This is a genomic window from Kluyvera sp. NPDC087067, assembly GCF_044745165.1.
In the GTDB taxonomy this organism is placed as follows: Bacteria; Pseudomonadota; Gammaproteobacteria; order Enterobacterales; family Enterobacteriaceae; genus Kluyvera.
In genome coordinates this window covers 519,044-576,714 of sequence record NZ_JBIUZS010000002.1, presented here as the reverse complement: position 1 = coordinate 576,714, position 57,671 = coordinate 519,044, and the positions used below count along the sequence as shown (strand labels likewise).

At 52.8% G+C, this 57,671-nt stretch carries 51 protein-coding genes, 1 tRNA gene and 1 pseudogene (2 of these 53 running past the window's edge); 30 read left to right on the top strand and 23 right to left on the bottom strand.

Annotation, left to right across the window (positions count from 1 at the left end):
* On the bottom strand, nt 1–561 hold the 5' portion of the coding sequence (ygjG, locus tag ACIPDS_RS08040) for a putrescine aminotransferase (protein WP_400734476.1). The gene continues 831 nt to the left of window position 1, outside the view; only the first 561 of its 1,392 coding nucleotides appear in the window; the start codon lies at nt 559–561; the stop codon falls past the left edge of the window.
* Between the two features lie 355 nt (nt 562–916).
* Here ygjG and ACIPDS_RS08035 point away from each other — a divergent pair, with 355 nt between their 5' ends.
* Nucleotides 917–2,437 (top strand): methyl-accepting chemotaxis protein, encoded by a 1,521-nt coding sequence (locus tag ACIPDS_RS08035; protein ID WP_400734474.1) that lies wholly within the window; start codon nt 917–919, stop codon nt 2,435–2,437.
* On the opposite strand, the gene ACIPDS_RS08030 is transcribed toward ACIPDS_RS08035, so the two are convergent.
* Nucleotides 2,434–2,985, bottom strand: coding sequence for a helix-turn-helix transcriptional regulator (locus tag ACIPDS_RS08030; protein ID WP_400734472.1), 552 nt, complete (start codon nt 2,983–2,985; stop codon nt 2,434–2,436). The two genes, ACIPDS_RS08035 and ACIPDS_RS08030, sit on opposite strands and share 4 nt — an antisense overlap.
* Nucleotides 2,986–3,216: 231 nt before the next feature.
* On the opposite strand from ACIPDS_RS08030, the gene ACIPDS_RS08025 reads away from it, so the two are divergent.
* From ACIPDS_RS08025 to ACIPDS_RS08015, 3 genes are all read left to right on the top strand, one after another.
* Nucleotides 3,217–3,981 (top strand): siderophore-interacting protein, encoded by a 765-nt coding sequence (locus ACIPDS_RS08025; RefSeq protein ID WP_400734470.1) that lies wholly within the window; start codon nt 3,217–3,219, stop codon nt 3,979–3,981.
* A 428-nt stretch (nt 3,982–4,409) separates the two neighbouring features.
* Entirely contained in the window at nt 4,410–5,963 is a 1,554-nt protein-coding gene (locus ACIPDS_RS08020) for a peptide MFS transporter (protein WP_400734468.1), read from the top strand.
* Between the two features lie 202 nt (nt 5,964–6,165).
* The gene (locus ACIPDS_RS08015) at nt 6,166–6,465 is read left to right on the top strand and encodes a DUF1889 family protein (protein ID WP_166516871.1); all 300 of its coding nucleotides are present in this window, start codon (nt 6,166–6,168) and stop codon (nt 6,463–6,465) included.
* Between the two features lie 94 nt (nt 6,466–6,559).
* On the opposite strand, the gene ACIPDS_RS08010 is transcribed toward ACIPDS_RS08015, so the two are convergent.
* Nucleotides 6,560–6,635, bottom strand: a tRNA-Ile gene (locus tag ACIPDS_RS08010).
* Nucleotides 6,636–6,762: 127 nt separating this feature from the next.
* On the opposite strand from ACIPDS_RS08010, the gene mug reads away from it, so the two are divergent.
* Nucleotides 6,763–7,269 (top strand): G/U mismatch-specific DNA glycosylase, encoded by a 507-nt coding sequence (gene mug, locus ACIPDS_RS08005; protein WP_400734465.1) that lies wholly within the window; start codon nt 6,763–6,765, stop codon nt 7,267–7,269.
* A gap of 126 nt (nt 7,270–7,395) precedes the next feature.
* Here the strand turns inward: mug and rpoD are convergent, their stop codons facing one another.
* The 3 genes from rpoD to rpsU form a co-directional block, all read right to left on the bottom strand.
* On the bottom strand, nt 7,396–9,237 hold the full coding sequence (gene rpoD, locus ACIPDS_RS08000; RefSeq protein WP_166516875.1) for an RNA polymerase sigma factor RpoD: 1,842 nt from the start codon (nt 9,235–9,237) through the stop codon (nt 7,396–7,398).
* Nucleotides 9,238–9,391: 154 nt separating this feature from the next.
* Complete coding sequence (dnaG, locus tag ACIPDS_RS07995; RefSeq protein ID WP_166516876.1) at nt 9,392–11,137, bottom strand: DNA primase; 1,746 nt, start codon at nt 11,135–11,137, stop codon at nt 9,392–9,394.
* Nucleotides 11,138–11,375: 238 nt separating this feature from the next.
* Nucleotides 11,376–11,591 (bottom strand): 30S ribosomal protein S21, encoded by a 216-nt coding sequence (gene rpsU / locus ACIPDS_RS07990; RefSeq protein ID WP_001144069.1) that lies wholly within the window; start codon nt 11,589–11,591, stop codon nt 11,376–11,378.
* Between the two features lie 235 nt (nt 11,592–11,826).
* Here rpsU and tsaD point away from each other — a divergent pair, with 235 nt between their 5' ends.
* On the top strand, nt 11,827–12,840 hold the full coding sequence (gene tsaD / locus ACIPDS_RS07985; protein ID WP_400734444.1) for a tRNA (adenosine(37)-N6)-threonylcarbamoyltransferase complex transferase subunit TsaD: 1,014 nt from the start codon (nt 11,827–11,829) through the stop codon (nt 12,838–12,840).
* Between the two features lie 97 nt (nt 12,841–12,937).
* On the opposite strand, the gene plsY is transcribed toward tsaD, so the two are convergent.
* A complete protein-coding gene (gene plsY / locus ACIPDS_RS07980; protein WP_166516878.1) occupies nt 12,938–13,555 on the bottom strand; it encodes a glycerol-3-phosphate 1-O-acyltransferase PlsY in 618 nt (205 codons plus the stop codon).
* Nucleotides 13,556–13,662: 107 nt separating this feature from the next.
* Between plsY and folB the strand changes: the two genes are divergently transcribed.
* Complete coding sequence (gene folB, locus ACIPDS_RS07975) at nt 13,663–14,022, top strand: bifunctional dihydroneopterin aldolase/7,8-dihydroneopterin epimerase (protein WP_166516879.1); 360 nt, start codon at nt 13,663–13,665, stop codon at nt 14,020–14,022.
* 217 nt (nt 14,023–14,239) lie between these two features.
* Entirely contained in the window at nt 14,240–15,061 is an 822-nt protein-coding gene (gene bacA, locus ACIPDS_RS07970; RefSeq protein ID WP_166516880.1) for an undecaprenyl-diphosphate phosphatase, read from the top strand.
* 10 nt (nt 15,062–15,071) lie between these two features.
* Here bacA and ACIPDS_RS07965 read toward each other — a convergent pair whose 3' ends face one another.
* Together ACIPDS_RS07965 and ACIPDS_RS07960 are read right to left on the bottom strand one after the other, a co-directional pair.
* Nucleotides 15,072–16,313, bottom strand: a complete 1,242-nt coding sequence (locus tag ACIPDS_RS07965) for a multifunctional CCA addition/repair protein (protein WP_400734441.1) — start codon at nt 16,311–16,313, stop codon at nt 15,072–15,074.
* Nucleotides 16,314–16,378: 65 nt separating this feature from the next.
* On the bottom strand, nt 16,379–16,999 hold the full coding sequence (locus tag ACIPDS_RS07960; protein WP_400734439.1) for a TIGR04211 family SH3 domain-containing protein: 621 nt from the start codon (nt 16,997–16,999) through the stop codon (nt 16,379–16,381).
* A gap of 235 nt (nt 17,000–17,234) precedes the next feature.
* On the opposite strand from ACIPDS_RS07960, the gene ACIPDS_RS07955 reads away from it, so the two are divergent.
* The 3 genes from ACIPDS_RS07955 to hldE are packed head-to-tail and all read left to right on the top strand — an operon-like array spanning nt 17,235 to nt 22,881.
* A complete protein-coding gene (locus ACIPDS_RS07955; protein WP_400734437.1) occupies nt 17,235–18,536 on the top strand; it encodes an inorganic triphosphatase in 1,302 nt (433 codons plus the stop codon).
* 21 nt (nt 18,537–18,557) lie between these two features.
* On the top strand, nt 18,558–21,398 hold the full coding sequence (glnE, locus tag ACIPDS_RS07950) for a bifunctional [glutamate--ammonia ligase]-adenylyl-L-tyrosine phosphorylase/[glutamate--ammonia-ligase] adenylyltransferase (RefSeq protein ID WP_400734435.1): 2,841 nt from the start codon (nt 18,558–18,560) through the stop codon (nt 21,396–21,398).
* Nucleotides 21,399–21,444: 46 nt separating this feature from the next.
* Nucleotides 21,445–22,881 carry a bifunctional D-glycero-beta-D-manno-heptose-7-phosphate kinase/D-glycero-beta-D-manno-heptose 1-phosphate adenylyltransferase HldE gene (gene hldE / locus ACIPDS_RS07945; RefSeq protein ID WP_166516885.1) on the top strand — a complete coding sequence of 479 codons (1,437 nt, stop codon included), beginning with the start codon at nt 21,445–21,447 and terminating at the stop codon, nt 22,879–22,881.
* Nucleotides 22,882–23,002: 121 nt separating this feature from the next.
* On the opposite strand, the gene ACIPDS_RS07940 is transcribed toward hldE, so the two are convergent.
* The 4 genes from ACIPDS_RS07940 to ubiK all read right to left on the bottom strand — a co-directional run bounded on the left by ACIPDS_RS07940 (nt 23,003) and on the right by ubiK (nt 26,119).
* Nucleotides 23,003–23,062, bottom strand: coding sequence for a type I toxin-antitoxin system Ibs family toxin (locus tag ACIPDS_RS07940; RefSeq protein ID WP_400734723.1), 60 nt, complete (start codon nt 23,060–23,062; stop codon nt 23,003–23,005).
* 240 nt (nt 23,063–23,302) lie between these two features.
* Entirely contained in the window at nt 23,303–24,985 is a 1,683-nt protein-coding gene (locus ACIPDS_RS07935; RefSeq protein WP_400734433.1) for a flotillin family protein, read from the bottom strand.
* Between the two features lie 29 nt (nt 24,986–25,014).
* On the bottom strand, nt 25,015–25,644 hold the full coding sequence (locus ACIPDS_RS07930; protein WP_400734431.1) for an OB-fold-containig protein: 630 nt from the start codon (nt 25,642–25,644) through the stop codon (nt 25,015–25,017).
* A 190-nt stretch (nt 25,645–25,834) separates the two neighbouring features.
* Complete coding sequence (gene ubiK / locus ACIPDS_RS07925) at nt 25,835–26,119, bottom strand: ubiquinone biosynthesis accessory factor UbiK (protein WP_400734429.1); 285 nt, start codon at nt 26,117–26,119, stop codon at nt 25,835–25,837.
* A 498-nt stretch (nt 26,120–26,617) separates the two neighbouring features.
* Between ubiK and ribB the strand changes: the two genes are divergently transcribed.
* A complete protein-coding gene (ribB, locus tag ACIPDS_RS07920; RefSeq protein WP_166516890.1) occupies nt 26,618–27,271 on the top strand; it encodes a 3,4-dihydroxy-2-butanone-4-phosphate synthase in 654 nt (217 codons plus the stop codon).
* Nucleotides 27,272–27,327: 56 nt separating this feature from the next.
* Here ribB and zupT read toward each other — a convergent pair whose 3' ends face one another.
* Nucleotides 27,328–28,101, bottom strand: coding sequence for a zinc transporter ZupT (zupT, locus tag ACIPDS_RS07915; RefSeq protein WP_166516891.1), 774 nt, complete (start codon nt 28,099–28,101; stop codon nt 27,328–27,330).
* A gap of 194 nt (nt 28,102–28,295) precedes the next feature.
* Between zupT and ygiD the strand changes: the two genes are divergently transcribed.
* On the top strand, nt 28,296–29,084 hold the full coding sequence (gene ygiD / locus ACIPDS_RS07910) for a 4,5-DOPA dioxygenase extradiol (RefSeq protein ID WP_400734426.1): 789 nt from the start codon (nt 28,296–28,298) through the stop codon (nt 29,082–29,084).
* Between the two features lie 3 nt (nt 29,085–29,087).
* Here the strand turns inward: ygiD and ACIPDS_RS07905 are convergent, their stop codons facing one another.
* The 3 genes from ACIPDS_RS07905 to tolC form a co-directional block, all read right to left on the bottom strand.
* The gene (locus tag ACIPDS_RS07905) at nt 29,088–30,248 is read right to left on the bottom strand and encodes a glutathionylspermidine synthase family protein (RefSeq protein WP_166516893.1); all 1,161 of its coding nucleotides are present in this window, start codon (nt 30,246–30,248) and stop codon (nt 29,088–29,090) included.
* Nucleotides 30,249–30,253: 5 nt separating this feature from the next.
* Nucleotides 30,254–30,937, bottom strand: a complete 684-nt coding sequence (locus ACIPDS_RS07900; RefSeq protein ID WP_166516894.1) for a DUF1190 family protein — start codon at nt 30,935–30,937, stop codon at nt 30,254–30,256.
* Between the two features lie 179 nt (nt 30,938–31,116).
* Entirely contained in the window at nt 31,117–32,541 is a 1,425-nt protein-coding gene (gene tolC / locus ACIPDS_RS07895; RefSeq protein WP_166516951.1) for an outer membrane channel protein TolC, read from the bottom strand.
* 210 nt (nt 32,542–32,751) lie between these two features.
* Between tolC and nudF the strand changes: the two genes are divergently transcribed.
* The 8 genes from nudF (at nt 32,752) to ACIPDS_RS07855 (ending at nt 40,453) form a co-directional block, all read left to right on the top strand.
* Nucleotides 32,752–33,384 carry an ADP-ribose diphosphatase gene (nudF, locus tag ACIPDS_RS07890; protein WP_400734423.1) on the top strand — a complete coding sequence of 211 codons (633 nt, stop codon included), beginning with the start codon at nt 32,752–32,754 and terminating at the stop codon, nt 33,382–33,384.
* On the top strand, nt 33,381–33,806 hold the full coding sequence (locus ACIPDS_RS07885; RefSeq protein ID WP_166516896.1) for a DUF1249 family protein: 426 nt from the start codon (nt 33,381–33,383) through the stop codon (nt 33,804–33,806). The genes nudF and ACIPDS_RS07885 overlap by 4 nt, the downstream gene beginning before the upstream one ends.
* 91 nt (nt 33,807–33,897) lie before the next feature.
* Complete coding sequence (gene cpdA, locus ACIPDS_RS07880; protein WP_166516897.1) at nt 33,898–34,725, top strand: 3',5'-cyclic-AMP phosphodiesterase; 828 nt, start codon at nt 33,898–33,900, stop codon at nt 34,723–34,725.
* Complete coding sequence (yqiA, locus tag ACIPDS_RS07875; protein ID WP_166516898.1) at nt 34,725–35,300, top strand: esterase YqiA; 576 nt, start codon at nt 34,725–34,727, stop codon at nt 35,298–35,300. The genes cpdA and yqiA overlap by 1 nt, the downstream gene beginning before the upstream one ends.
* Before the next feature lie 27 nt (nt 35,301–35,327).
* Complete coding sequence (gene parE, locus ACIPDS_RS07870) at nt 35,328–37,223, top strand: DNA topoisomerase 4 subunit B (protein ID WP_400734419.1); 1,896 nt, start codon at nt 35,328–35,330, stop codon at nt 37,221–37,223.
* 345 nt (nt 37,224–37,568) lie between these two features.
* Nucleotides 37,569–38,546, top strand: a complete 978-nt coding sequence (locus ACIPDS_RS07865) for a TRAP transporter substrate-binding protein (protein ID WP_400734417.1) — start codon at nt 37,569–37,571, stop codon at nt 38,544–38,546.
* 57 nt (nt 38,547–38,603) lie between these two features.
* Complete coding sequence (locus ACIPDS_RS07860; protein ID WP_400734415.1) at nt 38,604–39,152, top strand: TRAP transporter small permease; 549 nt, start codon at nt 38,604–38,606, stop codon at nt 39,150–39,152.
* Nucleotides 39,153–39,163: 11 nt separating this feature from the next.
* Nucleotides 39,164–40,453: a TRAP transporter large permease gene (locus tag ACIPDS_RS07855; RefSeq protein WP_400734413.1), complete on the top strand. Its 1,290-nt coding sequence runs from the start codon at nt 39,164–39,166 to the stop codon at nt 40,451–40,453.
* A 1-nt stretch (nt 40,454) separates the two neighbouring features.
* Here the strand turns inward: ACIPDS_RS07855 and ACIPDS_RS07850 are convergent, their stop codons facing one another.
* Complete coding sequence (locus tag ACIPDS_RS07850; protein WP_400734411.1) at nt 40,455–41,312, bottom strand: helix-turn-helix domain-containing protein; 858 nt, start codon at nt 41,310–41,312, stop codon at nt 40,455–40,457.
* A 230-nt stretch (nt 41,313–41,542) separates the two neighbouring features.
* On the opposite strand from ACIPDS_RS07850, the gene ACIPDS_RS07845 reads away from it, so the two are divergent.
* The 7 genes and pseudogenes from ACIPDS_RS07845 (at nt 41,543) to ACIPDS_RS07815 (ending at nt 52,330) form a co-directional block, all read left to right on the top strand.
* Nucleotides 41,543–43,303 carry a DUF2264 domain-containing protein gene (locus ACIPDS_RS07845; RefSeq protein ID WP_400734719.1) on the top strand — a complete coding sequence of 587 codons (1,761 nt, stop codon included), beginning with the start codon at nt 41,543–41,545 and terminating at the stop codon, nt 43,301–43,303.
* A 95-nt stretch (nt 43,304–43,398) separates the two neighbouring features.
* Entirely contained in the window at nt 43,399–44,667 is a 1,269-nt protein-coding gene (locus tag ACIPDS_RS07840; protein ID WP_400734409.1) for an oligosaccharide MFS transporter, read from the top strand.
* Nucleotides 44,668–44,692: 25 nt separating this feature from the next.
* Nucleotides 44,693–45,883 (top strand): glycoside hydrolase family 88 protein, encoded by a 1,191-nt coding sequence (locus ACIPDS_RS07835; RefSeq protein WP_400734407.1) that lies wholly within the window; start codon nt 44,693–44,695, stop codon nt 45,881–45,883.
* Nucleotides 45,884–46,205: 322 nt separating this feature from the next.
* Nucleotides 46,206–50,381: an RHS element core protein gene (locus ACIPDS_RS07830; RefSeq protein ID WP_400734405.1), complete on the top strand. Its 4,176-nt coding sequence runs from the start codon at nt 46,206–46,208 to the stop codon at nt 50,379–50,381.
* Nucleotides 50,382–50,384: 3 nt separating this feature from the next.
* Nucleotides 50,385–50,693 carry an Imm58 family immunity protein gene (locus tag ACIPDS_RS07825; protein ID WP_400734403.1) on the top strand — a complete coding sequence of 103 codons (309 nt, stop codon included), beginning with the start codon at nt 50,385–50,387 and terminating at the stop codon, nt 50,691–50,693.
* Between the two features lie 6 nt (nt 50,694–50,699).
* Nucleotides 50,700–51,000 (top strand): annotated as a pseudogene (locus ACIPDS_RS07820) (RHS repeat-associated core domain-containing protein); the annotation flags it as partial.
* Between the two features lie 988 nt (nt 51,001–51,988).
* A complete protein-coding gene (locus ACIPDS_RS07815) occupies nt 51,989–52,330 on the top strand; it encodes a hypothetical protein (RefSeq protein ID WP_400734401.1) in 342 nt (113 codons plus the stop codon).
* 890 nt (nt 52,331–53,220) lie between these two features.
* Here the strand turns inward: ACIPDS_RS07815 and lysM are convergent.
* From lysM to qseB, 5 genes are all read right to left on the bottom strand, one after another.
* Nucleotides 53,221–53,661, bottom strand: coding sequence for a peptidoglycan-binding protein LysM (lysM, locus tag ACIPDS_RS07810; protein ID WP_166516907.1), 441 nt, complete (start codon nt 53,659–53,661; stop codon nt 53,221–53,223).
* Between the two features lie 139 nt (nt 53,662–53,800).
* Nucleotides 53,801–54,115, bottom strand: coding sequence for a putative quinol monooxygenase (locus tag ACIPDS_RS07805; RefSeq protein ID WP_400734399.1), 315 nt, complete (start codon nt 54,113–54,115; stop codon nt 53,801–53,803).
* A gap of 30 nt (nt 54,116–54,145) precedes the next feature.
* Nucleotides 54,146–54,727, bottom strand: a complete 582-nt coding sequence (locus ACIPDS_RS07800; RefSeq protein WP_166516909.1) for an NAD(P)H-dependent oxidoreductase — start codon at nt 54,725–54,727, stop codon at nt 54,146–54,148.
* A gap of 144 nt (nt 54,728–54,871) precedes the next feature.
* The gene (gene qseC, locus ACIPDS_RS07795) at nt 54,872–56,221 is read right to left on the bottom strand and encodes a quorum sensing histidine kinase QseC (protein WP_400734396.1); all 1,350 of its coding nucleotides are present in this window, start codon (nt 56,219–56,221) and stop codon (nt 54,872–54,874) included.
* Nucleotides 56,218–56,877: a quorum sensing response regulator transcription factor QseB gene (qseB, locus tag ACIPDS_RS07790; RefSeq protein WP_166516911.1), complete on the bottom strand. Its 660-nt coding sequence runs from the start codon at nt 56,875–56,877 to the stop codon at nt 56,218–56,220. Before qseB ends, qseC begins: the two co-directional genes overlap by 4 nt.
* Nucleotides 56,878–57,026: 149 nt before the next feature.
* On the opposite strand from qseB, the gene ACIPDS_RS07785 reads away from it, so the two are divergent.
* Nucleotides 57,027–57,425, top strand: coding sequence for a YgiW/YdeI family stress tolerance OB fold protein (locus tag ACIPDS_RS07785; RefSeq protein ID WP_166516912.1), 399 nt, complete (start codon nt 57,027–57,029; stop codon nt 57,423–57,425).
* A gap of 231 nt (nt 57,426–57,656) precedes the next feature.
* A protein-coding gene (parC, locus tag ACIPDS_RS07780; protein ID WP_166516913.1) for a DNA topoisomerase IV subunit A crosses the window boundary here: on the top strand, nt 57,657–57,671 show its 5' end (the start). It continues 2,244 nt past the right edge of the window; the window shows 15 of its 2,259 coding nt (coding positions 1–15); it begins with the start codon at nt 57,657–57,659; the stop codon falls past the right edge of the window.

Sequence of the window (57,671 nt, the reverse complement as noted above, 5' to 3'; positions counted from 1 at the left end):
CGCCCCAAGCGATTTGCCATGGAACGCACCGCTGGTGGCGATAAAAGTAAACTTACCGCGCGGAGTTTGATACGCCTTCGCCAGCTTCAACGCCGCTTCTACCGACTCGGTACCGCTGTTGCTAAAGAAGCTGTACTTCAGCTTACCCGGAGCGAGCGCAGCCAGCGTTTTAGCGAGCATCGCACGTAGCGGGTCGAGCAGTTCCTGGCTGTGAAGCGGTTGTTTGGCGAGCTGATTCTGTACGGCGGAAACCACCACTGGATTACGGTGCCCCACGTTGAAAATTCCAAAACCGCCCAGGCAATCCAGAAACTCCTGGCCCTGGGTGTCGACAAGCGTATTTAACCCTCCCGCTTGCCACTCTACGGCTCCGTAATCCCCGCCGGCTGTGACAGATTTTCGATACTCCAAAAAACCCGGATTCACATGCTCTTTAAAGTATTCCCTGACCTCCTGGTTGAGTGCTTTCATCTCCTCATGATCGAGCGTTCGCTTTTCAATGAGATTCAGTGCGTGTGCGCTGCAGGCCAGAGCCGATGCGCTGGAAGGTAACCTGTTCAAAATGAGCTCCTGGACGGGGCGTATCACATGATACTGATTTAAGTATTGCAGGGATTACGCCACTTCAGCGGCTGCGGTGAAAATCGGGATAAATGCCAGGGAAAACCGTATCTGTACAATATTTAATCGTCCAGCGTAGCGGGGGAGGTGGGAAAGATAATCGGAGGATTGCTGCCTGCAAGGGCGACTGCGCCATGATGGTGCGCTTGATGTCCCAACGGGGAGCGCCGGGCAAAAAGTAGGGTTTTTATCGATTTTGCGATCTAACGCAAAATTAACAAGTAAGGTTAACGAAATATCCTCCGATATAACAAATGTAATACATTTTATCTTCGCCCCTGAAAAGGATGTTCGTATGTCTACCCTGTCCGACCCAAACCAGCATGAAACTGTGCTGGATGATCACATCACCCTCATGTCGACCACCGACCTTAATAGTTACATCACCCACGTTAATGATGCCTTTGTAAAAGTCAGCGGCTACAGCCGCAATGAGATGCTGGGCCAACCGCATAATCTGGTCCGTCATCCTGATATGCCGAAAGCCGCCTTCGCGGATATGTGGCACACGTTAAAGCAGGGCGAACCCTGGACGGGCATAGTGAAAAATTGCCCGAAAAATGGCGGGCATTACTGGGTACGTGCTAACGCTATCCCTCAGGTGCGCCAGGGGAAAACGATTGGTTATATGTCTATTCGAACCCGAGCCAGCGCGCAAGAAATCGCGGCGGTTGAACCGTTGTATCAGGCCTTACGAGAAGGGCGCGGCAACAAACGTCTGCATAAAGGCCGGGTTATCAGCACGCGCTGGTGGGGCAAGCTCTCCTTGATGCCACTGCGCTGGCGAGTCAGAAGCGTGATGATGGGGTTCTATCTCCTGCTGGCAGGATCGCTCCTGGCGCTGCATGCACCCGTAGCCTCGGTGCTGGCATCGGCGATTTTGCTATTACTGACCACGTGGATATTTGAAAGGCAGATTGTCCGGCCAATCGAAAATCTGGCGAAACAGGCGCTTAGCGTGGCAACCGGCGAGCGCAACAGCGTCGAGCATCTGGATCGCAGCGATGAGGTAGGGTTGATATTACGTTCGGTAGGTCAGCTTGGTCTGATGTGCCGCTGGTTGATTAACGATGTTTCAAGCCAGGTCAACAGCGTGAGCGACGGCAGCGATGCGTTGGCGCGTGGCAACAATGATCTCAACCAGCGAACGCAGGAAACGGTGGAAAACGTGCAGCAAACGGTCACCACTATGAACCAGATGGCGGCATCGGTGCAGAACAATTCACACACGGCGGCAAAGGCCGATAAGCTCTCGCTTGCCGCCAGCGGTGCGGCGACGCAAGGTGGTCAGGCGATGCATCGGGTGGTGAAAACCATGGAAGATATTGCCGACAGCACGCAGCGCATTGGGTCGATTACCACACTGATTAACGATATCGCATTCCAGACCAATATTCTGGCGCTGAATGCCGCGGTTGAGGCCGCGCGTGCGGGTGAGCAGGGGAGAGGATTTGCGGTAGTGGCAGGCGAGGTGCGTCATCTTGCAAGCCGAAGCGCGACGGCGGCGAATGAAATTCGCCAGCTTATTGAAGCCAGCGCCAGCAAAGTGCAGTCCGGCTCTGAACAGGTTCACGCCGCGGGGCGCACCATGGATGATATCGTCTCGCAGGTGCAAAACGTCACCGAGCTGATTGCGCGGATAAGCCAGTCGACCTCGGAGCAGGCGACGGGCCTCTCTGATTTGACGCGTGCGGTGGCAAAACTCAATGAGATCACCTCGCAAAATGCGCAGCTGGTGGCGGAGAGCGCCGATGTTTCGGCGATGGTCAAACGCCGCGCCAGCCTGCTTCAGGATGCGGTTACCGTCCTGCATTAATCCAGCTGTGAGATATCCAGCGCCGCGCGGTCGATAACGCCGATAATCTGCTTGAGCTGCGCGTCGCTGATATCACCCTGATTTACTTTAAGATCCAGCACGGCCTTGAAGTTATCCAGCGCGCGCTTCATCTGCGGGTTTCTGCGCAGTTCATGCCCAACCATTTTCGCTTTCAGCCGCGCGTGGATATGATGAAGCGGCTCCTGATTGTCATCCAGCATCTGCCGGCCGTCCGCCGTAATCTTGATTTTCTTGCGTCCGCCATCTTCTTCCTGAACGGTAATCAGCCCCTGATCCTGCAACAGATCCAGCGTCGGGTAGATAACGCCCGGGCTCGGGCTGTAGTGGCCCTGAGTGAGGGATTCAATCGCTTTAATCAGTTCGTAGCCGTGGCTGGCACTCTCTTTGAGAATGCTGAGGATCACCAGGCGCAGCTCACCGTGACCGAAGAAGCGCTGGCGACGTCCACCGCCGTGGCCTTCACGATGTGCGCATTTACCGTACTCCCCGGGATGGCCGCGATGTTCACTGTCAGAAGAAGGTTTCATTGCTAAATCCTTATTGATTTCGATATATCTAATTTATATCTAAATGTAATTCATGGGCAATGAAAAAATAAAATAAATTCCAATATGTTGATATTTAATGACTTATTTTTAATTTCTGTAATGGCGTCAACGAAGCGTCTATATCAAAAAATTGCTTGCTTTTTGCTTTATTAGCAATCATTATCATTTGCAAATAAGTTTAGATATATCTATTTATGAGAGAGACGCCCGATGAAAGAGACAAAGTACCCACAGCGCGTGCGCAATGAACTCCGATTCCGTGAACTGACCGTCAAGCGCGTTGAGCGTATCGGCGCGGCTTTCCAGCGTGTTGTGCTGGGTGGTGAAGCGCTGGAAGGTTTTAGCTCTCGCGGCTTTGATGACCATACCAAACTGTTTTTCCCCCAGGCGGGAACGACGCTCACGCCGCCTACCGTGAGTGACGAAGGTATCGTCTGGGCGGATGGCGTTCGCCCGCAGGCGCGCGACTATACCCCGCTGTACAATGCCGAGCGCCACGAGCTGGCCTACGATTTCTTTATTCACGAGGGCGGTGTCGCAAGTCGTTGGGCGATGGAGGCCAAAGTCGGCGACACCCTGCTCATCGGTGGCCCGCGCGGATCACTGGTGGTGCCGGAAGACTACGCCTGGCAGCTGTATGTTTGTGATGAAACCGGTATGCCCGCACTGCGTCGCCGCCTCGAGGCGCTGAGTCAACTGCCACAATTCCCGCAGGTGACGGCACTGGTCATGGTGCGGGATATCGCCGATAAAGCCTATCTGAACGGGTTTGCAGGCGGCAATATTGAGTGGTTTAGCCAAAACGACCACGCCGCCGTTGCCGCGCGTCTGGCGCAACTGACGGTGCCAGAATCCGATTACTTCATCTGGCTCACCGGTGAAGGGAAGGTAGTAAAAAATCTGGCCGATGGTTTTGTGACCGAGGCCCTCGATCCGCAATTAGTCCGCTCAAGCGCATACTGGCACGCTAAATAAGCCACCGGCAGGTATCAACTGTGATATCTGCCGTGCCCTTTGGTCGTTATTTATCGTTGCTTGCCTCAATTCGTGCAACGAGAGCCACATTTCCACACTTTTTATATCCCTTTCTCTGCGATGATTTTGCTCGCTTTTTTGCGATTGATTTTCTATTAATTCATTGTTTTAAATGAATAATAATCCCCTTCGTACGCTGCATCGCGATGTCAATCATATTTCCTTCCCAACCAATACAAAATCTGTAAAAGTAGATGTTTATCGAATTTTCGTCTAAAAAGGTGGAGGCAAGGACTAGACACGACCATAAGATGGTTATCAAATGGTTAAAAAACACCGTGTCAGATGTGAATCATCGACAAAATTAAAAATGGCTAGTCCGCTTACACAACTTACACGCGTTGCGGCGCACCTCTTCGGGAGAAACTATGCATTCCTCTGTTAATAAAAACGAAAGCCGAACCTTTTTCGGTCATCCTTATCCACTGGGGTCACTGTTCTTTACCGAAATGTGGGAGCGATTCTCGTTTTACGGTATCCGCCCATTACTGATCCTGTTTATGGCGGCGACCGTTTATGATGGCGGCATGGGGCTGGCGCGTGAGAACGCCTCGGCGATTGTCGGTATCTTCGCAGGAACGATGTACCTGGCAGCCCTACCGGGCGGCTGGCTGGCAGATAACTGGCTGGGTCAACAAAAGGCCGTCTGGTACGGCTCTATCCTGATTGCGTTAGGCCATCTGGCCATCGCGCTGTCGGCCTTTATGGGCGACAATCTGTTCTTTATCGGCCTGATGTTTATTGTTCTGGGTTCGGGTTTGTTTAAAACCTGTATCTCGGTAATGGTCGGTACGCTGTATAAAAAAGGAGATGCGCGCCGTGACGGTGGTTTCTCACTGTTTTATATGGGCATCAATATGGGCTCGTTTATCGCGCCGCTGATTTCCGGTTGGTTGATTAAATCACACGGCTGGCACTGGGGCTTTGGTATCGGTGGCATCGGGATGCTGGTGGCACTGGTTATCTTCCGTGTCTTTGCCGTACCGGCGATGAAGCGCTATGACAGCGAAGTTGGGCTGGATTCCACCTGGAACAGCCCGGTGGCGAAGAAGAACGGTGTTGGCGCGTGGCTGGTCGCACTGGCGGTCGGTGCAGCAGTGATTATTACCTTGATTGCCCAGGGCATCATTGTGATTAACCCGGTCGCCGTGGCGAGCGTACTCGTTTACGTTATCGCGGCTTCTGTTGCGCTGTACTTTGTCTACCTGTTCGCCTTTGCCGGTATGAACCGCAAAGAGCGCGCCCGCCTGCTGGTGTGCTTTATCCTGCTGGTTTCCGCCGCCTTCTTCTGGTCGGCCTTTGAACAAAAACCGACCTCCTTCAACCTGTTTGCTAACGACTACACCAACCGTATGATCGGCGATTTTGAGATCCCAGCGGTATGGTTCCAGTCGATTAACGCACTGTTCATCATCCTGTTGGCTCCGGTATTCAGCTGGGCCTGGCCGGCGCTGGCGCGTAAAAACGTGCGTCCCGGCAGTATCACTAAGTTTGTTATCGGTATTCTGTGTGCCGCCGCAGGCTTTGGTTTGATGATGCTGGCTGCGCAAAACGTGCTGAGCAACGGTGGTGCGGGCGTTTCGCCATTGTGGCTGGTGGGCAGTATCCTGATGCTGACGCTGGGTGAACTGTGCCTGAGCCCGATTGGTCTGGCGACCATGACGCTGCTGGCACCGGAAAGAATGCGCGGCCAGATGATGGGGCTGTGGTTCTGCGCCAGCGCGCTGGGTAACCTTGCTGCTGGCCTTATCGGCGGTCATGTGAAAGCCGATCAGCTCGACATGCTGCCTGACCTGTTTGCGCGCTGTTCCGTAGCGCTGCTCATCTGTGCGGCGGTACTGTGCGTCTTAATCGTGCCGGTCCGCCGGATGCTGGAGAACACCAAATCCAGCGCCGAACAAAAGCCAGTCACTAACGCCTGATGTGATGAGCGTTAGCCAAGCCAGCGTTTGATACGCTGGCTTTTTTTTGCGCATAAAAAGCGCGATATCGTAAAAAGAGGCGTAAAAAGTCGGCTTTTGCTCACGAAAAAGTGCAATAACGTGAGCGGTTCTTTGAAATCAGATCCAATTTCGGTCCATAGTATAAACTTGTTTACTACGTGGTTAATTTAAGGACAAGCATATGCCAGCAGTCATTGATAAAGCATTGGATTTCATTGGTGGTATGAACACGTCTGAGCCAGTACCACAATCCATGGATGAGAGTACAGCGAAGGGAATTCTGAATTATTTGAAAGAGTTGGGCATGCCGCTTAGTCCTTCCGATGTAACCGAACGCGGGCATCAGGATGGCTGGAATGCTGGATTCACCGACAAAGTCGCCGGATGGGCAGACAGGATTGAGTCCGGCGAGCGTATTGTGATTAAAAACCCTGAGTTTTTCACTTCTTACATGCGTGAGGAATTGAGCGCACTGGTGTGATGCCTGTTCGCCCTCGCCGCTGGGTGGGGGTATTTATTCTCATCTTTTAAAAAAGCAAAAGGGCTGACGAGAAATCGTCAGCCCTTGCTGTATCTGGTGGCCCCTGCTGGGTTTGAACCAGCGACCAAGCGATTATGAGTCGCCTGCTCTAACCACTGAGCTAAGGGGCCGTGGTAGGCGAGGATTATAAAGTAACAACGCACACCAATCCAGCACTATGCGCACGTCCGCTGTTTTTATAAACAATGCATTTTCAATTCGTTATACTCAACTTACGATGTATAGGTTGAGGATATTATGGTTAAGGACATTATTGGTTCAGAGCTTCGGGTACTCTTTTGCGGTATAAACCCCGGTTTATCGTCTTCCTCTTTGGGTTATCCCTTCGCCCATCCCGCGAATCGTTTCTGGAAAGTGCTGCATCTGGCTGGGTTTACTGAGCGACAGTTGAAGCCGGAGGAGGCGGAGCAGATGCTCGATTTCCGCTGTGGAGTGACCAAGCTAGTTGAACGGCCGACAGTGCAGGCTAGTGAGGTGAGCGTGCAGGAGCTGCGTAGCGGCGGTCAGGAGCTCATTGAGAAGGTTGAACGCTATAAACCAGCAGTGCTGGCTGTGTTAGGTAAGCAAGCCTATGAGCGTGGGCTGGGGCAGCCTAAGGCGACCTGGGGGAAGCAGGCGTTTATGATTGGCGATACTGAGGTGTGGGTTCTGCCAAACCCGAGTGGGTTGAGCCGGATTACGCTGGATAAGCTGGTTGAGGCGTATCAAGAATTGGACGTGGCGTTAAAGGCGCGTGGTCTATAGAGTCAGATGTTCCCGGCGGCGCTGCGCCTGGACGAGCGACTCCGACATGTCGCCGGGGAATGCTTCGTGATTTACAGGCAAAAAAAAGCTCCCGGAAGGGAGCTTTTAGATTTCTAACCAGAGCGATTAATCGTCCAGGAAGCTACGCAGTACTTCAGAGCGGCTTGGGTGACGCAGTTTACGCAGCGCCTTCGCTTCGATCTGACGGATACGTTCGCGGGTAACGTCGAACTGTTTACCCACTTCTTCCAGCGTGTGATCGGTGTTCATATCGATACCGAAACGCATACGCAGGACTTTCGCTTCACGCGCGGTGAGGCCCGCCAGGACGTCGTGCGTTGCGGCACGAAGGCTCTCGGTGGTCGCAGAGTCCAGCGGCAGCTCGAGGGTGGTATCCTCGATGAAATCACCCAGATGCGAATCTTCATCGTCGCCGATTGGCGTTTCCATGGAGATAGGCTCTTTAGCGATCTTCAGCACTTTACGAATCTTATCTTCCGGCATCAGCATACGTTCAGCCAGCTCTTCCGGCGTTGGCTCACGACCCATTTCTTGCAGCATCTGGCGAGAGATACGGTTGAGTTTGTTGATAGTCTCAATCATATGCACCGGAATACGGATGGTGCGCGCCTGGTCTGCGATAGAACGAGTAATCGCCTGACGGATCCACCAGGTTGCATAGGTGGAGAACTTATAACCACGACGGTATTCAAACTTATCTACCGCTTTCATCAGGCCGATGTTGCCTTCCTGAATCAGGTCAAGGAACTGCAGACCGCGGTTGGTGTATTTCTTCGCGATAGAAATAACCAGACGTAAGTTCGCTTCAACCATCTCTTTTTTCGCACGGCGGGCTTTGGCTTCACCGATGGACATACGACGGTTGATGTCTTTGACCTGCTCGATGGTCAAGCCGGTTTCTTCTTCAATCTGACGCAGTTTCTGCAGACCACGCTGAACATCATCAGCCACATCGTGCAGTTTTTCGGACCACGGTTTGTTCATCGCGATAGCCGCGTTGAACCAGGTATCGCTGGTTTCGTTGCCAGTGAACAACGTGATGAAGTTTTTCTTCGGCATTTTGCACTGTTCAACGCACATCTTCATGATGATACGTTCCTGGGTACGCACGCGATCCATCATGACGCGCATGCTGTTAACCAGGTAGTCGAACTGTTTTGGCACCAGGCGGAACTGCTTGAAGACTTCAGACAGCTTCTGAATCTCTTCCTGGGCTGCGGCGTGGCTACGGCCTTTGGCTTTGATCGTGTCGCGCGCTAATTCGTACTGAGTACGCAGCTCGGCGAATTTTTCACGGGCGAGCTCTGGGTCGATGCTGTTGTCATCATCGCTATCGTCGTCGTCTTCTTCGTCTTCTTCTTCGTCATCATCCATCTCTTCCTGAGACAGTTCAGAACCGACGTGCGTGGCGGTCGGTGCCATGTCTTCTTCGGCGTTTGGATCAACGAAGCCGGTGATAAGGTCAGAAAGACGCGCTTCTTCAGCTTCAACGCGATCGTACTGTTCCAGCAGGTAGGTGATGGCTTCAGGGTATTCGGCAACCGAACACTGAACCTGGTTGATACCATCTTCAATACGCTTGGCGATGTCGATTTCGCCTTCGCGGGTCAACAGTTCAACGGTACCCATTTCACGCATGTACATGCGCACCGGGTCAGTGGTACGGCCAATTTCAGATTCAACGCTGGACAGAACCTGTGCCGCCGCTTCTTCTGCGTCTTCATCAGTGTTGTTGGAGTTTTCAGCCAGCAACAGATCATCGGCATCCGGTGCTTCTTCCATCACCTGAATGCCCATGTCGTTGATCATTTGGATGATATCTTCGATCTGATCTGAGTCGACGATATCTTCCGGCAGATGGTCATTGACCTCGGCATAGGTCAGATAGCCTTGCTCCTTACCACGTTGGACAAGAAGCTTGAGCTGTGACTGCGGGTTTTGCTCCATAAGACGGTATCCACACTTAATTCATTTGATTGGTGTCGGCCGGCGAACGAACCGCCGACATTTAATGCGAGGGCGTACTTATATTTGTGCCGCTGCGCCTCGGTGCGGCTGTCGGGGGCTACCCGATAGGTATTCGGCAGTTAAGCCGTTAAATTCATTTTTTGGCCAGTTCCTGGTTTAATGTCCAGAGTTCCCGGCGTTCTTCGCTGCTTAAACCGTGTGTGCGATCGCGAGCTATCAACTCTTCTTGTCGCAGTACAAGCAACGAATCAAACATATGGTTGAGCGAGTCGGTGAAGGTTTTTTCAGCGATATCCTTATCTGCTATATCGTCCCACATCGACAGTTTTTCAAGGGTCGCGGCTTCATTTGTTCCACGATACTGCTCCAGCAGCTGTCCGGTTGTCAGACCCGGCTGGGCTAAACAGGTATTGACCAGTTCGGTAAACAATCCCAGACCTGGCATTTTTTTCGGATCCAGCCCGACCAGCGGAGGAACGCGTGGTGCGAGATCGGGGTTTTGTACCAGTAACCCTATCAGTATACGCATGGTCGTGCGTTTTAGCTGTTGAGTCGGGCGTACCACGCCACTTTCTGCCTGTTTTGGCATTAAACGATCAAGTGCAGCATCGTCGAAAATGCCCAGCTTCAAACCCAGCGTCTGGCGTAACTGGATACGATGCGCATCGCCCGGCACCTGGCTAATGAGCGGTAGCGCCAGCGCCGCAAGCTGCGTGCTGCCGTCCGGTGTGCTCAGGTCAACCTGCGGCAGCAGGCTATTGAATAAGAACACGGAGAGCGGTTGCGCATGCTCCATCCGTGCTTCAAAAGCCTCTTTCCCTTCTTTACGTACCAGCGTATCCGGGTCTTCGCCGTCGGGTAGAAACATAAAGCGTAGTTGACGACCGTCGGTCATATACGGCATTGCGGTTTCTAAGGCGCGCCATGCGGCATCCCGTCCCGCGCGATCGCCGTCGTAACAGCAAATGACGTTGTTTGTTGCACGGAATAACATATGCATATGGTCAGCCGTGGTCGACGTCCCCAGCGAGGCAACGGCGTAATTGATACCGTATTGCGCCAGAGCCACAACATCCATATACCCTTCGACAACCAGCAGGCGCGGTGGTTCAGCGTTGTGCTGCTGGGCTTCATAAAGACCATATAACTGACGGCCTTTATGGAAAATATCGGTTTCCGGGGAGTTCAGGTATTTCGGCGTATCGTTACCCAGTACGCGACCACCAAAACCAATCACCCGGCCGCGTTTATCGCGAATCGGGAACATCACACGATTGCGAAAACGGTCGTAGGTTCTTCCCTGGTCGTTGGTGACCAGCATTCCGGCATCGAGCAGCAGCTTTCTGTTGTCGACATTACCGCCGAAACGTTTTAATGCGTTATCCCAGCCTGGTGGTGCAAAACCAATAGCAAAACTCTGGACAATTTCGGCGCTCAGGCCGCGTTGTTCCAGGTACTGGCGTGCAGGTTCGGCGATGGGTTGAGCGAAAGATTGCTGATAAAACGCATTCAATCCGTCCATCAGCTGATAGAGATTTTGCCGCTGATGGCGCTCTATCTGGCTCAGGCCCGTTCCGGCTTCATACGGCACTTCAAGATTGTGCATAGCCGCCAGTTCTTCAACGGTTTCAACGAACTCGAGCTTGTCGTAGTTCATCAAAAAGTCGATGGCATTGCCGTGCGCGCCGCAGCCGAAGCAGTGATAAAACTGCTTATCACCATTTACGGTGAAAGAGGGGGTTTTCTCGTTATGGAAGGGACAGCACGCATGATAATTTTTGCCCTGCTTTTTTAGCTTCACCCGTGCATCGATAAGATCGATGATGTCGGTGCGCGCCAGCAGGTCACTAATAAATACGCGTGGGATTCGTCCAGCCATAGGCCCCGTTTATTTTCACTTTAACCTTCAAACTGTCTCTGCGTTGGCCGCGTTCGTTCACCCCTGTCACTTACTGATGTAAGCTCCGGGGATTCACTCACTTGCCGCCTGGATACAGCATGAATGATTTTGTGTAAATACTGATTTATAAACGAAAACAAGCCGCGCATTCCTTTCGGAAGCACGGCCTTGCAACTACAACTCGGTCTGACAATTGAGAGCGTGTGCCCTCAAGAGATTAGTACAGACGAGTACGGCGTGCGTTTTCGCGAGCCAGTTTCTTCGCGTGACGTTTCACTGCAGAAGCTTTAGCGCGCTTACGTTCGGTAGTCGGTTTTTCATAGAACTCACGACGACGAACTTCCGCCAGAACACCTGCTTTCTCGCATGAACGTTTGAAGCGACGCAGTGCTACGTCGAACGGCTCGTTTTCACGTACTTTAATTACCGGCATGTAACTCTCACCTTTAATAAATTCGGTTTGCCGCTGGCATCAACGCCAGCTTATTTCAAAATGGTGCGGAATTTTACTACAACTGCTGCTGCTTTGTAAAGCACCGACGCTCTTTTGAAAGGGACTTTTTAAGGTTGAGAAGTATACACGAACTCGACGCCTGAAGTGAGCAAAGTTTTACATCTAAGGTCAGAGATCCTACACTGCGCGGTACTGAAACGAGGTAAATGTAGCCATGCGTGTACTGGGAATTGAAACATCCTGCGATGAAACCGGCATCGCAATTTATGATGATGAAAAAGGGCTGTTAGCCAACCAACTGTATAGTCAGGTGAAATTACACGCTGACTACGGCGGCGTGGTGCCTGAATTAGCCTCGCGCGATCACGTGCGCAAAACGGTTCCGCTGATTCAGGCTGCGTTAAAAGAAGCCAGCTTGACGGCAAAAGATATTGATGCGGTTGCTTATACCGCAGGCCCGGGCCTGGTAGGCGCGCTGCTGGTAGGCGCAACCGTGGGGCGGTCTTTGGCATTCGCGTGGAACGTACCGGCGATACCGGTGCACCATATGGAAGGCCACCTGCTGGCGCCGATGCTGGAAGAAAATCCACCGGAGTATCCGTTTGTGGCGCTGCTGGTCTCAGGCGGTCACACGCAGCTTATCAGCGTGACCGGCATTGGTCAGTACACCTTGCTGGGTGAATCTATTGATGATGCCGCCGGTGAAGCTTTCGATAAAACGGCGAAACTGCTGGGGCTGGATTACCCGGGCGGGCCGCTGCTGTCGAAAATGGCCGCTCAGGGTACGGAAGGGCGTTTTGTTTTCCCACGCCCAATGACCGATCGTCCGGGGCTGGATTTCAGCTTCTCTGGCCTCAAAACATTCGCGGCTAACACTATCCGCAATAACGATAACGACGATCAGACGCGCGCCGATATTGCTCGTGCATTTGAGGATGCGGTGGTGGATACGCTAATGATCAAGTGCAAACGCGCGCTGGATCAAACCGGCTTTAAGCGTCTGGTGATGGCGGGGGGCGTGAGTGCTAACCGTACGCTGCGCGCCAAGCTCGCCGACATGATGCAAAAGCGTCGTGGCGAAGTGTTTTATGCGCGCCCGGAATTTTGTACCGACAATGGGGCGATGATTGCCTATGCGGGCATGGTGCGGTTGAAAACGGGCGCTAGCGACTCACTGGGCGTCACCGTTCGTCCGCGCTGGCCGTTGGCAGAATTGCCGGCAGCTTAATTGTTAGAACTTCCCGGCGGTGCGGCGCATAACCGGGCTATTCTGAACTGTAGCCCGGCCGAGCGCAGCGACGCCGGGAGCAATGCCAACCCTTCCTCTATTCTTCTTTCTTCTGCTTACGCTTCTTAAACCGCACCCAGATCTTTGTCTCCTGACGTCGCCACAGACGCTGAATATTGTCATGATGACGCAGCAAAATCAGGCATGAGAGCATCGAAACCGGGAAGGTGTACTGGGGTTTGAACCACCAGACGTAAAACGGCGCCACCAGCGCGCTGACGATCGCACCCAGCGAGGAATAGCCGCTGAGAAGAATGGTGAGGATCCAGGTGCCCGCCATTACGCCGGTCAAATCAAGGCCGATAGGGGCAATAGCGCCAAATGCAGTCGCCACGCCTTTTCCGCCCCGGAAATGGAAAAACACCGGCCAGATATGGCCCAGACAGGCGGCAATCGCCACAAGACCTAGCCAGAATGGCGACAAGCCGAGAGCGTATGCTCCCCACACAGGCAGCATCCCTTTCAGAACATCGAAAATCAGTACGGCTAAGGCAGCACCTTTTCCGCCAATACGTAATACATTGGTGGCTCCAGGATTACCGGAGCCACAGTTACGAGGGTCAGGTAACCCTGCGAGGCGGCAGACCAGAATGGCGCTGGAAATTGAGCCGCAAAGGTAGGCAAGGAGAATCATTCCAGGCTCGATTGCACTCATAACGCTGTTCCATTTTGAAAATGTCGAAGTATTCTCTGCATCTGTGGATAATACGCATAATTCGCCGGAAGTGGTATCCGGTTTAGCCTAAAACCAAGCAGGTCGTGATGGATATTGTATTTATAGAGCAACTTTCGGTAATCACCACTATTGGTGTTTATGATTGGGAACAAACCATTGAGCAGAAACTGGTGTTCGATATCGAATTAGGCTGGGACAACCGCAAAGCCGCTGCCAGCGACAATGTGGAAGACTGCCTGAGCTACGCTGACATCAGCGAAGCTGTCGTGCAGCATGTGGAAGGCAGCCGTTTTGCGCTGGTTGAGCGCGTAGCGGAAGAGCTGGCTGAGCTGTTAATGTCCCGCTTTAACTCGCCGTGGGTGCGTATCAAGGTCAGTAAACCCGGTGCGGTTGCGCGGGCGGCAAACGTCGGCGTAATCATCGAGCGTGGCCATAATCCGAAATAAAATATTTAGTGGTCATATAAGTTAAACCAAAATGATCTATACCCGTCATACTTCAAGCTGCAGATGCGTTGGCTGCGCTCACTCACCCCAGTCACGTACTGTATGTACGCTCCTGGGGATTCGTTCTCTTGCCGCCTTCCTGCAACTTGAATTATTTAGGGTTACACCGGTCATAGTGCTGGGTTTATTTTATTGTTTACTTTTAAAGGGTTTATAAATGAGCGATATACACTCGCTGCTGGTGGCGGCAATTTTGGGTGTGGTCGAGGGATTGACGGAGTTTCTGCCTGTTTCCAGCACTGGTCATATGATTATTGTGGGTCATCTTCTGGGGTTTGAAGGTGAAACGGCGAATACCTTTGAAGTGGTGATCCAGCTTGGGTCGATTCTTGCCGTCGTGGTGATGTTCTGGCGTCGACTGTTTAGCCTGATAGGCATTCACTTCGGTCGCCCGCCGATTCACGAAGGTGAAGGTTCAGGCCGACTGTCTTTGATTCATATTCTATTGGGGATGATCCCGGCGGTGGTGTTGGGTCTGGTGTTCCACGACACGATCAAATCGCTCTTTAACCCGGTAAACGTGATGTATGCCCTGGTGGTCGGTGGCCTATTGCTGATTGCCGCAGAGTGCCTGAAACCCAAAACGCCGCGCGCGGTCGGGGTTGACGATATGACCTATCGCCAGGCGTTTATCATTGGTTGCTTCCAGTGTCTGGCGCTATGGCCGGGCTTTTCTCGTTCAGGAGCGACCATCTCAGGCGGCATGCTCATGGGTGTGAGCCGTTACGCCGCCTCAGAGTTTTCTTTTCTGCTGGCGGTGCCGATGATGATGGGCGCCACCGTTCTTGATCTCTACAAGAGCTGGCACTTCCTGACCGTCGGCGATATTCCGATGTTTGCCGTCGGTTTTGTGATGGCTTTCCTGGTGGCGCTGGTGGCCATCAAAACCTTCCTGAAGCTGATTAAACGTATCTCGTTTATTCCGTTCGCCATCTATCGCTTTATCGTCGCGGCAGCGGTTTACGTGGTCTTCTTCTGATCAATTGCCCTCAGTCTTTTGACTGAGGGCAACGTTTTTCCTTCCAGTCAGCGACCGCTTTAATTCGGCGTCGCGTCAATTCTTCGCGGATAGCAGGGCCTTTAAATCCGGCTTCGATAACCTCTTTATTGCCAACCGCACGAGCCACTTCCCATGCTTCACGCAGCAGCCGTCCTTGCGGGTAGTCGCTGGCTTCAAAATGGGTGCGTCCGCGCACATCCGCTTCGCTGGTTAGCGCAATTTGCTCTACGCGCTGCGGTTTACGCCAGGCGTCAATGGCGTCAAAAAGCTTGATAATCGTTTTCGGTTGCAGAATGGGCAGCGTGTGGATGAGGTCGTGGAATTCGGCAACCAGTTTCGCGAGGTCACGCATATCATTTGGGACTTTCAGGCGCTGGCTCAACCGTTCAACCAGCTTCACGCCGGCCGGGCCGTGGCCGTGGTGGCGAGGCCACAATGCTTTTGGCGTAAGCCCTTTGCCCAAATCATGACACAACGTCGCAAAGCGTACGTCGAGTTCAGGGCTGAGCATTGCCGCCATGGTGAGGGTCATCAGCGTATGGACGCCGGTATCGATTTCGGGATGCCATTTTTCCGGGGCCGGAACGCCAAACAGCACGTCGATTTCCGGGAACAGAACTTTTAGCGCACCGCAGTCGCGCAGCGTCTGGAAGAACACCTGCGGGTTGCGAGTACCGAGAGCGCTTTCGGTTTCTTTCCATACGCGTTCTGGCGTCAGATGCGCCAGCTCGCCGGCCTCCGTCATCGCTTTCATCAAGGCCAGCGTTTCATCGGCAATACGGAAACTGAGATGGGCGTAGCGGGCGGCAAATCGCGCCACGCGCAGCACGCGCAGCGGGTCTTCGCCAAAGGCCGGGGAAACATGGCGCAAAATACGCTGCTTAAGATCGCGGTAGCCATCGTACGGATCGATAAGAGAACCGTCGGCATCCTGCGCCATTGCGTTAACGGTTAAGTCCCGACGCAGCAGGTCTTGCTCCAGCGTAACGTCAGGGGCCGCATAGCAGGTGAAGCCGGTATACCCGGAACCGGACTTACGTTCGGTACGGGCAAGGGCATATTCTTCGTGGCTGGCAGGATGCAAAAAGACAGGAAAATCACGGCCGACCTGCTGGTAGCCTGCATCAAGCATTTGCTGCGGTGTCGCACCGACCACCACCCAATCTCTGTCTTTGATCGGGAGGCCCAATAAACCGTCCCGAACTGCACCGCCAACCAGATAACTCTTCACGCCACGCCTCTCCTCATCATTTTCTCTGTGATAATACGAAAGAAGTTGATTCAAGGCGAGTTAGCTTAGTTCATCCAGCGATCTTTACGCTTACGGCTTGGAATGATGTGCGGTAAGACCAGACCGAGGATCAGACCCATCCCCAGCACGCCGCCGCCATACATGAACCACTGCATAATGATGGTGCGCTGTTTGTCGTCTAACTGGAGGTTAGCGGCGCTCACTTTTTTCTGCGCAACGATAAGCTCGTTCTTCAGCTTCTGGTTTTCGTTTTTCAAACCGTTGATCACGCTATCGCTCTGAGCGACCTTTTTCTGCATTTCCGCAGTGCGCTGGTTCCAGGTGCCGTCGATATTATTGAGCTTGTCGGTCAGCGTTTTGACCTGGTTTTCCAGGTCGGGCACGCGGGTACGCAGGCTTGGCGTGGCGGTCAGCTCTTTAAGCGGGATCCACGCGGTACGGCCATTGCTGTCGCGCACCTGGCCGTATTGTGTACTGTCGTTGGTTTGTAGCAGGGTCACTTCTTCACCGGCGTTCAGTGAACCGGCGAGACGGTAGTTATCGCCCGGGCCGCTGCGTACCCAGGTGTTCAATTCGTCGGAAACGTAACGCTTTTCATCAGCATGAGCCAGAGTGGAAGCGGTAAGTGTCAGTAAAGTAATGGCAATTAAGCGTAATTTTGGCATCAGATCATCGTTTTTGTCATAAAAGTGGAACGATAGTAGTGGCAACAGTCTGACGACGCAAAGCATTCTGCGGCAATCGGAATCCTCCAGGAGGAAAAAAACGCCGCCAGCGTGTTACCTGACAAATTGCGCATTGCATGGCAATTTGTCGCAAAATACTATCTACTGACAAAAAGAATACCTATAAGTTCGCCAGATGGGTATTTCCAGGTAACGAAACCACAAGAATTCAATCATGGCTCAAGAAATCGAATTAAAATTTATTATCGACGACGCAGGCGTTGAAGCGCTGCGTGAAAATCTGCAATCCCTCAACGCTGAGCACACTGCGCCGACGACGTTGCTAAACATCTATTATGAAACGGCGGATAACTGGCTGCGTCGGCACGATATGGGCCTGCGCATTCGCGGCGATAATGGCCGCTACGAAATGACCCTCAAAATCGCCGGTCGCACCGTAGGTGGGCTGCATCAGCGCCCGGAATACAATATTGATATCAGCACCCCAGAGCTTGCGCTGGATAAACTGCCGCTGGAAGTCTGGCCAAACGGCGAAATGCCTGAAGGGCTCGCCGAGCAGGTTCAGCCGCTATTTAGTACCGACTTTAACCGCGAGAAATGGGTCGTCAATCACGGCAACAGCCAGATTGAAATCGCGCTCGATCGGGGCGAGGTGAAAGCGGGCGAGCACCAGGAAGCCATCTGCGAACTGGAGCTTGAGCTTTTAAGCGGTGAAACCGCTGACGTATTGGCGCTGGCACAGGAGCTGGCGAAAACCGGCCTGCTGCGCCAAGGCAGCCTGAGCAAAGCGGCGCGCGGCTACCATCTGGCGCAGGGTAATCTGGAACGTGAAATCAAACCGTTGACCATTTTAACGCTGCCGCCAAAAGCCACGGTAGGTCAGGCGTTTGAGGCCGCGCTGGAAAGTGCATTGTCTCATTGGCAGTATCATGAAGAACTGTGGCTGCGCGGTAAAAAGAAGGCGAAAACGGAAGTCGTTAATGCGCTGGGGCTGGTTCGCCATGTCCTGACGCTGTTTGGCGGTATTGTTCCGCGCAAAGCCAGCGCTCAGCTGCGTGAAGGGTTGACCCAGGTGGACGCGCTGATGCTCAGCGAAAAGTCCGCTCATGATATCGTTTTCTGCCCTGAGATGGCGTTAACCAAGCTGGCCTTTACAAAATGGCTGGTCACGCGCGGCTGGCAGCCGTTCCTCGACGCCAAAGCCGAAGCCAAAATGGCGGACTCCTTTAAACGCTTTGCCGATACCCACCTTTCTCGTCAGGCCGCTGAGCTGCGCACAACCTTTGCCTATCCTCTGGGCGACAGCTATGCCGACCAGCTCCCACGTCTGACGCGCGACATCAATACGGTGCAGATATTATCGGGTTACTACGACGCCGGGAAAGCCGAACGCTGGCTGGCGAACTGGCAAGGCTTACGCCACGCCATCGAAACGCGTCAGCATATTGAAATTGAGCATTACCGCAATGAAGCGCTGGCGGTTGAACCGTTCTGGTTACACAGCGGAAAACGTTAATTAACTTCAGGGAACCCGCGTATGACGCCGCTTTCTTCGCAGTTACAGCAGCACTGGCAGACGCTTAGTGAGCGCGCGCCAGAAGCGTTTGCCATGGATTCGCTTAGCGCCGAGGCGCAGGCTGTTGTCACCTTCAGTGATTTTGTTTCGCAAAGTTTGCTGACCTATCCCGAGTGGCTGACGTCGCTGGAAAGCAGCCCGCCACAGGCGGATGAGTGGCAACAATACGCGGGGTGGCTTCAGGCTGAGCTGTCTGAGGTGCATGATGAAGCGGCGCTTATGCGGACGCTGCGGGTATTCCGTCGTCGGGTAATGGTGCGTATTGCCTGGGCACAAGCGCTATCACTCGTCAGTGAAGAAAATACCCTTCAGCAACTGAGCCATCTGGCAGAGACGCTAATTGTTCAGGCGCGTGATTGGCTTTATGACGCCTGCTGCCGGGAATGGGGCACACCGTGCAGCGCCGACGGCGTACCGCAGCCGTTGCTCATCCTTGGGATGGGAAAACTGGGCGGCGGCGAACTCAACTTTTCTTCCGATATCGATCTGATTTTTGCCTGGCCGGAACACGGCACGACCCAAGGGGGGCGCCGCGAGCTGGATAATGCCCAGTTCTTTACCCGTCTGGGGCAACGCCTGATTAAGGCGCTGGACCAGCCCACGCAGGATGGTTTCGTCTACCGCGTCGATATGCGCCTGCGTCCGTTTGGCGACAGTGGCCCGCTGGTGCTGAGCTTTGCCGCCCTGGAAGATTATTACCAGGAGCAAGGGCGCGACTGGGAGCGCTATGCGATGGTCAAAGCGCGGATCATGGGCGATGACGAAGGTGTTTACACTCGCGAACTGCGCGCGATGCTGCGACCGTTTGTATTCCGCCGCTATATCGACTTCAGCGTGATCCAGTCCTTACGCAATATGAAAGGGATGATCACCCGCGAAGTGCGCCGCCGTGGCTTGAAAGACAATATCAAGCTGGGGGCGGGCGGCATCCGCGAGATTGAATTTATTGTGCAGGTTTTCCAGCTGATTCGTGGGGGGCGCGAGCCTTCACTGCAAAGCCGCGCGCTGTTGCCCACGCTGTCGGCGATTGAAGCGCTGAATTTGTTATCCGCAACGGATGCGCAGGCGCTGCGCGAGGCCTATTTGTTCCTGCGTCGCCTGGAAAACCTGCTGCAAAGCATTAACGATGAGCAAACCCAAACCCTGCCCACCGATGAGCTCAATCGGGCGCGCCTGGCGTGGGGCATGCATCTCAACGATTGGGATTCGCTCACCGCGCGCCTTGACGCGCTGATGGCGGATGTCCGCCGGGTCTTCAACGATCTGATCGGCGATGACGAAGAGCCATCACAGGAAGAACAGCTGTCTGAAGACTGGCGCGAGCTGTGGCAGGACACCTTGCAAGAAGATGATACTCCAGTGGTGCTGACGCATCTGAGCGATGACGATCGCCACCACGTTTTGTCGCAGGTGGCGGATTTTCGCAAAGAACTGGATAAGCGCACCATCGGCCCACGTGGACGCCAGGTGCTGGATTCCCTGATGCCGCATCTGCTCAGTGAAGTGTGCTCGCGGGAAGACGCGCGGGTGCTATTAACGCGTATCACGCCGTTACTGAGCGGTATCGTCACACGGACAACCTACCTTGAGCTGCTTAGCGAATATCCCGGCGCCTTAAAGCATCTTATTCGCCTGTGCGCGGCCTCACCGATGGTGGCAAGCCAGCTGGCGCGTTATCCGCTGCTGCTGGATGAGCTGCTTGACCCGAGCACCTTGTATCAACCGACGGCAACCGACGCCTATCGCGACGAGCTGCGTCAATATTTGCTGCGCGTGCCGGAAGAGGATGAGGAGCAACAGCTGGAAGCATTGCGCCAGTTTAAGCAAGCGCAGTTGCTGCATATTGCGGCGGCGGATATCGCTGGTACGCTGCCGGTGATGAAGGTCAGCGACCACCTGACCTGGCTTGCGGAGGCGATGATTGATGCGGTTGTCCAGCAGGCATGGGTGCAAATGGTGGCGCGTTATGGCCAACCAACACATCTCCACGAGCGACACGGCCGTGGTTTCGCGGTCATTGGTTACGGCAAGCTGGGCGGCTGGGAGTTAGGCTACAGCTCCGATCTGGATCTGGTGTTCCTCCACGATTGCCCGATGGACGCTATGACCGACGGTGAACGGGAAATCGACGGTCGTCAGTTCTATCTCCGCCTGGCGCAGCGCATTATGCATCTGTTCAGCACCCGTACCTCATCGGGCATTCTCTACGAAGTGGATGCCCGACTGCGTCCATCCGGCGCGGCCGGTATGCTGGTCACCACCGCCGAAGCGTTCGCCGATTATCAGCAAAACGAAGCGTGGACGTGGGAGCATCAGGCGCTGGTGCGCGCGCGAGTGGTGTACGGTGACCCACAGCTTGAGCAGCAGTTTGACGCTATTCGTCGGCAAATCCTGACCACCGCGCGCGACGGGGCGGTATTGCAAACCGAAGTTCGTGAAATGCGTGAGAAAATGCGTGCACACCTGGGCGGCAAGCAGCGCGACCGTTTTGATATCAAAGTCGACGCCGGCGGAATTACCGATATTGAATTTATCACTCAGTATCTGGTGCTGCGTTACGCCTACGACAAACCGAAGCTGACGCGCTGGTCGGATAATGTGCGCATTCTCGAACTGTTGGCGCAAAACGACATTATGGACGAGGACGAAGCGCGGGCGTTGACCCATGCTTACACCACATTGCGTGACGCCCTGCATCATCTTGCATTACAAGAACTGCCGGGCAACGTTTCGCAGGAGAGCTTCGCTCAGGAACGCCAGCAGGTAAGCGCCAGCTGGCAGAAGTGGCTGGTTCAACCGTGAAATGTGCTATTATCGCGCGAAATTTTGATTCTCTTTGGAGACAAGAATGAAAGTAACGCTGCCGGAATTTGAACGCGCAGGAGTGATGGTGGTTGGCGATGTGATGCTGGATCGCTACTGGTATGGCCCAACCAGCCGTATTTCCCCGGAAGCCCCGGTACCCGTGGTGAAAGTGGAAACTATCGAAGAACGTCCTGGCGGCGCGGCGAACGTGGCGATGAACATTGCCTCTTTGGGCGCGGTATCTCGTCTTGTCGGCCTGACCGGTATTGACGATGCGGCACGTGCGCTGAATAAAGCGCTGGCCGACGTTAACGTCAAATGCGATTTCGTTTCTGTGCCAACGCATCCGACGATCACCAAGCTGCGTGTGCTGTCTCGTAACCAGCAGCTGATTCGCCTGGATTTTGAAGAAGGTTTCGCGGGCGTTGATCCTCAGCCGTTGCACGATCGGATTCAAAGCGGCCTGCCGAACGTCGGTGCGCTGGTGCTTTCCGATTATGCCAAAGGCGCGCTGGAAAGCGTGCAGCAGATGATTCAACTGGCGCGCCAGGCGAATGTTCCGGTACTGATCGACCCGAAAGGCACTGATTTTGAACGCTATCGCGGTGCTACGCTGCTCACGCCAAATCTCTCTGAATTCGAAGCGGTTGTGGGCAAGTGCAAAACCGAAGAAGAGTTAGTGGAACGCGGCATGCAGCTGATTGCCGATTTCGACCTGTCTGCATTGCTGGTCACTCGCTCCGAACAGGGCATGACGCTGCTACAACCCGGCAAGCCGCCGCTGCATCAGCCGACTCAGGCGCAGGAAGTGTATGACGTGACCGGTGCCGGTGATACGGTTATTGGCGTACTGGCGGCGACGCTGGCGTCTGGAAAAAGTCTGGAAGAAGCCTGCTTCTTTGCCAACGCCGCGGCAGGCGTGGTGGTGGGGAAATTGGGGACATCTACCGTTTCGCCTATCGAGCTGGAAAATGCCGTGCGCGGTCGCGCGGATACCGGTTTTGGCGTGATGAGCGAAGAAGAGCTCAAGCATGCGGTTGCCGCTGCGCGTCGTCGCGGTGAGAAAGTGGTGATGACCAACGGCGTGTTCGATATTCTGCACGCGGGCCACGTCTCCTATCTGGCGAATGCGCGCAAGCTGGGCGATCGTCTGATCGTTGCGGTAAACAGCGACGCCTCGACGAAGCGTCTGAAAGGCGAATCCCGCCCGGTAAATCCACTGGATCAGCGCATGATCGTGCTGGGCGCGCTGGAGTCCGTCGACTGGGTCGTGTCCTTTGAAGAAGATACGCCGCAGCGTCTGATTGCCGGGATCCTGCCGGATCGTCTGGTGAAAGGCGGCGACTATAAGCCAGAGCAAATTGCCGGTAGCGAAGAAGTTTGGGCCAACGGCGGTGAAGTGCTGGTGCTGAATTTTGAAGATGGCTGTTCAACCACCAATATCATCAAGAAAATCCAGCAGGACAACGATAAGTCGTGAATGCGCGAGGCGCATCGAACATTTCGTTTTGGTGCGCAGCGGGCTGTTGACGCTGTTGTTTTTTCGACCTAAAGTAAAGGAATAAGGGTGAGAGGGGATTTCTCCCCCCTCTGATTGACTGTTAGAAAGCTGCGAAACTTATCAATAACAGCACAACCAGTATGATGATGAGCTTCATCATAACCCTTTCCTTATTAAAGCCCCTTCCTCGGGAGGGGCTTTCCCGTTTCAGCGCCTTGCTGACAGTGCGATTGTTAGCGTGCCCACTGACAGGCACAAGCCTTTTCCCTTTCGGTTTTATGACTTCTCGAGCGTCCACGCAAAAACAGCGTTTCTGGCGCTGAAAGGGCAATTTGCGGATAAAAAATCCCCGGCTTTTTGGGCCAGGGATACAAGGTTTAGCGACTTTGCGGAAAAATGATTAAGCCTCTTTTTGCTGTGCTTCCACCTCTACCCCGGAAGCTTTCGGCGTACTTAACGGCGAAGTCAGGGCATGAAGTGAACCGCCGGCAAGACCAATCTCGTTTAGCAGTGAATCGATAAGCGGCGCCTGCGTGCGATAAGAGAGGGCGGCAGAGAGTGCTTGTTCCGCCAGATTTCCACCGCTGACACCATTTGCTGTACTGGCTTCTCCGGTGGCACCACCGCGATTTAAGCCATCCACCTGGATTATCTTAATTCCGTCGATGGACTTCATTGGTTCAACGGACTTCTCGATGACGGCAGGCAGAGATTGCAACAGCGCCAGTTTGAATTTAAGGCTGGTCTGTTCATTGGAAAGCACGTTGATAGCATCGTTCAGCGCGCGCTGCGCTTCGGCTTCCGCCAGACCTTTTTTGCGCGTCGCTTCCGCCAGTTCGACAATGGCCGCCGCCTGCAATTCCGCCGCTTCCTTCTCGGCTTTCGCCCGTACCGTCAGCTCAACCGCTTTGGTTTCCGCATCCTGCGCGGCGGCGATAAGCGCAACCTGCTTGGCACGATCCGCTTCCGCCGTCTGACGGGTGGTTTCTACGTTCTGCTGGGCGCGAACCGCCTCGGCCAACGCATCGTTAGCGCGTGCTTCCGCCTGAGATTGCTGCTCGGATTTTGCGGCAATGGCGATGGATTTCGTCTGATTAGCGATTTCCGTGACCTGCTGCTGTTCGATCTCTTTAATCCGAACTTCACGCTCGGCCTCAACTTTCCTTGAGCGAACGGCCTGCTCGCGCTCAATTTCAGTTTCCTGAATCTGGCGCTCGGCAAGAATACGCGTCTGTTCCGCTTCACGGTGACGCTCGGCTTCAAAGGCGGCGATTTTGGCGTTCTGCTCGGCAGTGCGGGTTTTCACCTGCTGCTCCTGCTCAAGCGTCATAAAGGATTCCTGCTGCTCAATTTCCAGCTTGCGGGACAGCGCATCGCGGTTTTTCTCTCTTACCGCCACTTCCACGTCCTGCTCGACTTCATTACGCTCGCGGCGACGGCGCTCCGTTTCCTGAGTCAGCTTGGTCAGGCCTTCGGCGTCAAAGGCGTTGTTCGGATTAAAATGCACTTTCTCCGTCTGGTTAAAGTTGGTTAACGAGACGCTCTCCAGCTCCAGGCCGTTTTTTGACAGATCTTCCGCTACCGTGTTTTGCACGCCCTGCACAAAGTTTTCACGGGTGTCCTGTAGCTCATGCATGGTCATTTGCGAGGCCGTGGCGCGCAAGGCATCAACAAACTTATCTTCGATCAGTACGCGTAAATCTTCAGGCGAAAGGGTGCGCTGGCCCAGAGTTTGTGCGGCGGTGGCAATCCCTTCAACCGACGGTTTTACGCGGACAAAAAAGGCGACAACGACATCTACACGCATACGATCTTTGGTGATCAGACTGTCGACGGTAGACCGGCTAACCTCAAGTTTGAGGGTGTTCATATTGATGGGAATAATTTCGTGGAAGATGGGCATCACGATGGCACCGCCGCTCATCACCACTTTCTGGCCGCCAAGCCCGGTTCGCACAAATGCTTGTTCTGCGGAGGCTCGGCGATAAAGACGGGCAAATATAATCCCGATGATTAATAAGACGACAACCGCGACAATTGCGGTAAACATCCATGAAGGTAACGTGTTAATAATATCATCCATTATGTCGTTCTCTTAAGGTCAAAATACAATTACAAAATATTCGGCCAAGGGTTGAGTTCGGCCAAATAACGCGTTGCGGAGAGTCGGTAAATAATTAATACCCGGTCCCCTTTTTTAAACGCGTGTCCTTCTTCGGGTTCTAGCAACAAGTAATGAATTTGCCCGAACTTATCGGTAAATTTTCCTTCGCAAGGCGTGCCTGCCATTGCGGAATGTCCGGTAACCATTGCCATACAGCCGATATAATCATCCTCAGCGATAGCGGTACTTTCATCACGAGGGATCCACGGAGCAATGATTTTCCCGCTGTAATGTACCGCGAGGACAGACGCAATAAAGCATACGGGGGCCAGCAGCAGGTTACCCAGTGGCGCTTGCAGCAGCGTGGTCCAGCCATGCTGGACAAGAATACCAAACAGCCCAAAATAACCCGCCAGTAAGCAGAACACAACCAATGACGGAATACGCCCAATATTCAGGAAGTGAAGCACCTGGCCAATATTCCCGGACGATAAGGAATCATAATTATCGAGATGGGCGTCGAGGATGCCAGAGAGAAAATGACCAAAGGTCAGCGATATTATTTCAAGTGCACCAATAAGCAGGACAAATGATAGAGCGAATAAATAGGGGCTATTATATTCCGTAAATAAATACATACTTCATTCCCCCCTGTAATAATTTTCCTTGGGTGAAGATTTTGTTTCTTAAAATAATAGAGGGATACAATAGCATGTACCGAAGGAATCTTTTAATCCGAAAAGAGAGTTTTCAGGCTAAATATTTATCGACAAGGTGCAGGGCAAATCAGGATTGGCATAAAGCGGGCCATACGGCCCGCTTCAATTTTTACTCTGAAGGTTCTGTCGGGGCTGGTTTTACCTCTACAGCGGCCTGACGATTTTCCAGCTCGCTGATCCGCTGCTCCAGCAGCGCCAGCTTCTCGCGAGTACGCAGCAGAACCTGGGTCTGTACGTCGAACTCTTCGCGGCTGACCACGTCAAGACGCGTCAACTGTGACTGAATCACCTGACGAACTTTCTTTTCTACGTCATCACCGAATTCACGCAGGCCTTTTGGCATGGATTCGTGAACCTGACGGGCGATTTGTTCAATTTTTTTCGGGTCGATCATCTGTGTTTCCCTGATTCTGTCGGCGTTACCGTTATTGTAGTGCCTTCTCAGGGTGCGATAAACCAGAATTGTGCGAAGCTTATGCATTGCCGAAGATAATCAATAGCGTTATAGTAAGTACGCTTATTCTCAGGGCGGGGCGAAATTCCCCACCGGCGGTAAATCAGCAACATCCAAAGAATTTCGCGTTGCAGCAAGGCGGCAACTGAGCGAGTCACCAGGAGTTTAGTCAACTAAATGACTGGTGTGAGCGAAGGCAGCCAACGCAGCGGCGGCGTGAAAGTCGACGGATTGGCTGAAAGCCCGCGAGCGCTTCCCGTGTAAATGGGAAGGTCAGCAGATCCGGTGTAATTCCGGGGCCGACGGTTAGAGTCCGGATGGGAGAGAGTAACGATCCAGTCGGGTTTACGCCCGCTCGCGTTATCTATTAGCCGTTTATCGGCACTCCTAAGACTGCCCTGATTCTGGTAACCATAATATTAATGAGGTTTTTTTACCATGAATCAGACGCTACTTTCCTCTTTTGGTACTTCTTTCGAACGCGTTGAAAACGCACTGATTGCTCTGCGTGAAGGTCGCGGTGCGATGGTGCTGGACGACGAAGATCGCGAGAACGAAGGCGACATGATCTTTGCCGCCGAAAACATGACCGTTGAACAAATGGCGCTGACTATCCGTCACGGTAGCGGCATCGTTTGTCTGTGCCTGACCGATGAGCGTCGTAAACAGCTGGATCTGCCGATGATGGTGGAAACGAACACCAGCGCTTACGGCACCGGCTTTACGGTCACCATTGAAGCGGCTCACGGCGTAACGACCGGCGTATCCGCCGCTGACCGTCTGACTACCGTTCGTGCGGCGATTGCCGACAACGCTAAACCGTCAGACCTCAACCGCCCTGGTCACGTTTTCCCGCTGCGCGCGCAGCCGGGCGGCGTATTGACCCGTGGTGGTCACACCGAAGCGACCATCGATCTGGTGACGCTGGCGGGCTTTAAACCAGCTGGCGTTCTGTGTGAACTGACCAATGACGATGGCACCATGGCGCGCGCGCCAGAGTGCATCAAGTTTGCGCAGGAACATAATATGGCGCTGGTCACCATCGAAGATTTGGTGGCCTACCGTCGCGAGCACGAGCGTAAAGCAAGCTGATTGCGCTCTGTTTGAAGAAGCCCGGCTGAATCTGCGCCGGGCTTTTTTTATGGCTGTTAGCCAATTCCCATCGATTGTAATGCCACAAGGCTCATCCCCATCACCGACATTCCGCATAACACGCCGTAGCTGGGGTTGTTGTTAGGATCGATCTCTTTCGCCAGCGGCATCAGCTCGTCAACGGATAGCGCCACCATAATCCCGGCAACGGCGGCCATAATCGAGGCCATCAGTACCGGCGACATCATGCTACCCAGAATCGCCCACGCCAGCACGCCGCCCAGAATCTCGGCCATCCCGGAGATTCCGGCCCAGAACACCGCTTTGCGTTTTGAGCCTGTCGCCGCATAAACCGGCCCGGCAACCGCCAGCCCTTCTGGAATATTGTGTAGCGCCACGGCGAGCGCAATGCCGAAACCTAATTCGAGGTTGTTGCTCGCCGTAACGTAGGTGGCGATACCTTCCGGGAAGTTGTGCAGACTAATCCCCAGCGTCAGCAGTATCGCCGTGCGGCGAATATTACGCGGCAGCGGCGTGGTGGTTTTCTGCATCAGATCTTGCGGATGCGCATGCGGCAGCACGCGGTCTAGCGCGAAGTAGCCAATAAGCCCGATAACAAACATGCTGTAACCCAATACCGGCGACATGCCTTCCGTACCCAGCGCGGCGGGCAGCATCTCCATTAAAGAGATCAGCAACATAATCCCGGCGGCAAAGCCCAGTGAAAACGCCAGCACTCGGTTAGAGGGCTTTTGGCCAATGACGCCGAGAATGGCGCCAATAAACGTGGCAGCTCCTGCCAGTAATGTCAGAATTAGCGGTACCGACATCGCTTACTCCTTTTGATAATGATTATCATTCATGATATTGAAGTTTGTGATTTATGGCGAGAGGCACAGGCATTCTTTACCTCATCCTTACATTCAAATTTTCTGAAGATCATCATCACGCTTATCTGAGTTTATCCTCACGGAAAACAGGTTAATGTGGTGTTATTCAATTATGCCTCTGGAAGGATAACATCATGTCTCGTAACCGAATGCCAGCACTGTTTTTAGGTCACGGTAGCCCGATGAACGTACTGGAAGATAACCTCTATACCCGTACCTGGCAGCACCTCGGTGAGACATTGCCGCGCCCGAAAGCCATTGTGGTGGTTTCCGCGCACTGGTTTACCCGGGGCACGGGCGTGACGGCGATGGAAGCGCCGAAAACCATCCACGACTTCGGCGGTTTTCCTCAGGCGCTGTACGATACCTATTACCCGGCGCCGGGTTCCCCTGAGCTTGCGCAGAAGTTGGTAGAGCTGCTCTCGCCTGTTCCGGTTACGCTGGATACCGAAGCCTGGGGCTTTGACCACGGTTCGTGGGGCGTGTTGATAAAGATGTACCCGAATGCGGATATTCCGATGGTACAGCTCAGCGTCGACAGCACCAAACCTGCGGCCTGGCATCTGGAGATGGGACGCAGGCTCGCCAGTTTGCGTGATGAAGGCGTGATGCTGGTGGCAAGCGGTAACGTAGTGCACAACCTGCGCACCGCAAAATGGCGCGGTGATTCTGAACCTTATCCGTGGGCGACGTCGTTTAACGACTATGTTAAAGCGAATCTGGAATGGAAAGGGCCGGCTGAACAACACCCGCTGGCAAATTACCTGCAACATGAAGGCGGGGCGCTCTCAAACCCGACGGCGGATCACTTCCTGCCGCTGCTGTATGTTTTAGGCGCGTGGGATAAAGAAGAACCCATTACGATCCCGGTAGACGGTATCGAAATGGGTTCCTTAAGCATGCTGTCGGTGTTAGTCGGTTAACGGCTACTCGACGAAAATGTGCGGATAGAAGCGTGACAGATCCTGGGTGATCAGCGCTCTATCCTCACGGATCCCGATGCCAGCTGGCTGGTCGTTGATAAGCCAGCTGCCAATCAACATGTAGCTATCGCCAAACTTCGGCAGCTGATAGAACTGCTGGACGATCATCCCTTCTTCGCCATACGGGCCTTCCACCTGCTCGATAGTTTTGCCGTTTTCGATGATCGAAATGTTGGCACCTTCACGGGAGAAGATAGGCTTCACCACGAATTTGTCCATCGGCGGGTGGCTGTCTTCCGCGAAGTAGGCTGGCAGCAGGTTCGGGTGATCCGGGAACATTTCCCACAGCATTGGCAACAACGCTTTGTTAGAAATGATGCTCTTCCACGCGGGCTCCAGCCAGCGTACGCCCGCATCCTCCAGCTTGGTGGAGAACATCTCGCGCAGCATATATTCCCAAGGGTAGAGCTTGAACAGATTACCAATCACCTGATCCTGCAGATCGGTAAACTGGCCTTTCTCGCCCAAACCCAGTTCGTCGATATAGAGGAATTCGGTGGCGATATCGGCTTCTGCCGCACAATCCTGGAGATATTGTACCGTCCCGCGATCTTCCACGGTGTCCTGGCAGCAGGTCAGATGCAGTAGCTGGAAACCGTACTGTTCGCGCAGTTCGGTAAAGCGCTCGATTAACTTTTCCTGCAGGCTGTTGAACTGGTCGCTGCCTTCAGGCAGGTTACCGGCATTGAGCTGGTCTTCCAGCCAGATCCACTGGAAAAACGCCGCTTCATACAGCGAGGTTGGCGTATCGGCGTTGTTCTCTAAAAGCTTTGGCTCGCCGGTGCCATCCCACGCCAAATCAAGGCGCGAGTAGAGCGATGGCTGCTGCGTTTGCCATGACTGACGCACAAAACCCCAGGTGTGTTTTGGAATGCGGAATTTCGCCATCAGTTCATCGCTGGCGATCACCCGGTCGACCACTTTCAGACACAGCTGGTGCAGCTCGGCGGTGACATCTTCCAGTTTTTCGACCTGGGCAAGCGTCAGCTTGTAATAGGCTTCTTCACTCCAGTACGGTTCACCGTACATAGTGTGAAAGTTAAAGCCATATTCCGTCGCTTTTTCGCGCCAGTCCGGGCGCTCAACAATACTGACTCTTTCCATGATAATCAGCCGCCCATTGAACGGGAGGTGCTGCCCGTCGCGCTACGCTGCATGGTGGACTGCTTCGCCACAGACTCACCAAAACCGCCGCGGGTGACCGTATTGGTGGTTGCCGGTTTCGGTGCCATCGCGGTTTTTGGTACGTTCATTGAACGACCCGGCTGTGCGGCACCGTAGTTTTTACCGCTCGCATCGGTGTATTTACCGTAGGCCGGGCTGGATGGATTCTTCGAGGTGAATACCGGCTGCTGCTGGTAACCGCCCATGCCGCCGCCCATCATACGGCCCATCATGTAGCCCGCCATCAGCGGCATCCAGAAGCTACCGCTGCTCTGATTCTGCGCCTGAGCCTGGCCTTCGCCGGTTGGCGCCATGCCCGCCTGTGCAGGAGCCTGCTGGCATTGGCCTTCACCAAACTCAGCCACACAATCTTCACGGCTGGCGTATTTTGGTGCGGTACGCTCGGCTTCTTTCAGAGCGTTGTTGTAGGTAGTGGTACATTCTGCGCTTTTGCTTGGATTAGCAGCAGAGCAGTCGTCCGCGTTCTGATACAGCGTGACGGTTTCGTCCGATTTCTCACAGCCCGCCAGCATGAATACTGCGGTAACGGCGAGTGCCACCGGCGTTAAGTGACGCGCGCCCCAGCTTTTACGAAATGCGGCGTGCTGAATATTATTTGTCCGTTTCATTTTAATCTTCCTGGACCCAGTAGAGTGGTATTGCAATAACGCTCAGGATAGAGGATGAGTGGTTGAAAATGAAGCGAAGAAGGGAATAAAGGAGGCGATCTTTACGTTGCCTTACGTTGAGAGGGGATAAATAAAAAAGGGCCCGTAAAAACGGACCCTTTTGAAGGCAAATACCGATCTTAGCGCAGACGCGCTTTGCTGGTGGCCGGTGAGGTGTAACCGTCGGCGGCAGCATCCTGCTGGGTATTTTCCGGCGCGACGCTGGCGTTGGCGGTAGAAACCGGTTTGCCCAGCGTATTGTTCAGCGCCAGCAGATCCTGCTCGTTGAGCGTACCCAACGCATTTTTGATATTAAGCTGGTTTATCAGGTAGTTATAACGCGCACTGGAGAGCTGCTGTTTGGCGTTATACAGCGTGGTGGTGGCGTCCAGTACGTCAACGATAGTACGCGTACCCACGGAGTAGCCCGCTTCCATCGCGTCTAAAGAACTCTGTGCAGAAACCACGGCCTGTTTGTAGGCGTTGATGCTGCTGATAGAGGCGTTAACGTTGTTGAAGGAAGAACGAACGGTCTGTACCACGGAACGGTGCGCGCTTTCTAACTGCTCGCTGGCGCCCACGAAGTTGTACTGTGCTTGTTTGACCTGGGAGTTAACCATCCCGCCTTGATACAGCGGCAGGGAGAAGCTCAGGCCCACTTTGTTCTGACCGGCATCGTTATCGTTGTACTGCGTACCGTTGGTTTTAGAACCGCTGTAAGAGGTGTTAGACACCCCGGTAGAGGCGGTTAAATCCAGCGTCGGCAGATGGCCATCCTGCGCCAGGCGAATTTGCTCACGCGCCAGGTCCTGGCTCAGACGAGCCTGCAACAGCGTCAGGTTGCGGTTTTCCGCTTCTTTCAGCAGCGAGTTAACTGCCTGCGGTTTGTCGGTTTTGAAGCTATCCACGTTCAGTGAGGACAGTTCAGGGTAATAGTTACCGGTGACCTGACGCAGCGCTTCAACGGCATTGTCGAGGTTGTTACGTGCCGTGACTTCGTTTGCCAGTACGGTATCGTATTGTGAACGGGCGTTCTGCACGTCGGTGATGGCGACCAGGCCTACGTTAAAGCGCTGAGTCGTCTGATCCAACTGACGGTAAATGGCCTGTTTCTGTGCTTCCGTAAAGGAAAGCGAGTCAATGGCGCTCAGGACGTTAAAGTACGCCGTGGCGGTATTGAGGATCAGCGTCTGCTGATCGGTCTGATAGGTCACATCCTGGATACCTGCGGATTTCTCTTGCAGGGAAAGGTTACGCCATTTGGACATATCAAACAGGCTTTGCGTTAACTGCAAAGAGCCGCTGGTGACGTTAGAGTTCACGCCGTTGCTGTCGCGGAAGCCGTTGGTATAGGTATAATCAGCACCCAAACCTAACTGTGGCAACAGTGGACTGCGCGCTTCGTTGATCTTCTCGAACGCTGCATCACGATCTGCGGCAGATTTGCGGAGATCCGGGTTGCTGGTACGTGCCTGCTGATACACCTGTAACAGGTTCTCTGCCTGGCTCATTGCACTGAAACCCGTAAGGCTCAGACCAATAAGGATGGGGAGCAATTTCTTCATTTGCATTTGCATTCCTTGTTGTGAAGCTTAGCGCTGATCTAATTCACAGAAAAAATATTCGCCGATTGTACCAGAGTCTGCCACGTTAAAAAGTTGTCGTAATGTGCCATCTGGCGTTAATTTGCACCAATCTACCATAGAGTTAGTGAATCCTAAGAGTCACTGACTTTAAATCCACAATTTCAACACAATTACTGCATAGGCCAGTCCATGACAAAAACAGTTAATCCTGTGGCAACGCTCTCGAAAAATGATGTAGAAATTATTGCACGAGAAACGGTATATCGCGGCTTTTTTTCGATTGATTTGTATCGCTTTCGTCACCGGCTGTTCAACGGTGAGATGAGCGGCGAAGTAAAGCGTGAAATTTTTGAGCGCGGTCACGCCGCAGTCTTGCTACCCTTTGACCCAGTGCGTGATGAAGTGGTGTTGGTTGAGCAGGTTCGAATTGCTGCCTACGACACCAGCGAAACCCCGTATCTGCTGGAGATGGTGGCTGGCATGATTGAAGAAGGGGAAACCGTAGAGGACGTTGCCCGTCGTGAGGCGCAAGAAGAGGCTGGGCTTGAAGTTGGCCGGGTGAAAAAGTGCCTAAGCTATCTGGCAAGCCCGGGGGGCACCAGCGAGCGCCTGACCATTATGGTCGGCGAAGTGGACGCGACAATGGCCGAAGGTATTCATGGCCTGGCAGAAGAACACGAAGATATTCGCGTTCATGTGGTAAGCCGGGAGTTCGCTTATCAATGTGTAGAGGATGGAAAAATTGACAACGCAGCGTCTGTCATCGCTTTGCAATGGCTACAGCTGCATTATCAGGACTTACGAAAAGAGTGGATCAAATGAAGCGCTATACACCTGACTTCCCAGAAATGATGCGTCTATGCGAAACCAACTTCGCGCAATTGCGTCGCTTACTGCCGCGTACTGATGAAGTCGGTGAAACCGTGAACTATCAGGTGACAACTGCGCAATATCGCTTAACGATAGTCGAATCAACACGTTACACTACACTGGTGACGATTGAACAAACGTTGCCAGCGATAAGCTACTGGAGCCTACCGACGATGACGGTTCGGCTGTATCATGATGCGATGGTGGCTGAAGTGTGTTCAACTCAGCAGATCTTTCGCTTCAAAGCGCGATATGATTATCCAAATAAAAAGTTGCATCAACGCGACGAAAAGCATCAAATTAATCAGTTTTTGGCCGATTGGCTGAGATTCTGTTTAGCACATGGAGCGATGGCGATTCCGGTTTGTACATAACAGCCTTCAGGCGGCATCACAGGCGCTGCCAGCGAGAAGTCGCCTGAGAGGATGATGTGTATATTTGCATCGTGAAACCTAAGGACACCATTTGGAAAGCCTTTTAAACCTTCCTCTGGCTGGTGGGGCCAGTGTTAGGGTACTGCAAATTACTGATACTCACCTGTTTGCCCAGCAGGATGAAACGCTGTTAGGGGTGAACACCTGGGAAAGCTATCACGCGGTTCTGGAGGCCATTCATGCCTCGGCCCGTGACGTTGACCTGGTGGTTGCCACCGGCGATTTAGCTCAGGATCACTCCTCCGCGGCCTATCAGCATTTTGCTGACGGCATCGCGAGTTTTTCTGCGCCTTGCGTTTGGTTGCCGGGGAATCATGATTTCCAGCCCTCGATGTACAGCACGCTGCAAGAGGCAGGCATCTCACCTGCTAAACGCGTACTGGTGGGCGAAAACTGGCAGATATTATTGTTGGATAGCCAGGTGTTCGGCGTTCCGCATGGCGAATTGAGCGAATTCCAGCTGGAGTGGCTTGAAAAACGGCTGACGCAAGAGCCGGAGCGTCATACCTTACTGCTTCTGCATCATCATCCGCTGCCGTCTGGCTGTAGCTGGCTTGACCAGCATAGTCTGCGCAACGCCGGTGCGCTTGATGGCATACTGGCGCGTTATCCGCGCGTAAAACATCTGCTTTGCGGCCATATTCATCAGGAGCTGGACGTTAACTGGAACGGTCGACGAATTATGGCGACGCCCTCAACCTGCGTGCAGTTTAAGCCGCACTGTTCTAATTTCACCCTCGACACCGTGTCTCCCGGTTGGCGCTGGCTTGAGCTGCATGCCGATGGTTCATTAACCACCGAAGTCTGCCGCCTTGCTGGGGTGAAATTCCATCCTGATACCGCATCTGAAGGCTATTGATGTCGACGCTTCTCTATTTGCATGGATTCAACAGTTCTCCATGGTCAGCCAAGGCCACGGCGCTTAAGCAGTGGCTGGCGGAACACGCCCCGAACGTGAACATGCTTATTCCCCAGCTGCCTGCGTATCCGGCGCAAGCGGCCGAAATGCTTGAAGCGCTCGTGCTTGAGCACGGCGGTGAGCCGTTGGGTATCGTGGGGTCGTCGCTGGGCGGCTATTACGCCACCTGGTTATCGCAGTGTTTCATGCTGCCAGCGGTGGTCGTTAACCCGGCAATCAGGCCGTTTGAGCTACTGACGAATTTCCTCGGGCCGAACGAGAATCCCTACACCGGGCAGCAATATGTGCTAGAGTCTCGCCATATTTACGATCTCAAAGTGATGCAAATTGACCCACTTGAAGCCCCGGATCTTATCTGGCTGCTTCAGCAAACCGGCGATGAAGTGCTTGATTATCGCCAGGCCGTGGACTATTTCGCCTCCTGCCGACAAACGGTAGAAGAGGGCGGAAATCACGCATTTATCGGCTTTGAAGATCACTTCACCCAGATTATCGATTTCCTGGGGTTGCATTAAGCAACGCCAACTACCTACGAATAGATCATGACGCAATCTTCTTATAACGCTGATGCCATTGAGGTACTCACTGGGCTTGAGCCGGTTCGCCGCCGCCCGGGGATGTATACAGATACCACACGCCCTAACCACATGGGTCAGGAAGTTATTGATAACAGTGTGGACGAAGCGCTGGCTGGGCACGCGAAACGTGTCGAGGTCATTTTACATGCCGATCAGTCACTGGAAGTGATTGATGACGGCCGTGGTATGCCCGTTGATATTCACCCGGAAGAGGGTGTACCGGCGATTGAGCTGATCCTCTGCCGCCTGCACGCGGGCGGTAAGTTCTCGAACAAAAACTACCAGTTTTCCGGCGGCCTGCACGGCGTTGGGATCTCGGTGGTCAACGCCCTGTCAAAACGCGTTGAGGTTAACGTTCGTCGCGATGGCCAGATCTACAGCATTGCCTTTGAACATGGTGAAAAGGTCGAAGACCTGCATGTTTCCGGTACCTGCGGAAAACGCAACACCGGCACCAGCGTGCATTTCTGGCCGGACGAAAGCTTCTTCGATAGCCCACGCTTCTCCGCATCACGCTTAAGCCATTTGCTGAAAGCCAAAGCGGTGCTGTGCCCGGGCGTTGAAATTGTCTTTAAAGACAAGGTCAACGATACCGAACAGACCTGGCGCTACGCCGATGGCCTGACCGATTACCTGAGCGAAGCGGTAAACGGCCTACCGTTACTACCGGAAAAACCGTTTGTCGGCACGTTCGCCGGCGATACGGAGGCGGTGGATTGGGCACTGCTGTGGCTGCCTGAAGGTGGTGAACTGCTGACCGAAAGCTACGTCAACCTGATCCCGACGATGCAGGGCGGTACGCACGTTAACGGCCTGCGTCAGGGCCTGCTGGACGCGATGCGCGAGTTCTGCGAATACCGCAATATCCTGCCGCGCGGCGTGAAGCTGTCGGCGGAAGATATCTGGGATCGCTGCGCCTACGTGCTGTCGGTGAAAATGCAGGATCCGCAGTTTGCCGGGCAAACCAAAGAGCGTCTGTCTTCCCGTCAGTGCGCCGCCTTTGTCTCCGGTATCGTTAAAGACGCCTTTAGTCTGTGGCTAAACCAGAACGTGCAGTCGGCAGAACTGCTGGCGGAAATGGCGATTGCCAGCGCCCAGCGTCGTCTGCGCGCCGCGAAGAAAGTGGTGCGTAAAAAGCTCACCAGCGGCCCGGCGCTGCCGGGTAAACTGGCGGACTGTACCGCGCAGGATCTCGCCCGCACCGAACTGTTCCTTGTCGAAGGTGACTCGGCAGGCGGCTCGGCCAAACAGGCGCGCGACCGTGAATACCAGGCGATCATGCCGCTTAAAGGTAAGATCCTTAACACCTGGGAAGTCTCTTCTGATGAAGTGCTGGCGTCGCAGGAAGTTCACGATATCTCTGTGGCGATCGGTATCGATCCAGACAGTTCGGATCTCAGCCAGCTACGTTACGGCAAGATCTGTATCCTCGCGGATGCCGACTCAGATGGCCTGCACATCGCGACCCTGCTGTGCGCGCTGTTTGTGAAACATTTCCGTACGCTGGTGAAAGAAGGGCATGTCTACGTTGCGCTGCCGCCGCTGTATCGAATCGATCTGGGCAAAGAGGTTTATTACGCGCTGACCGAAGAAGAAAAAGCGGGCGTGCTGGAACAGCTTAAGCGTAAGAAGGGCAAGCCGAACGTGCAGCGCTTTAAAGGTCTGGGTGAAATGAACCCGATGCAGCTGCGTGAAACGACGCTTGATCCGAATACGCGCCGCCTGGTGCAGTTGTTCATTACCGATGAAGATGAGCAGCAAACCACGGCCATGATGGATATGCTGTTAGCCAAGAAGCGTTCGGAAGACCGCCGTAACTGGCTGCAGGAGAAAGGCGACATGGCGGATATCGAAGCCTAATCTCATCAACCCCGTAGGCCTGAAAGCTGCGCGCCATCAGGCAGAGCGGTGCAGTGTGCCGGATGGCGGCGTAAACGCCTTATCCGGCCTACTTTTTCGAAAAGGAGACGCTTGCGTCTCCTTTTTTATTGCCTGAACCGCCTCTTAGTTAATCGATTCAATTCTAATTTCTTCACTTTCTGAAATGCCATTTTGAAATTTGGTATGACAGGTCACACTTTAGTTGTATGACTTCTACCATATTCCTTTGCTGGATATAAATCATACTTCTGAACATGGACGTCAATCTGTGCTGGCAATTGATTCGCATGGTGAATTTTATCTTTCCTCAAAAGAGAATCGTCTATGTTAAGAAGAAAACTGGCAGTAAGCGTTTTATCTTTCTCGTTAATGATGGGGTCTGCGGCGGCGATGGCAAAAACTGTGTTTATCGCCTCTGATGTGCATCCGGCTGACTATCCGACGACGGCGGCAGTCATCCACATGGGTGAAAAACTCAGCGCCCAAACGGATGGGCGGCTTTCCATTCGCATGTTCCCGAGCGGGCAAATGGGTGATGAAAGCACTACGCTGGAAAAGACCCGTGCGGGGGCTATCGATATTCTGCGTGTCTCAATGTCGCCGGTCGGCGGCATCCTTCCTGAAGTTAGCGTATTCAACATGCCGTTTGTGTTCCGCGATACCGATCATCAGCACAAGGTGCTGGACGGCGATATCGGTAACAAACTCGCGCAGGAGATCTCTGATAGCAAACTGGGGTTGGTTTTCCTCGGCTGGATGGATGCGGGTTCGCGCAGCCTTATCACCAAAAAGCCGATAACGACGCTCGACGATCTTAAAGGCGTGAAGATCCGTCTGCAAAACAACCCTATTGGCCTTGATACCTTTAAAGCGCTGGGCGCAAACCCGATTGTGTTACCGGTTGGCGATGTCTTTGCCAGCTTACAAACCGGGGTTATCGATGCCGCGGAAAACAACGAACCGACCTTTGATACCGAAAACTACGTGGTCGCGGGTACGAAGTATTTCGACCTCACCGAACACTTTATGATCCCCGAAGTGCTGGCCTTCTCTAAACGTAAATGGAACAAACTCACCCCAGAAGATCAGGCGCTTATCATGAAGCTGGCGAAGGAAGCGCAGGCGGAAGAACGCGTGCTGTGGGCGCAATATGTGGAGAAATCCAAACAGCGTCTGCAAAGCCAGGGGGTGAAATTCCTCCCGGTGGATAAAAAGCCGTTTGTTGATGCCACCGCGCCGGTGCGTGAGAAATATGGCAAGCAATTCAGCACATTAATGCAGGAAATTCAGGACACTCAATAAGGCACGTGGCGGCAGGCTGGCGAGCGCTGGCCTGCCCGTTTTGATCTGGAGATAACAATGAAAAATATCTATGTCCTGGTCATGGATGGCGTGTATCGGATCTGCATTTGGCTGTCAGGGATCAGCCTGTTATTTATGACGTTTATTTATCTGGTGGGGATCTACGCTCGCTTTCGTCCTGATTTTCCTCAGTGGCTGGGTTTCTTACCCCACGCCTCAACCAGCTGGCCGGAGCCCTTGTCGCAAATTTGTATGATCACTTTTTCGTTTGTGGGGGCGGCGGCAGCTTATCGCGCGGGTAGCCATATCGCCATCACCATGTTGGTCGATCATATCAACCCGGCGATGAAAAAAGCGTTGGCGGCGTTTGTCGATCTGGCGATGCTGGCGACCTGCCTTTTTATCATCCACTGGGGAATTATTGGCTGTATGGATGCCTGGGAAGATGTGGTGCCGTCGCTGCCGTTCCTGACGTCGGGGATCACTCATCTGCCTATTCCATTAGGCTCGTTCTTTACGCTGCTGTTCGTGGTTGAAAAACTGCTGTGCGGCCCGCAATCGCACCGCGAGCTGGTGCAGTACGGCTCACCGAAAGTCGGCCATTAAGGAGCGCACCGATGGACTTAACGCTAATTATTTTTGTGGTCACGTTCGTGGTGTTAATGGCAGTGGGGATGCCGGTGGCATATGCCGTTGGCCTGACCGCCGTAGTCGTCACGGCTTTCGCCGATTTTTCATTAGATGGGCTTATCATCACCATCTTCCACAGTACCGATAACGTTAACCTGCTGACCATTCCGTTCTTCGTTTTTGCCGGGGCAATTATGGCGGAAGGGGGTATGGCACGAAGGCTGGTCGATTTTGCCGGGCTGTTTGTGGGCTGGATCCGTGGCGGCCTGTCGCTGGTTAATATTCTGGCCTCGACGCTGTTTGGCGCTATTTCTGGATCGTCGGTGGCGGATACGGCGTCGATCGGATCGGTGCTGATCCCGGAGATGGAACGTAAAGGTTATCCGCGCTCGTTCGGCGCGGTATTGACTGCCAGCGCCTCGGTGCAGGCGATTCTGGTACCGCCAAGCCATAACTCGGTGCTGTTTGCCATTGTCGCCAATACCGCAGCGGTCACTATTCCGGCGATGTTCCTGGCCGGGATCATCCCGACGCTGGTGCTGTGCTTTACGCTCATCATTGTGTGCCTTGTTGCCGCGCGCAAAAATAACTACCCGAAGGAAGAGAGCGTCGAACTCAGGCGTAAGCTGAAAATCGCCTCCGACGCCATCTGGGGACTTATCACCATCGTCATCATCTCTGGCGGCATTCTCTCCGGCTTCTTCACGCCGACCGAGTCTGGGGCCATTGCCTGCGTGTGGGCGATGTTTGTCACCTTCTTTGTCTACCGTGAATATAAGTTTAAGGACTTCCCGAAATTGATTCACCGTACCATCAAAACGGTGACCATGGTGATGGTGCTTATTGCCTTCGCGGCGGCCTTTGGCTCGGTGATGACGCTAGTGGGGCTGCCGCAGGAAATCTCAGCCGCGCTGCTGTCACTGTCGGACAACAAGTACGTCATTTTGTTGATTATCAATATTATGCTGCTGTTGTTGGGGTGCCTGATGGACATGGCGCCGCTGATCCTTATCCTGACGCCGATCCTGCTACCGGTGGTGGTGCAACTGGGTATCGATCCGGTGCACTTTGGCATCATCATGATGATGAACTTAGGGATTGGGCTTATCACGCCGCCGGTGGGATCGGTGCTGTTTGTAGCGAGTGCGGTCAGCGGCGAGAAGATTGAGACCGTGGTGAAGGCGATGGTGCCGTTCTACTGCATACTTTTCCTGGTGCTGGTGATCATCACTTACATCCCGATGATCTCGCTATGGCTACCGGGCCGCTTCCACTAACCTAGCGGCGCGAAACGTGATTTTTGCGGTATTGTAAGGGGGTCTCACCGATCCCCTTTTTAAATGAACTGATAAAGTAGGTCACCTCGGAAAATCCCACCAGAGCGGCAATCTCGCTTACCGGTAACACGCTGTGCAACAGCAATTCACACGCGCGGCGCAGGCGCAGAGTATTAAGATACTCGTGAATGTGCTCCCCGGTTTCAGCGTGGAAACGCCGTGACAGATAGCTACGTGATTTGCCAAGCTCATTTGCCAGCGCATCAAGGCTGAATTTCTGTCGGTAATTCTCCTCAATCCAGAACATCACCGGAGTGGCGATGCCGCGCGATGACTCGGCCATTTTCTCCTGTTCCGGCGGCAGCATAGCGAACAGCGTCATCAGCATGGTGGCGATGCGTTCGGGGCTAAGTCCAGAGGTGGATGCCGTGTTGGCATAAAGGCTAAAAAGATGGTCGATGTGGGGATGAGCGTCGGCTAAATCGGCGACAAAAGCCGGGCGGCCACGTGCAGAAAGTGCCTGTAAACGGCGCTGATTTTCGGGGAAAAGGTGCAGAAGCTTAGCAATAGCATGCTGATCGACATGAATAATGGTACGTCGATAGCAGTCCTGCGCTTTTTCATCGACCATAATTTTATGCAGCGTAAACGGCGGAAAGAAAAAGAGCCTACCGGGACGCATGGTGTATTGGCGATTATCGACGATGACGACGCCAAAACCCTCTTCTACGTAGAGAATTTCCAGACATTGATGCCAGTGATGGTAGCGTACCGTATTAGCAAAAAGACGGCTAAACGACGCGACGGTATCGTTGAGGGTAATCAGCTCCAGATGTTCGGCATTCCAGGATGAAGTCATGTGCAATAAATTTAAATTTATCCGTCATTAATCTGACTACTAAACCACTGTTTTAAATTTTATCAAGCAGCGGTTCAATCAAAGCTATCAGTTGTGACCGGGTTAACATTTCTCCATCACCTGGATTCTCTATGCTTTAGCCACTTTCGAGGATGGTTAAATTAGAGGCCAGAACAGTGACGGAAATATCAAATCTATTGTCATCACGTGAAGACGTCAGGCAAACGCTGATGACGATGCTGAGCGCTCTCGATAAACAATTTCCCGCAGGCGTTGCGCAGTTCTCGCTGGGTAAAACCTGCGCGCACTACAGCACTTCCATCGCGGAAATGGAGGGCTTATCGAGAGCGCTTTGGGGCTTGTTCCCGCTGATGGCGGGCGGGGCAGATGTGCCGTTTAGCGAGAAATATATCACCGCGATTAAGCTGGGTACTGACCCGCAAAGCCCGTCTTACTGGGGCGAAACTGGGCCATACGATCAGCGTCTGGTTGAAATGGCTGCCTACGGTCTGGGGCTGGCGTTAATGCAGCAGCGATTAACCGACCTGTTTAGTGAAACTGAACTGGCTAACCTGCATCGCTGGCTCAACCAAATCACCGATGCGCAGATGCCGGACAGCAACTGGAACTACTTCGCCATTATCGTTCAGCTCGGCTTTAAACGCGCCGGGCTGCCGTACGACCAGGCGGCGATTGACCGTCGTTTTGCGATGATGGAAGCCTACTACCTCGGCGACGGCTGGTACTCCGACGGCCCCGGACGTCCGAAAGATTACTACATCTCAATGGCGTTTCATTTCTACGGCCTGATCTATGCCACGCTAAATGCGGACGATGATCCCACTCGCGCCGCCACGCTTCGCGAACGTTCATGCCTATTTGCCAAAGACTTTATCTATCTTAGCGCCGCGGACGGCGCATCGGTGCCGTTTGGCCGCAGCCTGACCTACCGTTTTGCGATGGTGGCATTCTGGAGCGGCGTCGCGTTTGCTGAACTCGATGTTTTCTCACCCGGCGTGGTCAAAGGCATCATCCTGCGCCACCTGCGCTGGTGGCTCGCGCAGCCTATTTTCGACCGTGATGGGATCTTAACGTTGGGCTTTGCTTACCCGAACCTGGCGATGTGCGAAGACTACAATTCACCGGGCTCACCATACTGGGCGCTGAAGGTGTTTCTGATTATGGCGCTGCCTGCCGAACATGCTTTCTGGCAGGCTGAAGAGCTACCGCTACCGAAGCTCGCGCCGGTACATGCGATTATCCCCGCGCAGCAAATTTTGCAGCACAGCGAAAATTCGCAGCATGTGGTGATGCTGACTTCAGGCCAGCTGGAGCTGAATAACTACGTTAATACCGAAGCTAAGTACACTAAGTTTGCTTACTCCACCCGCTTTGGTTTCACCATTGAGCGGGGGCGCTACGGTATTAAACACGCCGCCTGCGATTCCATGCTGCTGCTGTCGGATAACGATAACTACTGGCGCGGTCGTCGTGAATGCGCAAGCGTGGAAATGCTCGATGGTGCGATTTACTCCCGCTGGTTGCCGTGGCACGACGTGCAAATTGATACCTGGCTTATCCCGTGCGGCGAGTGGCATGTGCGTGTACATCATGTGAATAGCGCGAGACGTTTACAAACGGTGGAAGGCGGCTTTGCGGTAATGAAGGCCGATGCACAGACCTCGGCGCGGGGCAGCAAGGTGCTGGCTGCTAACGGTCAGAGTGTGATAGCAGATTTATCGCCGCTGATTGTGCGTCAGGGCGATAGCGTGGTTACGCCGCCGAACAGCAGCGTGATGTTTGCCGAATGTGCCTCAATCCCGACCCTGATGGGAGAAATATCCCCCGGCGAACACTGGCTATGTTGTGCGGTGACGGCCAGCGCGCAGACTGCTTCAGCGACGCCGCTCGCGCCGACGCTTGAGATTGAAAATAATACGCTTCACGTTACGGATAATATCAGCGGGAAAATTATCTCCCTGCATTTATAACGCTCCGGATAAAAATAACAACCGGAATACCCTCTGACACGTGCTGAATAATCATTATTCAGCACGTGTAACCTACACATTTTGTCGAGGCTTGTATGGAAAATGTATCGTCTCAAAACAGAATAGAATATTACAAAATAAGCTCTTTTATATTTTTATACTTCTTCACCTGGTCTGCCAGTATTGGCTTATTTGCCATTTGGCTTGGGCAAAAAGCGGAGCTGAGCGGCGCGGTCATTGGCACCGTATTTGCCGTTAACGGCATTTTCTCCGTGGTGTTAAAACCTATTTATGGCTACATCCTCGATAAAATTGGCATGAGTAAATATCTGCTCTATTTTGTGGTGGTGATGTCGGCCTTAATGGCGCCATTCTTTATTTATGTTTACCAGCCGCTACTGCTGTCTCATACGATGTTAGGGATTATTATCGGTGCGATTTACCTGAGCTTTGCCTGGTATGCGGGCGTTGCGGCCTGTGAATCTTATGCCGATCGCTATAGCCGCCTTAACAGCATGGAGTTTGGCCAGATTCGTATGTGGGGTTCGCTGGGTTGGGCGGTAGCATCATCCTTCTCAGGCCTGCTGTTTAATATCTCTCCGGCCTACAACTTTATTCTCGGTAGCGTCGCGTCACTGGTGATGCTGGCGGTGTTGATGAGTCTGAAGGTAGATACTCAGACCGCCAATGCGAGCGCCGTTATATCGAAAGATAAGATTGTCCTGAAAGACGTTTTCGACCTGCTGAAAAGCGGCAAATTCTGGGCCTTCTGCCTGTATGTTGCCGGTGTCGCATGGATGATGTTTGTTGCCGAACAGCAGTTCTCGCGCTATTTCGTCACCTTCTTTAGCGATGTTCACGAAGGCAACACGGTATTTGGTTTACTCGGTACGGTACAGTCGGGCACCGAGTTCGTGATGTATATCTTTATGCCGATGTTTGTTAACTATATTGGCGCAAAACGCGGTCTGCTTATTGTTGGCGTGTTAGTTGGCGCGCGCCTGGTTATTTCAGGTCTGTGTGATTCACATCTGCTGATTTCAGTAATTAAACCATTATACGGACTTGAAATTTGTCTTCTGCTGGTGTCGGTCTTTAAATATATCGCCGAGCATTTCGATAAACGTGTTAATGCCACAATGTATTTATTAGGTTATCAGGCAATGCTGTATATCGGTAATGTGGTGGTGTCATCACCGGCAGGTTTATTGTATGACCGTATTGGCTTTGAAAAAACGTATATGATTATGGGGGCTATCGCTTTGTTCTTTACGCTTGTCTCCGCTTTCACCTTATCCGCTTGTCAACGCCAGAATCATCGCCAGCCTGCGCTGGATGTGGCTGAAAACGGTATTTCTAAATAAGCTCTACTGAATAAAGGATCCGAAAATGTTAAACCATATCGTTGAGGAAAAATTGCGCGAATATCCGGGGGCTCCCGTTAATCTTCAAACGTTTAACGATGAACTGTGCTCGGCGCGTAGTCATGTCCTTAAGCTGATTAGCCGTCATTTAACGGATTTCGGGGATAAATTCCCAGGCGAGGCCGCTGTTAATGGGTATTACCCGTTAACCGAAAACGTCGAGTGGACGACCAGTTTCTGGACCGGGCAGCTGTGGTTGGCGTGGGAGATGACCGGCGATGATAAATATCGGGCGCTGGCAGAACAGCACGTGCGCTCGTTTGGCCTGCGGATTGCCGGGCGTCATGATACCAACACCCACGACCTGGGATTTTTGTATACGCTCTCTTGTGTTTCCGCGTGGCGTTTAACCGGAAATCGTGAGGCGCGTGGTTTCTCGCTGCAGGCGGCGGAAGCGTTACTTGAGCGCTTCCATCGGAAAGCGGAAATCATCCAGGCCTGGGGCGTCCTGACCGACCCTGAACAGGCCGGACGCATGATTATCGACTGCACCATGAATCTGCCGTTGCTGTACTGGGCGACCGAGCAAACCGGTGACCCGCGCTTTGCTGATGCTGCGCGCGCCCACGTCCGTCAATCGGCGAAATATCTGGTGCGTGACGATGCTTCAACCTATCACACCTACTATATGGATGTGCAGACCGGCGCGCCGCGCTTTGGTAAAACTCAGCAGGGCTATGCCGATGATTCTTGCTGGTCACGTGGCCAGGCATGGGGCATTTACGGCTTTATGCTGAGCTTCCTCTATACCGGCGATAAGGAACTGATTAGCCTGTCGAAAAAGCTGGCGAATTACTTCCTCAATCGCCTGCCGGAAGATGCTGTCTGTCATTGGGATTTAGCACTGGTCGGTACCGATGCGCTGCGTGACTCATCATCAGCGGCGATTGCCGTTTGCGGTCTGCTGGAGCTGGTGAAACATCTCCCCACGACCGATCCGGATCGTGAACGCTATCAGCAGTGGGCGATGGGCATGATGTCATCGCTGTCTAAACACTATCTGATGAGGCTTGATGAGCCGGGCACCGGCGTGCTCAAACACTCGGTTTATCACTTCGCCAGCGATAAAGGTGTGGATGAGTGCTGTAGCTGGGGGGATTACTTCTATGTGGAAGCGCTGGTGCGCATGACGCAGAGCTGGAAGCTGTACTGGTAAGAAACATACTCTCCCTATAAAGCGGTCTCTTGATCATAGTTCTTGATCAAGAGACCTTGCCCGTTTTTTCTACCTTTCGCTTCGGTGATGCTTATTACCTAAAAATTATCTCAACAGATGCCCTTTGATAGGTATCTATTATTTTGTGGTATCTGTATCAAAAAAACATTTATGGCACGAATTAATTCATTGAAAATTAATTGTTTTATTTTTCATCTGGCATAAAAATAAAGCACTCATCACATTTTCCCGAATCGTTATTGCTTCTAATACTTTTTGCACTCTCTGGTGCATATGGATTAACAGCAAAAGGATGTGAGCGATGAGTGGAAAACCGGCGGCCCGCCAGGGGGACATGACAAAATATGGCGGCCCGATAGTCCAGGGCTCGCTGGGCGTGATGATTGGCGCGCCTTCCGGCGTCGCCTGCTCGGTCTGTCCCGGCGGGGTGACCTCCGGCAACCCGGTTAACCCGCTGCTGGGGGCCAAGGTGCAGCCCGGCGAGAGCGATATCGCGCTGCCCGGTCCGCTGCCGTTTATCCTCACCCGCTCGTACAACAGCTACCAGACGAAAACACCGGCACCGGTAGGTTTATTCGGCCCCGGCTGGAAAATGCCCGCCGACATGCGCTTACAGCTGCGTGATGCGGAGCTGATACTGAACGACAACGGCGGGCGAAGCATTCACTTTGAACCGCTCTTTCCGGGCGAGTGCTCGTACAGCCGCAGCGAGTCCTTCTGGCTGGCCCGCGGTGGGGTTGCAGCCCTGCATGACAGCCATCCGCTGCACGCACTCTGGCAGACGCTGCCGGAAGCTATCCGCCTGAGCCCGAATATTTATCTGGCAACGAACAGCTTTCAGGGGCCGTGGTGGATACTTGGCTGGGCAGAGCGGGTGCCGGGCGTGGATGAGGTGCTTCCCGCGCCGCTGCCACCGTACCGGGTACTGACCGGGCTGGCGGACCGCTTCGGTCGCACGCTGCGCTATCATCGCGCCGCTGAGGGCGAGCTGACCGGCCACATCACCGGCGTCACCGATGGCAACGGGCGGCGGTTTCAGCTGGTGCTGACCACCCAGGCGCAGCGCGCGGAAGCGGCTGAAGAGCCATACCCGGAAGGCCTGCCCGCCGCCGGATACGGTCAGGACTGCGGTGTCCGCCTGTCCCAGGTGTGGCTGACGCATGACCCGCTGTTTCCGGATAAGCTGACCGCCCCGCTGGTGCGCTACGCATACTCCCCACACGGTGAACTGCTGGCGGTATACGACCACAGTGATACGCAGGTGCGTCACTTCTCTTATGACCCGCAACACACCGGCAGAATGGTGGCCCAGCAGCACGCGGGACGTCCGCCGGTTTCTTACGGATATGATACCAACGGCCGGGTTATCGCCCAGCATCACCCCGATGGCCTGAGCTACACCTACGCCTATGGCAAAAACACCGTCACCATTACCGACAGCCTGAATCGCCGCGAGGTCTTACACACCGAAGGCGAAGGCGGCCTGAAGCGGGTGGTGAAAAAAGAATTCGCCGACGGCAGCGTCACCCACAGTGAGTTCGACGGTTATGGCAGGTTAAAGGCGCAGACGGATGCCGCCGGACGGCGCACGGAATACACTCGGACGGTCACCACGGGTATCGTCACGGAGGTGATGTGGCCGGATGGCCGGAAAACGCGTTACGGCTATAACCGTCTGGACCAGCTGACCGCCACGACGTACCCGGACGGCCTGCACAGCAGCCGTGACTATGACGAAATGGGCCGGCTGGTGAAGGAGACCTCGCGCAGCGGTGAAGTCACGACGTACAGTTATGACGACGTGAGCAGTGAACTGCCTTCCTCGGTACAGGATGCAACCGGCAGCCGCAAGAAGATGCGCTGGCGGGACGACGGGCTGCTGCTGGCCTTTACCGACTGCTCGGGATACCAGACGCGCTACGAGTATGACCGCTTCGGTCAGATGACCGCGATGCACCGCGAGGAAGGACTGAGCGTTTACCAGACCTATAACCGCCGTGGTTTTCTGGTTTCCCGGAAAGATAATGACGGTCATGAAACCCGCTACGACTACAACGCCGCCGGTGACCTGACCACCGTGACCGGCCCGGACGGTAACCGGACAGAAACCCACTACGACAGCCGGGGCAACATCATCAGCACCACCCAGGGCGGGCTGACGCGGAAAATGGCCTATGACGCCGCAAGCCGCTTAACCACGCTTATCAACGAAAACGCCGCCACCACGACGTTCAGTTATGACGTGATGGACCGCCTGACAGAGCAGACCGGCTTTGACGGCAGATGCCAGCGCTATGAATACGACCTGACCGGAACACTCACGCAGAGCCGCGATGAAAACCTCATCACCGGCTGGCACTACGACGAAGCCGGCCGCCTGACCCACCGCACCGTCAACGGTGAGCCCGCCGAACAGTGGCAGTACGATGAGCGTGGCTGGCTGACCGATATCAGCCATCTCAGCGAAGGCCACCGCGTTGCCGTCCACTACGGCTACGACACCAAAGGCCGGCTCACCGGTGAGCGTCAGACGGTGCATAATCCGCAGACAGACGAACTGCTGTGGCAGCACCAGACAAAACAGGGATACAGCACCGCGGGACTGGCAAACCGGTTTAAACCGGACAACCTTCCGCCTGTCGAGTGGTTAACCTACGGCAGCGGCTATCTCGCGGGGATGAAGCTCGGCGACACCCCACTTATCGAGCTGACCCGCGACCGTCTGCACCGGGAAACGCAGCGCCGCTTCGGGGGTTACGAACAAACCAGCGCTTACACAACAGGCGGTCAGCTACAGTACCATCACCTGAACCACGACTTACTCAACCGTGACTACGGCTATAACGATGCCGGACAGCTGATACAGATTCACAGCCCGCTGCAGACCCGGCACTACCGCTACAGCGACAGCGGACGCCTGACCAGCGTGCGCACCACCGCCGCGAACCTGGACATCACGCTCCCGTACGCCACCGACCCGGCGGGCAACAGATTACCGGACCCGGAGCTGTACCCGGACAGCCCGTTTACCGAATGGAAAAATAACCGCATCACCGAAGATGCACATTACCTCTACCGTTATGACCTCCACGGCAGGATTACAGAGAAAACCGACCGCATCCCCGACTACGCGGCGCGGATGGACGATGAGCGCACCCATCGCTACGACTACGACAATCAGCACCGCTTAACTCACTACACCCGCACGCAGTACAACACCGTGCAGGCGGAAGCCCGCTACCTCTATGACCCGCTGGGCCGCCGCATCGGCAAGCAGGTGTGGAAACTGGAACGCGACCACCCTGACCACGACCAGATGGCCTTCTCCCGTAAACCGTACGTCACCTGGTACGGCTGGGAGGGCGACCGGCTGGTGACAGAGCAGACGCAGCAGACCCGTATCCAGACGCTGTATACGCCGGGCAGCTTCACCCCACTCCTGCGTATCGAAACAGACGTTGCCGAACTGGCAAGGGCCCACCACCGCAGTCTGGCAGAGAAACTCCAGCAGGAGGGCCGCGAAAACGGTCAGCCGGTCATGATGCCCCCGGTGCTGGTACAGATGCTGGACAAACTTGAAGCGGAGCTGCGTTGCAACGCGGTCAGTGAGGAAAACCGCCGCTGGCTGGCAGGGTGCGGCCTGACGGTCGACAGAATGGCGGCGCAGCTGGATCCGGTGTATGAGCCGCCGCGAGCCATCCACCTGTACCACTGCGACCACCGGGGTCTGCCGCTGGCACTGATAGACAGAGAAGGAAGCATCGTCTGGCAGGCGGAATACAATGAGTGGGGTTATCAGCTCAGTGAGAATAACCCGCACAACATCACGCAGAGCCTCCGCCTGCCGGGGCAGCAGTATGATGAAGAATCGGGACTGCACTACAACCGGCACCGGTATTATGAGCCGCTGACGGGAAGGTATATCACGCAGGATCCGATTGGTCTGGAAGGTGGATGGAATTTGTATCAATATTCGCTGAATCCAGTACAAGGAATCGATCCGTTAGGATTAGCGGCATGTAAGGTTTTATATCCTGATTATCCCATCGAATATATGAATGGGCGTACTAGTACTTGGCTTGGTGGACATGGAGGTATAGTAGGATATGATGAAAATGGTTCAACTAAATATTATGAATATGGCCGTTATAATCCTAGTCTAAAAGGTATTGTTGGTGTCAAATTACCAACTGATGATGGAAATATCAGAAATGTTAGCATGCCTGATTTAGTTTTAGATAAAGATGGTAATCCGACTAATGAATCTCTTGAAAAACTCAAGGCTGCTTTGTCAACAAAAGCAGGGAAGAATACTAATGCAGAGCTAATATGCAGTAAAGATGTAGATGAGAAAAAAGTATATGAATATATCAATAAGGTGGCTAATGATGAAAAAAGAGATAAATATAACTGGAATCCATTATCACCAAATCAGTGTCGGAGTTTTGCTGACGATGCTTTCGATGCGGGGGGCTGAGTTGTGAAATTTAAGATTATATTAATAATTTCAATTGTTAGTTTATTGTGCAATATATTTCTTGTATATAATTTGATAGACCGCTCAATCAGTTTGGCCTATTCGAGACAATCTGTCGATAACTGTAGTAACGATCTGTCATTACTTACGGCAGTAGTTAAAAGTGAGCTTAATGGGAAAGATAAAAAACATATACAACAACAATTTATGGCTGAGGGTTTAAATCACTCTCTATTAATCAAAAATAATATAATATATTTGGGTAATACGGAGTTTATATTTAATGATGGTATTTTGATAGATGTGAAATAATTTACATACCACTGCGACTAGCGTGGTCTGCTGCTGGTGCTAATTACGCCGGACAACCAAGTGGCATTGCGCGGGGAGTATGATGAATGGGGCAACAAGCTGAATGAAGTGGACCCGGACAATCTGCAGTAGCTTATCCGGTTGACGGGGCAGCAGCACGATCAGAAATCGGGACTGCATTATAAATCGGCACCGGTATTGTGAGCCGCTACAAGGAAGGTATATCACGCAGGTTCCGATTGGGTTGAGAGGTGGATGGAATTTATATACGTACCCGCTGAATTCGCTCTCGGCTACAGAACCATGAGGATTAAGCGCAGCGGACGTAGCATTAATCCGATGAAAAGAACAACTGAATCAGAAAAAAGTATGGGACATATTATCTGGCACTTGTTCTGATATGAAGAGATTGAATTTAGGCGATACAGAACAGTTTTTTCATTGCATGACATTTTATCGAACATCTAAATTTAAAAATTCGAGTGTTAGTCGGACAGCAAAAACTTGGATATGAAAAGAAGATAAGAGATTATGGATTAAACATATTTGGCATGTATGGCAAAAGGGAAAAACTGTCACATGGCGATATGATTAATAATAATAAAAAGGATCTGGCTATAAATGAGCATGGGCTGCCATGTCCTTTAACGAAGAATTACTCAAGTGGATGTGTTAATTATATAAACAAAATGCATAAAAGGACGCTTAGGATTTTACAGGATGCTGGTTATTTCAAGTGGAATATTAAAAATGATGATATGATATGTGGTTATTATAGATGCCATGTAGATATTACATGGGGGGACGGGATGCCCACATGGCTTACTGAATTTTTCCGAGAGCGGCAAAAAATATCTCAATATATAATAATATAGAGAGTTGTTATTTTTATTTAATTGGTGATGATGATATGGAGTTCAGGGAGTTACTAGCAATCATGGCTATACAAAGAATAAAAGATATGTTATCGAGGAAATCATAAAAACCTATTTTTTTTTGGCAAAATAAATTCAGTTCACTATTATATCACTTATGTTAGAACCACTGGGCTAAAGGATAGTATTTCGAGATAAAAAAATAAAAATATACTGGAATTTGATATGTTAAATAGTCCTCAGCTAGGATATGTTGTTGCAATATCACTATAATTGTAGTGATGCCATTGGGCATGTCGCAAAAGTAAGTGATGCAAATGAGACAATAGGGGGTGGTCAATACGATTCACATTCAACTGACTGGCCATGAAATACAGATCGTTCTCCGCAAGGATCTCCTGTATATAGGAGGTGTAAAGAGTGAAAGTGATTAAATTTACATGTTTAATGTTTTGTTTTTATATTGTGACTCATTTGATTTTTCTTATATTGTTTATTGTGAGGCCTTTATGGATTGTGCCAGAAGAAATAAAGGGGCGTGATGCTTTATTTCATCTGCTAGGTGAACCAAAATACAAATATGATGAGAAAGGTTTTGTTGCATGGGAGAAATATGACAAATTTATATATTCAACTATTGAGTACCGAGATGAGGGGATGATAGTTACATCTAATGTTTTAAAAGAAAATAATTTACAAATTTTTAAGAATTCAAAAGTATGGGATGGTAAGAAACTATATCAGTGCGTATTCGCATATTAGCAAAATCGGAAAAAAAAGAAAACAAGTAAGCTTCCAGCAAACGTTATGGCAGAAGAACTAACCACCTTGATTTACGTGAATGGTAGCAGGCAGACCACAAAGTACGATGCGACAGGATGCTTTCAAGGTTCCTCTTAAGGAGCCATCAATACCAATTCCAGGTATGTCGACAGTAATTTGGGCTGATAGGGTTGTAAATACAGGACAGTTTATAAATCAGTGGCATGAGGAAATGCTAATATATGGGAAGAAGTTAATTAATTCACCAGATACGATGTGTGCCAATATTCCACATTAAAAAAGGAGTTTTAGTGAGGTATTTAATTTTATTTATATCTATGTTTTTCTTGATTTTATGTATCGAGTCTGTTTGGGTGTCTTACATCATAATAAAAGGTTTTTTTATTATTCATGTTGAGCAACCAATTTATTTCTCTCTAAAACTGATATTGCGAATTTTAATGGGAGGGATTTTTTTCTATTTATCATTGATATTCTTTTGGAGATTCAAAAAAAGTAGTCTGTAGATAGATTACACTGTATTCGGTGGTGTGGATAGGGCATGAGGACATTCCATTATCATGCTAAATAGTCGTGTTGAAAACTGCCACATTTACGCCTGGCAGATGCTATCTGCTGGGGTATGGGGGGATTTCATAAAGTGAGGAACCTTTGATTATAACATTTAACAGTAATCCTTAGCTTCCAGTTTTGATCATAACTAGATTTCAATAGGTTGAAATAAAATAGCACCGAAAGTATGAACGTTCGGTGCTATGTGCTAGCCCAACCACCCTTTCAGATTTAACTCATATGTGACTTAAACCATGCTCATTAGAAAGGGCTAAGTTAAAACATAGTATGTTGAGCGCTGATTTACCCTCCAGAATTTACGCTTTTGGAATACGCAAAGTCTGCCCTGGATAAATTTTATCCGGGCTTGAGAGCATAGGGCGGTTAGCTTCGAAAATTTTGTTGTAGAGGTTGGCGTTGCCGTAGACCGTTTTGGAAATGGCGCTGAGGGTATCGCCGGATTTGACCGTATAGTAGGTCGCTTCATCGTGGGAGTCGGTTGTTGTGATGTTGTTTTCAACTTCGCTGACGCCAGCGATATTGCCCACCGCAACCTGGATTTTTTCTTTCTCTTCCTGGGTTAGCCCGTCGCCGGTCACGCTGGCTTTGCCATCGGTGATACTCACCTGTACTTTATCGGCACCGGGAATATTCAGTTTTTTAAGGTGCTCAGCGGCTTTATCGCCTTGCCCGCTGTGGTCAGTCAGACTGTCCCACAATTTTTCACCCGCTTCTTTTACAAAATTAAAAATGCCCATTTCATTCCTCCTGTTGAACATGAAGACTGAATAAGCATAGCAGGTGGAAGAAAAACAGGCCGGATAAGGCGCTTGCGCCACCATCCGGCAAACTGCGATTAACAGCCTGATGGCGTGACGCTCATCAGGCCTGCGTTAATCAGACGCCGGGTTCCAGAATACGAATAGTCATTTCCAGAACATCGCCTTTCACCGCTTCGCCGTAGGCTTTCATGTGCGGGGTCTGAAGATGGGCCTCAAGATGCGCGATGCTTTCCCACTGTTCAATCATCACAATTGAATCAGGGGCGGTTGTCTGGAAACTCACGCCAGCGGCAGCGTCGACCATCGGCGCATAGCCGTGACAACCTTCTTCTTTCAGTACGGTTGGGATGATTTTAGCGAACTGATCCAGCACCGCCTGACGGTGATGTTGTCCTGGACGAGTACGGATTTCAGCAATAACTGTCAACATGATTAACTCCTTCTAATTCCTGCCTACCAGTTAACCAAAAATCTTACCAAGATGCTCGCGGTATTCTGCAATGTAGCGTGGAACGTCAGGCATTTTAATCACGTCGTTGGTGATAAATGTTGGCAGCGCTTCCATTCCGAGGAACTGATTTGCTTTGTGGAACGGCAGATAAACACCATCAACCCCAACACCGTGGAAGAACTGATCTTTATCGGTGAAGGCTTCCATTGGTGCGTTCCAGGTCAGGGACAGCATGTAGGTTTTGCCCTGAATCAGTCCGCCAGAACCATATTTTTTGCTGGCATCTGAACGGGTACGGCCATCGCTAGCGTACAAAGAACCGTGACCTTCGGTGAAAACGTCATCGATATATTTTTTCACGGTCCACGGCGCGCCCATCCACCAGCCCGGCATCTGCCAGATAACGGTGTCGGCCCACAGGAAGTTTTGTACCTCGGCTTTCACGTCATAATCGCCGTCCGCGCGAACCACTTTAACATCATGCCCGAGGTCGCGCAGGAAGGTCTCCGCGACTTCAGTCAGGGTGTCGTTCAATTGACCGTTAGAGTGACCGAATTTTTTTGCGCCGTTGACAATCAGGATGTTGCTCATTTTTTATCCTCAGGGAAATACGTTTGTCAGTAATAATACTCGTGTCATTAAAGCGGTTAAATGTACAAAATGTGCAAAGTCTTTTGCGTTTTTGGCAAAAATAGTGCGAGGATTAGCTATTTCAGCCTCGCTTTCTGACGTTGGCTACCACCTTACCCTGACCTCGAACCCACCCTCTGCGGCATTATCAAAGCTAACCCTCATCCCATGTAGCGTCGCAATGCGTTGCACAATCGACAGACCCAGCCCGCTCCCGGTTTCATCCTGCCCCGGTGGGCGATAAAAGTGCTCGCCGATGCGCGCCAGCGCTTGCGGGCTGATTCCCGGCCCGTTATCGCGCACGGTAAAGCTACTGCGCTCAAGCGTTACATCCACCATGCTGCCTGCCGGGCTGTAGCGCACGGCATTATCCAGAAGATTGCGTACCAGTAGACTTAGCAGCAGCGGTTGTGCGGTGCGGCACACTTGCTGGGCGTGCAGATGCAGTCGGATTTCAATCCCGGCCTTTTGCGCCGCATGATAAGCGTCCATCACTGAAGATTGCAGCAGATCGTCAAGGTTGACCGTTTGCACATCCGCAAGCTGTTCAAGTGAGTCGAGGCGGGAGAGGGTGAGCAACTGCTCGACCAGACGCGTTGCGCGGTCAATACCCGCATGCAGTTGGCTTAGCGCTTTACGCTGGCTTTCGGGATCGTCCTGCGACATCTGCGCAACTTCAGCCTGCACCCGCAGCGCGGTCAGCGGGCTTCTCAGTTCATGGGCGGCATCGGAGGTAAATCGGCGCTCGCGGGACATCATATCGTGGGTGCGGCGGAACAACTGATTGAGCGCATCCAGCAGCGGCCGCACTTCACTGGGGACACCGTGGGTATCGAGTGGATCGACAGCATCGGGATCGCGCAGGCGGAGCGTTTGGGTCAGCTTTTTCAGTGGTGCTAATTCACGGCTTAGTAGCAGTATCAGCAGTAAAAACATCACCGGCAGGGCAATGAGCCACGGCGTGAGCTGGCTGGTAATGATATCCAGCGCCATCTCCCGGCGATAATCCCATTCCTGACCGACGACAATCCGGTATTTTTTATCAGCGGTGGTGAGCCACAAAAAACGCCAGCTATCGTCATCATTGCTAAGATACCCGTCGTCAAAGCCTTCGCGGCGATAGTGATAGGGAATATACGGCCCGTTCTCGCCATCATGCATCACCATTTTGCCGTCGGTGGTGTAAATAGCGAAGGCCAGCACGTCATCATCCAGATGCCCGTGTTTAATCTTTTTCGGTGCGCGTATCCACTGGCGGGAGGTCGACAGGTCGGCAAAATCCATGGCGCTGATACGTTTTGCAAACAGCATTTGCTGGGTATCGAATAGCTTATCGAGCTTGTCGGTCGTCTGCTTCCAGGCGGTAGCGCTGGCAAAGCACCAGGCGACGGCGGCAAGCAGAATGAAGATCAGCGTCAGGCGAAAACGCAGGCTCAGGCGGCGAAGCAGATTCATTGGTCACCCAGGGTGTAGCCGATACCGTGAACGGTTCGGATAAAGTGGCTGCCGAGCTTGCGGCGCAGATGATGGACGTGCACTTCAATCGCGTTGCTGGTGACCTCTTCATCCCAGTTATAAAGCTTCTCTTCAATAAGCTTACGCGGCAGCACACGTCCGCTATTACGCAGTAAAAGCTCCAGCAGAGCGAATTCTTTGGGTTTAAGCGCCAGTGATTCGCCCTCGAGCGTGGCGATTAATTTTGCTGGGTCCAGCTCAACCGCGCCGTGGCGCAGGACGTTACTGGCCTGGCCGTGGGCCCGCCGAATCAGCGCTTCAAGGCGCGCGGCGACCTCAATCAACGCGAACGGCTTGCAGAGATAGTCGTCTGCACCCAGGCGTAACCCTTCTACGCGCTGGCTTAACGCATCGCGCGCGGTAAGAATTAACACTGGTTCGGCGTGAGATTTCTCTCGCCATTCGCGCAGAATATCCAGCCCGTCCATTCCGGGAAGCGTGAGATCGAGGATTACCGCATCGTACGGTGCACTATAGAGCGCCACTTTTCCCTCTTTGCCGTCGGTAAACCAGTCAATGCTAAAGCCCATTTTACCCAGCCCGGTTTTAATACCGTCACCGATTAATTTGTCGTCTTCTATTAATAGAATGCGCATCTGACGCTCCTTGCCTGCGGCTATATTCGCTCAGTAAACCGCGCCAGCACAGGCGCTGTACAGTAAAAATAAATCTTTTTTTCCCTTAAGAAGTTGTTAAGAATTGGCATGTGTAATAGGTGTCAGAAACCAAAAGGGGAGAACATATCATGAAGAAATTTGCTGCCATCGCTGCCGTTCTGGCTCTGACCTGTGCGCCTGCTTTCGCTGCTAATCAGGGCGGTTTTTCCGGCCCGAGCAGCACCACGACAACTTCGCAAAACGGCGGCTTTGTCGGGCCTAACGGAACGGTCACCACCTCCGCTAACGCCAAGTCGATGCGTGATGATGCCTGGGTGACGCTGCGCGGTAACATTATCGAGCGTATTTCAGACGATCTGTACATCTTTAAAGACGCCAGCGGCACCGTGAATGTGGATATCGACCATAAGCGCTGGAACGGTCAGACCATCACTCCACAAGACGTAGTCGAAATCCAGGGTGAAGTGGATAAAGACTGGAACTCGGTTGAAATCGACGTTAAGCAGATCCGCAAAGTGAATCCGTAATACCGTCGATGCTGCGCAAAAACGTGCAGCATCTGCCAGTAAAGACCGGGACATCGCTCGTCGCAAGCGGTGTCCCGGTCTTTTTGTTTGTGTAACCCTCTGATAATGGCCGTGGTGTTAAGGATTTTCGCACCTGGCTCACGCCCTGTGACTCAGAACGTGAGATAGGGTATTATCTGCGGCAATATTGCCGTCCGTACGGTCAGCATGCAGATTGAGGATCCCCAGTTAATGAGCGATATGGCA

Coding starts and splice junctions, on each gene's coding strand:
- ACIPDS_RS08035 (WP_400734474.1), top strand. CDS start 917: ATGTCTACCCTGTCCGACCCAAACCAGCATGAAACTGTGCTGGATGAT.
- ACIPDS_RS08030 (WP_400734472.1), bottom strand. CDS start 2,985: ATGAAACCTTCTTCTGACAGTGAACATCGCGGCCATCCCGGGGAGTAC.
- ACIPDS_RS08025 (WP_400734470.1), top strand. CDS start 3,217: ATGAAAGAGACAAAGTACCCACAGCGCGTGCGCAATGAACTCCGATTC.
- ACIPDS_RS08020 (WP_400734468.1), top strand. CDS start 4,410: ATGCATTCCTCTGTTAATAAAAACGAAAGCCGAACCTTTTTCGGTCAT.
- ACIPDS_RS08015 (WP_166516871.1), top strand. CDS start 6,166: ATGCCAGCAGTCATTGATAAAGCATTGGATTTCATTGGTGGTATGAAC.
- mug (WP_400734465.1), top strand. CDS start 6,763: ATGGTTAAGGACATTATTGGTTCAGAGCTTCGGGTACTCTTTTGCGGT.
- rpoD (WP_166516875.1), bottom strand. CDS start 9,237: ATGGAGCAAAACCCGCAGTCACAGCTCAAGCTTCTTGTCCAACGTGGT.
- dnaG (WP_166516876.1), bottom strand. CDS start 11,137: ATGGCTGGACGAATCCCACGCGTATTTATTAGTGACCTGCTGGCGCGC.
- rpsU (WP_001144069.1), bottom strand. CDS start 11,591: ATGCCGGTAATTAAAGTACGTGAAAACGAGCCGTTCGACGTAGCACTG.
- tsaD (WP_400734444.1), top strand. CDS start 11,827: ATGCGTGTACTGGGAATTGAAACATCCTGCGATGAAACCGGCATCGCA.
- plsY (WP_166516878.1), bottom strand. CDS start 13,555: ATGAGTGCAATCGAGCCTGGAATGATTCTCCTTGCCTACCTTTGCGGC.
- folB (WP_166516879.1), top strand. CDS start 13,663: ATGGATATTGTATTTATAGAGCAACTTTCGGTAATCACCACTATTGGT.
- bacA (WP_166516880.1), top strand. CDS start 14,240: ATGAGCGATATACACTCGCTGCTGGTGGCGGCAATTTTGGGTGTGGTC.
- ACIPDS_RS07960 (WP_400734439.1), bottom strand. CDS start 16,999: ATGCCAAAATTACGCTTAATTGCCATTACTTTACTGACACTTACCGCT.
- ACIPDS_RS07955 (WP_400734437.1), top strand. CDS start 17,235: ATGGCTCAAGAAATCGAATTAAAATTTATTATCGACGACGCAGGCGTT.
- glnE (WP_400734435.1), top strand. CDS start 18,558: ATGACGCCGCTTTCTTCGCAGTTACAGCAGCACTGGCAGACGCTTAGT.
- hldE (WP_166516885.1), top strand. CDS start 21,445: ATGAAAGTAACGCTGCCGGAATTTGAACGCGCAGGAGTGATGGTGGTT.
- ACIPDS_RS07935 (WP_400734433.1), bottom strand. CDS start 24,985: ATGGATGATATTATTAACACGTTACCTTCATGGATGTTTACCGCAATT.
- ACIPDS_RS07930 (WP_400734431.1), bottom strand. CDS start 25,644: ATGTATTTATTTACGGAATATAATAGCCCCTATTTATTCGCTCTATCA.
- ubiK (WP_400734429.1), bottom strand. CDS start 26,119: ATGATCGACCCGAAAAAAATTGAACAAATCGCCCGTCAGGTTCACGAA.
- ribB (WP_166516890.1), top strand. CDS start 26,618: ATGAATCAGACGCTACTTTCCTCTTTTGGTACTTCTTTCGAACGCGTT.
- zupT (WP_166516891.1), bottom strand. CDS start 28,101: ATGTCGGTACCGCTAATTCTGACATTACTGGCAGGAGCTGCCACGTTT.
- ygiD (WP_400734426.1), top strand. CDS start 28,296: ATGTCTCGTAACCGAATGCCAGCACTGTTTTTAGGTCACGGTAGCCCG.
- ACIPDS_RS07905 (WP_166516893.1), bottom strand. CDS start 30,248: ATGGAAAGAGTCAGTATTGTTGAGCGCCCGGACTGGCGCGAAAAAGCG.
- ACIPDS_RS07900 (WP_166516894.1), bottom strand. CDS start 30,937: ATGAAACGGACAAATAATATTCAGCACGCCGCATTTCGTAAAAGCTGG.
- tolC (WP_166516951.1), bottom strand. CDS start 32,541: ATGAAGAAATTGCTCCCCATCCTTATTGGTCTGAGCCTTACGGGTTTC.
- nudF (WP_400734423.1), top strand. CDS start 32,752: ATGACAAAAACAGTTAATCCTGTGGCAACGCTCTCGAAAAATGATGTA.
- ACIPDS_RS07885 (WP_166516896.1), top strand. CDS start 33,381: ATGAAGCGCTATACACCTGACTTCCCAGAAATGATGCGTCTATGCGAA.
- yqiA (WP_166516898.1), top strand. CDS start 34,725: ATGTCGACGCTTCTCTATTTGCATGGATTCAACAGTTCTCCATGGTCA.
- parE (WP_400734419.1), top strand. CDS start 35,328: ATGACGCAATCTTCTTATAACGCTGATGCCATTGAGGTACTCACTGGG.
- ACIPDS_RS07865 (WP_400734417.1), top strand. CDS start 37,569: ATGTTAAGAAGAAAACTGGCAGTAAGCGTTTTATCTTTCTCGTTAATG.
- ACIPDS_RS07860 (WP_400734415.1), top strand. CDS start 38,604: ATGAAAAATATCTATGTCCTGGTCATGGATGGCGTGTATCGGATCTGC.
- ACIPDS_RS07855 (WP_400734413.1), top strand. CDS start 39,164: ATGGACTTAACGCTAATTATTTTTGTGGTCACGTTCGTGGTGTTAATG.
- ACIPDS_RS07850 (WP_400734411.1), bottom strand. CDS start 41,312: ATGACTTCATCCTGGAATGCCGAACATCTGGAGCTGATTACCCTCAAC.
- ACIPDS_RS07845 (WP_400734719.1), top strand. CDS start 41,543: ATGACGATGCTGAGCGCTCTCGATAAACAATTTCCCGCAGGCGTTGCG.
- ACIPDS_RS07840 (WP_400734409.1), top strand. CDS start 43,399: ATGGAAAATGTATCGTCTCAAAACAGAATAGAATATTACAAAATAAGC.
- ACIPDS_RS07835 (WP_400734407.1), top strand. CDS start 44,693: ATGTTAAACCATATCGTTGAGGAAAAATTGCGCGAATATCCGGGGGCT.
- ACIPDS_RS07830 (WP_400734405.1), top strand. CDS start 46,206: ATGAGTGGAAAACCGGCGGCCCGCCAGGGGGACATGACAAAATATGGC.
- lysM (WP_166516907.1), bottom strand. CDS start 53,661: ATGGGCATTTTTAATTTTGTAAAAGAAGCGGGTGAAAAATTGTGGGAC.
- ACIPDS_RS07805 (WP_400734399.1), bottom strand. CDS start 54,115: ATGTTGACAGTTATTGCTGAAATCCGTACTCGTCCAGGACAACATCAC.
- ACIPDS_RS07800 (WP_166516909.1), bottom strand. CDS start 54,727: ATGAGCAACATCCTGATTGTCAACGGCGCAAAAAAATTCGGTCACTCT.
- qseC (WP_400734396.1), bottom strand. CDS start 56,221: ATGAATCTGCTTCGCCGCCTGAGCCTGCGTTTTCGCCTGACGCTGATC.
- qseB (WP_166516911.1), bottom strand. CDS start 56,877: ATGCGCATTCTATTAATAGAAGACGACAAATTAATCGGTGACGGTATT.
- ACIPDS_RS07785 (WP_166516912.1), top strand. CDS start 57,027: ATGAAGAAATTTGCTGCCATCGCTGCCGTTCTGGCTCTGACCTGTGCG.